We start from the raw sequence: 55,518 nt of genomic DNA, 5'->3' as shown, positions 1-55,518 counted from the left end.
GAACTGCGGACGGTAGCCTTTGAAGAACGGGGTATGACGACCACCTTCTTCTTTGGACAGTACGTACACTTCAGATTCGAACTTGGTGTGCGGCTTGATAGAACCCGGCTTGGCCAGTACCTGACCACGCTCTACGTCTTCACGCTTAACACCACGCAGCAGCGCGCCGATGTTCTCGCCTGCACGACCTTCGTCCAGCAGCTTACGGAACATTTCAACACCGGTACAGGTGGTAGAAACGGTATCTTTGATACCAACGATTTCTACGGTCTCACCTACTTTAACGATACCGCGCTCTACACGACCGGTAACTACAGTACCACGGCCAGCGATAGAGAATACGTCTTCGATAGGCATCAGGAACGGCTGGTCAATCGCGCGCTCCGGCTCCGGAATGTAGGTATCCAGGTGGCCAGCCAGCTCGATGATCTTCTCTTCCCACTGAGCGTCGCCTTCCAGCGCTTTCAGCGCGGAACCACGAACTACCGGCAGGTCATCACCCGGGAAGTCGTACTCGGTCAGCAGTTCACGAACTTCCATCTCTACCAGTTCGAGCAGCTCTTCGTCATCAACCATGTCACACTTGTTCATGAACACGATCATGTACGGGATACCAACCTGACGACCCAGCAGGATGTGCTCACGAGTCTGCGGCATCGGGCCGTCAGTCGCTGCTACTACCAGGATCGCGCCGTCCATCTGGGCAGCACCGGTGATCATGTTTTTAACGTAGTCGGCGTGACCCGGGCAATCTACGTGGGCGTAGTGACGGGTGGCGGTGTCGTATTCTACGTGGGAGGTGTTGATGGTGATACCACGCTCACGCTCTTCCGGTGCCTTGTCGATCTGGTCGAAGGCGAAAGCTTTACCACCGAAGTGCTTGGCCAGCACGTTGGTGATAGCTGCAGTCAGGGTGGTTTTACCGTGGTCAACGTGGCCGATGGTGCCGACGTTTACGTGCGGTTTATTACGCTCAAATTTTTCTTTAGACACGACGTAGTCCTTCTAGGTTAAACCCGCCTACCGTCGTAGGCGGGGAATCTTAAATTACTTGGATTTGCGCTCTTCGATCACGGCTTGTGCAACGTTGGTCGGTGCATCGTGATACTTGGCGAATTCCATGGCGTAGGAAGCACGACCCTGGGTAGCGGAACGCAGTGCAGTTGCATAACCGAACATTTCGGCCAGCGGCACCAGAGCACGTACGATCTTGCCGGACGGGCCATCTTCCATACCTTCGATCAGGCCACGACGACGGTTCAGGTCACCGATAACGTCGCCCATGTAATCTTCCGGAGTTTCAACTTCTACTTTCATGATCGGTTCGAGCAGAACCGGGTTGGCTTTCATGAAGCCAGCCTTAAAGGCCATGGAAGCAGCGATTTTGAACGCCAGTTCGGAAGAGTCGACATCGTGGTAAGAACCGAAGTGCAGACGCACACCCAGATCCATAACCGGGTAACCAGCCAGCGGACCAGATTTGAGCTGCTCACGGATACCTTTATCAACACCCGGGATGAATTCACCAGGAATGACACCACCTTTGATGTCGTTGACGAATTCGTAGGCTTTGCCTTCTTCCAGCGGGTACATGTCGATAACAACATGACCGTACTGACCGCGACCACCAGACTGCTTGGCATGCTTGCCTTCGATGTCTTTAACGGTGGTACGGATGGTTTCACGGTAGGCAACCTGCGGCTTACCTACGTTGGCTTCAACCTTGAACTCGCGACGCATACGGTCAACGATGATGTCCAGGTGCAGCTCACCCATACCAGCGATGATGGTTTGACCTGACTCTTCGTCAGTCCATACGCGGAAGGACGGATCTTCCTGAGCCAGACGGCCCAGTGCCAGACCCATCTTCTCTTGGTCAGCCTTGGTTTTCGGCTCAACCGCGATAGAAATTACCGGCTCCGGGAATTCCATACGCTCGAGGATGATCGGTGCGTTCGGGTCACACAGGGTGTCACCAGTGGTCACGTCTTTCAGACCGATGGCAGCAGCGATGTCACCAGCGCGTACTTCTTTGATCTCTTCACGCTTGTTGGCATGCATCTGAACGATACGGCCAAAACGCTCGCGCTTGTCCTTGACGGAGTTCAGCACGGTGTCACCGGAGTTGATCACGCCAGAGTAGACACGGAAGAAGGTCAGGTTACCAACGAACGGGTCGGTAGCGATCTTGAACGCCAGAGCAGAGAACGGCTCGTCATCGGAAGCGTGACGCTCGTCTTTGGTCTCGCCGTCCATTTTCAGACCGTCGATAGCAGCAACGTCGGTCGGAGCCGGCAGGTACTCGATCACGGCATCCAGCATTGCCTGTACGCCCTTGTTCTTGAACGCGGAGCCACAGGTTACCAGGATGATTTCGTTGTTCAGCACGCGCTGACGCAGAGCACCTTTGATCTCTTCCTCGGTCAGCTCTTCGCCGCCCAGGTATTTTTCCATCAGGTCTTCAGACGCTTCAGCAGCGGCTTCAACCAGATTCATGCGCATTTCTTGCGCCTGTTCCAGCAACTCGGCCGGGACGTCTTCGTAATCGAAGGATACGCCCTGATCAGCTTCATTCCAGTTGATGGCTTTCATCTTGACCAGGTCAACAACGCCCTTGAAGTTCTCTTCAGAGCCGATGTTCAGCTGAAGGGGAACCGGAGTACCTTTCAGACGGGTCTTGATGTGCTCAACGCAGCGCAGGAAGTTGGCGCCGGTACGGTCCATCTTGTTGACGAACGCGATACGGGGAACCTTGTACTTGTTAGCCTGACGCCATACGGTTTCAGACTGTGGCTGTACGCCACCTACGGCACAGTACACCATCACGGCACCGTCCAGAACACGCATTGAACGCTCTACTTCGATAGTAAAGTCAACGTGGCCCGGGGTATCGATGATGTTGATACGGTGCGGTTGGAACTGTTTACCCATACCGGACCAGAAAGCGGTGGTCGCGGCGGAGGTGATGGTGATACCACGCTCTTGTTCCTGTTCCATCCAGTCCATGGTGGCAGCGCCATCGTGAACTTCACCGATTGTGACTTACACCGGTGTAAAACAGTACGCGCTCGGTAGTAGTAGTCTTACCGGCGTCAATGTGAGCGGAGATACCGATGTTACGATAACGCTCAATGGGGGTTGTACGAGCCATTGTCATCCTCTTACTAAGGCGCTTGTCCCTAGATAATTAAAGGTGCGCAGAGTCAAAAGACCCTGCGCAAGCGGATTACCAGCGGAAGTGAGCGAAGGCTTTGTTCGCTTCAGCCATACGGTGAACGTCTTCACGTTTCTTGACAGACGAACCCTTATTGTCAGCGGCATCCAGCAGCTCGCCAGCCAGACGCTGAGCCATTGATTTTTCACCACGTTTACGAGCGGCATCAACCAACCAGCGCATTGCCAGGGCATTGCGACGTACCGGACGAACTTCTACCGGCACCTGATAGGTTGCACCACCGACGCGACGAGATTTAACCTCGACCGCCGGACGAATGTTATCCAGAGCTTCTTCGAATACGGCCAGGTGCTCTTTGCCAGATTTGGTGGCAATGATGTCCAGGGCGCCATAAACAATGGCTTCTGCAACAGATTTCTTACCGTCAACCATTACTACGTTGACAAATTTAGCCAGCAGCTCTGATCCGAACTTGGGATCTGGCAGGATTTTACGCTGACCAACAACACGACGTCTTGGCATTTCAAATTCTCCGTAACTTCAGGGATTACCCAAAACTAGAAAGCTATCTAACTAGAAACGAATTAACGTTTGGCCTTACTTAACGGAGAACCATTAAGCTTTAGGACGCTTCACGCCATACTTGGAGCGAGCCTGCTTACGGTCTTTAACACCGGCACAGTCCAACGCACCACGAACGGTGTGATAACGAACACCTGGCAAGTCTTTTACACGACCGCCACGGATCAGAACAACAGAGTGCTCTTGCAGGTTGTGACCTTCACCACCGATGTAGGAGGTGACTTCGAAGCCGTTGGTCAGACGTACACGGCACACTTTACGCAGTGCAGAGTTAGGCTTCTTCGGGGTGGTGGTATATACACGAGTGCATACGCCACGCTTCTGAGGGCACGCTTCCAGCGCCGGCACGTTGCTTTTCACAACGAGCTTGATGCGTGGCTTGCGAACCAACTGGTTAATAGTTGCCATCAAAAGGCTCCTGATAATGACTTCATAAACGTGTGGAAAATCCTCCCCGCAGATACGGGGACGCGAAATTTTATGCCCTGTTGTCTGGGGAGTCAAGATTTATACAATTTGCGTCACAAAAGGGCAATTCGGATCCGTTTAATTTCACGACATCACCTTGAATTTTCTTGAAAATATGCTTCTCAGCCACCCCAGGTGCGCGGGGAACCTTTTTGCGCAATCAGTGCCACCAGACCCGCCATATCGAGCACATTGCCCACCCGATGCTGCAAACCGCGAGCTTGCAGATCTTCCTGCATCACATAAAGCGGGATACCCGCCAGCCGCGCGCTCCACTGGGGAGCCGATGCCGCAATCACGGCATCCTGCATCAGTACCAGCTCATCCTCGGGCTGAAGGTATGAGAGCGCCTCTGCCAGAGCCTGACTCTGAAAGGGGGAGTTCAATATCAGATGCAACATGGAGACCTCAAAAGCTGATGTGAGTCGAACACTGTGCCCAGCGCCGAGCCAGTTCCTGGCGCGGCAGACTCTCAACAGGGATCAGCAGATCATCCACTGTTACGCCACGCTCTGCCAGCGAGTCAGCACAAACATAGACCTCTTCAATGTCGTAGAGTTCCAGCATTTTGAAGGTGGGCGCGTAGTGGCGCTGCAAAATGGCGGCAGGCTGCTGCTCCTTGAGCAGTTGCAGCACACCGTCCCCAATCAGGAAGAGGGCCAGCTCATCGGTCATGGCCGAGGTGGCCAACAAGGCATCCAGTCCTTCCCGGCCGGCGGCATGGCCATGGGGGCCACGACTGCAGATAAAGGCGATTTTCTTGCTCATGACTCCCCCTAGAACTGAACCAACCGATCGGCGGTGAGCGCAGCATCGGCCAACTGGCCCAGACCGCTCAGGCAAAATGGCGCTTGCAGATTGAAGTGCACCTGCCCTGCCCCCTTGGCCTCCTGCTCATCGAGCACACCGCGCCGCATGGCGGCGGCGACACATACGTCGATACGGATCCCCTGCTCTTCTGCCAGCTCTCGCCACAGACGCACCAGGTCAGTCTCATCGGATGCAGGCAGATGCAGACCGTTGCCGTTGCAGACCCCATCCTGATAGAAGAACAAGTGGGACAAGGTATGCCCCTGTGCCAACAGTGTGCGGGCAAAACGATAGGCTGTGCTGGCCGATTGGGTGCCATAGGCGGGCCCCGTGACCAGGATGGCAAAACTCAGACTCATTGCAGGACTCCTGTGCTGACCCGGTCCATTTTACGCCAAAAACAAAAAAGCCCCTGCCAGGAGGGGCTTGATTCGATCTGTTGATCAGAGATGGGCAATCGCCTCAACTTCGACCAGCACATCTTTCGGCAGACGGGCCACCTCTACGCAGGAGCGAGCTGGCGCCGCATCGCCAAAGTAGCGGGCATAGACCTGATTGAAGGCAACGAAGTTGTTCATGTCGCTCAGGAAGCAGGTGGTTTTAACCACTTTGCTGGCATCGGCACCGGCAGCGTGCAACACGGCAACCAGATTCTTCATCACCCGCTCGGCCTGCTCTTCGATGCCGCCAGCCACGATCTCCATGGTGGCAGGATCGAGCGGGATCTGCCCGGAGGTGAAGATCATCTCGCCAACCTTGGTAGCCTGAACATACGGACCAATCGCGGCAGGCGCCTTGTCGGTTGCAATCACTTCTTTAGCCATTCATCTATCCCCTTCTGGAATGAGTTACTCGTTCTCGTCTTCACCCTGCTTGCGCTGTCGGATGTAAAGATAAACGGTATGTTTTGAAATATTGAGTTTGTCCGCCACCAGATTGATCGAATCCTTGATGTCGAAAATGCCCTTCTCGAACAGCTGGGTCACGATGAAGCGGTTCTTGGCATTGTTGGCCACGGTGGGATCGCGGTTGATCTCGTCGATGGTGTTGTCCACCGTCTGGGCAACCAGCTCTTCCACGCTATTGGCGAAGGTCTCTGGTGACTGGCGCGCCGCCTGCTGGGGCGTCGGGAAAAATTCGGCCACGAACTCGTGGAAAGGCGCATTGATGTGCAGGTTGATGCAGATAAGTCCCACTACTTGCCGCTCGCTGTTGCGAATGGCGATGGTGCTCGACTTCATCAGCGCACCGGTACGGCTGCGAGCGAAATAGCTCTGGGTGTAATCTTGGCCGGTGCTCTCGATGTCCTTGAGCATGCGCAGGGCGAGATCGGTGATGGGCGCCCCGAGGGTACGTCCGGTATTGAAGCCGTTGGCGATCTTGATCACCGACTCGTGCAGATTTTCCAGGGAGTGGAGTACCACTTCACAATGCTTGCCGAACAGCTCGGCCAAGCCATCGATGAGCCCATCGTATGAGCGCAACAATTCCCTGTCTTCATCTGTAAAAGTGCGGCTGATCAGCTGTTCTTCGGGAAGCATGGCTTCCTCGATACCGACAGTCATGTTCTACCCCTGTAATAACCATTCAACTTTCCCGAGTTTTAAATTGCAGGGGAGTAAAGTCAACTTTTTTTGATTTTTTACTCTACAACTTTGCTCTGGATCATCCTGAAACCCGCGCTGCGTCTACCTTTGCCGAGGAATTGGCCAACAAAAAGGGCTCCTTGAAGGAGCCCTTTTCAATCACGGATGACGAGTTACTCTTCGTCGAAGCTACCGGCTGCGTTCAGCAGATCCGCCAGGTTCTGCTCCGCTTCATCAGCGGTCACCTGCGGGGTGCCAACAGCACGAGCTGCAGCAGCACGCTGGTTGATCCGGCTGTGGTGGTAGGCAAAGCCGGTACCAGCCGGGATCAGACGACCCACGATGACGTTCTCTTTCAGACCACGCAGTTCATCACGCTTGCCACCTACGGCGGCTTCGGTCAGAACGCGAGTTGTTTCCTGGAAGGAAGCCGCGGAGATGAAGGACTCGGTGCTCAGAGATGCCTTGGTAATACCCATCAGTACATGACGGTAGGTCGCAGGGGTCTTGCCCTCGGCAACCAGCTTACGGTTGGCAATCTTCACACGAGCAACTTCAACCTGTTCACCTTCGATAAGATCGGTATCGCCAGCGCTCAGGATCTCGCACTTGCGCAGCATCTGACGAACGATGACTTCGATGTGCTTGTCGTTGATCTTAACGCCTTGCAGACGGTAAACGTCCTGCACTTCGTTGGCGATGTAGTTGGCGACCGGGCTGATACCGCGCAGACGCAGGATGTCGTGAGCAGACTCAGGACCGTCCGCCAGCACTTCACCCTTCTCAACTTTTTCACCTTCGAACACGTTCAGGTTACGCCACTTCGGAATCATCTCTTCATAGACGTTGCCACCATCGGTCGGGGTGATAACCAGACGGCGTTTGCCCTTGGTCTCTTTCCCGAAGGAGATGGTACCGGAGATCTCGGCCAGAATTGCCGGTTCCTTCGGTTGACGTGCTTCGAACAGATCCGCAACGCGCGGCAGACCACCGGTGATGTCCTTGGTACCACCGGACTCTTGCGGGATACGCGCTACCGCGTCACCCACGCCCACGTTGGCACCATCTTCCAGGTTCACGATCGCCTTGCCCGGCAGGAAGTACTGGGCGGCTACATCGGTACCCGGGATCATCACGTCTTTGCCGTTCAGGTCGACCAGTTTAACGGTCGGACGCATCTCTTTACCGGCGCTCGGACGCTCGTTGACGTCCAGAACAACGATAGAAGAGAGACCGGTCAGCTCGTCGGTCTGACGAGTGATGGTCACGCCATCGATCATGTGTTCGAACTGCAGGCGACCTGCCACTTCGGTGATGATCGGGTGGGTGTGCGGATCCCAGTTGGCAACGGTCTCGCCAGCGCTCACGGCCTGGCCGTCCTTCACTTCCAGCACGGAACCGTAAGGCAGCTTGTGGCTTTCCTTGGTACGGCCCATGTCGTCCATGATGGTCAGTTCGGTAGAACGTGAGGTGATAACCAGTTTGTCATCGCTGTTGTGAACGAACTTGGCGTTCTGCAGCTTGATGGTACCTGTGTTCTTGACCTGGATGCTGCTTTCAGCAGCGGCACGAGATGCAGCACCACCGATGTGGAACGTACGCATCGTCAGCTGGGTACCCGGTTCACCGATGGACTGGGCGGCGATAACACCGACAGCCTCACCCTTGTTAACCAGGTGACCACGGGCCAGATCACGGCCGTAGCAGTGAGCACAGTTACCGAAGTCAGTTTCACAGGTGATGGCAGAACGTACCTTCACACGGTCAACGGAGTTACGCTCCAGCAGGTCACACAGCTGCTCGTCGAGCAGGGTGTTGCGAGCAACCAGGATTTCGTCCTCGGTACCCGGCTTGATGACATCTTCTGCCACCACACGACCCAGCACGCGCTCACGCAGCGGCTCGACCACGTCGCCACCCTCGATCAGCGGAGTCATCCACAGACCGTCGGTAGTGCCGCAATCGTCCTCGGTGATCACCATGTCTTGCGCCACGTCTACCAGACGACGAGTCAGGTAACCGGAGTTCGCAGTCTTCAGTGCGGTATCCGCCAGACCCTTACGAGCACCGTGGGTAGAGATAAAGTACTGCAGTACGTTCAGACCTTCGCGGAAGTTCGCGATGATCGGGGTCTCGATGATGGAGCCATCCGGCTTGGCCATCAGGCCACGCATACCGGCCAGCTGACGGATCTGGGCGGCGGAACCACGCGCACCAGAGTCGGCCATCATAAAGATGCTGTTGAACGAGGCCTGCTCTTCTTCTTCACCCAGCGAGTTGACGTTACGCTCTTTGGACAAGTTCTCCATCATGGCCTTGGAAACGCGCTCGTTGGCGCTGGCCCAGATATCGATAACCTTGTTGTAACGCTCGCCCGCAGTTACCAGACCTGACAGGAACTGGTCCTGGATCTCGGCAACTTCGGCTTCGGCTGCTGCGATGATGTCTTTCTTGGCATCCGGGATGACCATGTCATCGATACCAACGGAAGCACCGGACAGGGCCGCGTAGTGGAAACCGGTATACATCAGCTGGTCAGCGAAGATAACGGTGTCCTTCAGGCCCTGCTTGCGATAGCAGGTGTTCAGCAGACGGGAGATGAGCTTTTTGCCCAGCGCCTTGTTGGATACGCACTTGATCCAGTTCTGCGGATTGGCATCCAGATCAGCCTGTTCGGCAGCAGTCAGCACCTTCGGCTCGTCGATCAGGGCGTATTCCATACCTTTCGGCAGGATCAGGCTCAGGATCGCACGACCAACGGTGGTGTTCTTCATCTCGGTGTGTTCACGCAGAGAACCGTCTTCCTGACGCAGGTATTCGGTAATGCGTACTTTCACACGAGCATGCAGATCGGCCAGACCGGCGCGATATACTTTCTCGGCTTCTTTCGGGCCGGCCAGCACCATACCTTCGCCTTTGGCGTTGATACGGGCACGGGTCATGTAGTACAGACCCAAGACCACGTCCTGAGAAGGAACGATGATCGGCTCACCGGAGGCAGGCGACAGGATGTTGTTGGTAGACATCATCAGCGCACGCGCTTCCAGCTGGGCTTCCAGGGTCAGCGGTACGTGGACCGCCATCTGGTCACCATCGAAGTCCGCGTTATACGCAGCACAAACCAGCGGGTGCAGCTGGATTGCCTTACCTTCGACCAGAGTCGGTTCGAATGCCTGGATACCCAGACGGTGCAGAGTCGGTGCACGGTTCAGCAGAACCGGGTGTTCGCGGATCACTTCGTCCAGGATATCCCAAACGACAGCTTCCTCGCGCTCCACCATCTTCTTGGCGGCCTTGATAGTGGTCGCCAGACCGCGGGTTTCCAGCTTGCCATAGATGAACGGCTTGAACAGTTCCAGCGCCATCTTCTTCGGCAGACCGCACTGATGCAGACGCAGAGTCGGGCCTACGGTGATAACGGAACGACCGGAGTAGTCGACACGCTTACCGAGCAGGTTCTGACGGAAACGACCCTGCTTACCCTTGATCATGTCGGCCAGGGATTTCAGCGGGCGCTTGTTGGAACCGGTGATGGCACGACCGCGACGGCCGTTATCCAGCAGGGCATCGACGGACTCTTGCAGCATACGCTTTTCGTTGCGCACGATGATGTCCGGAGCAGCCAGATCCAGCAGACGCTTCAAGCGGTTGTTACGGTTGATCACGCGACGGTACAGATCGTTCAGATCGGAAGTCGCGAAACGGCCGCCGTCCAGCGGTACCAGCGGACGCAGGTCCGGCGGCAGCACAGGCAGCACTGTCATGATCATCCACTCCGGCTTGTTGCCGGACTGCAGGAAAGCTTCCATCAGCTTCAGACGCTTGGTGGTCTTCTTGCGCTTGGTCTCGGAGTTGGTTTGATCCAGCTCCTCACGCATGGTTTTGACTTCACCTTCCAGATCGATAGCGCGCAGCAATGCCAGGATTGCTTCGGCACCCATCTTGGCGTCAAATTCGTCGCCCCACTCTTCCAGCGCATCCAGGTACTGCTCTTCAGAGAGCATCTGGCTGCGTTCGAGGTTGGTCATGCCCGGCTCGATTACCACGAAAGATTCGAAGTAGAGCACGCGCTCGATATCGCGCAGGGTCATGTCCAGCAGCAGACCGATACGGGACGGCAGGGACTTCAGGAACCAGATGTGGGCAGTCGGGCTGGCCAGCTCGATGTGGCCCATACGCTCACGACGGACCTTGGTCTGGGTCACTTCAACGCCGCACTTCTCACAGATCACACCACGGTGTTTCAGGCGCTTGTACTTGCCGCACAGACACTCGTAGTCCTTCACCGGTCCGAAGATACGGGCGCAGAACAGACCATCACGCTCCGGCTTGAAAGTCCGGTAGTTGATGGTCTCAGGCTTTTTGACCTCACCGAATGACCAGGAGCGGATCATGTCAGGAGAGGCCAGACCGATCTTGATACTGTCAAACTCTTCGGTCTTGGTCTGAGCCTTCAAAAACTTGAGTAAGTCTTTCACGTGTTTCCCCTGTCAGGAGTCTAACCTCGGCGCCCCGGCTGCCAAAACAGCGGGGCGCCCACGTCAATTCTCGAACAATAAGAGCGAGCTCTTACTCTTCGTCCAGCTCGATGTTGATACCCAGAGAGCGGATTTCCTTCAGCAATACGTTGAAGGATTCGGGCATGCCCGGCTCCATACGGTGGTCGCCATCCACGATGTTCTTATACATCTTGGTACGGCCATTCACATCGTCAGACTTGACGGTCAGCATTTCCTGCAGGGTATATGCCGCACCGTAAGCCTCCAGGGCCCACACTTCCATCTCACCGAAACGCTGACCACCGAACTGAGCCTTACCACCCAGCGGCTGCTGGGTAACCAGGCTGTAAGAACCGGTAGAACGCGCGTGCATCTTGTCGTCGACCAAGTGGTTCAGCTTGAGCATGTACATGTAACCAACGGTTACTTTACGCTCGAAGCGGTTACCGGTACGGCCATCGAACAGATCAATCTGACCGGACTCCGGCAGATCGGCCAGCTTCAGCAGGGCTTTGATTTCGCGCTCTTTGGCACCATCAAACACTGGAGTAGCAACCGGCAGACCCTTACGCAGGTTACCCACCAGGGTACGTACGTCGTCATCAGACAGTTCGGCGATGTTCACTTGCTGGGTGTCCTTCTCGCCCAGGTCATAGACCTGTTGCAGGAAGTTGCGCATCTCGTGCAGCTCACGCTGCTCTTTGACCATGCGATCGATCTTCTCGCCGATACCCTTGGCCGCAAGGCCCAGGTGCACTTCGAGGATCTGACCGATGTTCATACGGGATGGTACGCCCAACGGGTTCAGTACGATGTCGACCGGACGGCCGAACTCGTCATGAGGCATATCCTCGACCGGACAGATCTTGGAGATAACACCCTTGTTACCGTGACGGCCCGCCATCTTGTCACCCGGCTGGATGCGACGCTTGACTGCCAGATAAACCTTGACGATTTTCAGTACGCCCGGCGCCAGATCATCACCCTGGATAATCTTGCGACGCTTGTTCTCGAATTTCTTGTCGAACTCGGCTTTCAGCTCAACGTGCTGTTCAGCGATCTGTTCCAGTTCGGTCTGCTTGCCTTCGTCTTCGATGGCCAGTTCAAACCACTTGGAGCGATCGAGCTTGTTCAGACGATCTTCGCTGTAACCGGCGGCCAGCAGCAGGTTGCGGGAGCGGCCGAAAATGCCGTCTTCCAGGATCTTGAACTCTTCGGTCAAGTCCTTCTTCGCTTCCTTCAGCTGCATCTCTTCGATTTCTTTGGCGCGCTTGTCTTTTTCCACGCCATCGCGGGTAAAGACTTGCACGTCAACCACGGTACCGTACACACCGTTCGGTACACGCAGGGAGGAGTCCTTCACATCGGACGCCTTCTCACCGAAGATGGCGCGCAGCAGCTTCTCTTCCGGCGTCAGCTGGGTTTCACCTTTCGGGGTTACCTTACCGACCAGAATGTCGCCGCCCTTCACTTCGGCACCCACGTAGACGATACCGGACTCGTCCAGCTTGGACAGAGCGGCTTCACCCACGTTCGGGATGTCAGCAGTGATCTCTTCCGGACCCAGCTTGGTGTCACGGGAGATACAGGCCAGTTCCTGGATATGGATGGTGGTCAGGCGATCTTCCTGAACAACACGCTCGTTCACCAGGATCGAATCTTCGAAGTTGTAACCGTTCCACGGCATGAACGCGACGCGCATGTTCTGACCCAGCGCCAGTTCACCCAGGTCGGTGGACGGGCCATCAGCCAGTACGTCGCCAGCCATCACCGGCTCACCCAACATCACGCAAGGACGCTGGTTGATACAGGTGTTCTGGTTGGAACGGGTGTATTTGGTCAGGTTGTAGATGTCGATACCGGCTTCGCCTGGCATCAGCTCATCTTCATTGACCTTCAGGACGATACGGGAGGCATCGACATAGTCGATTACGCCGCCACGCTTGGCCACTACGGTTACACCGGAGTCAACGGCCACAGCGCGTTCCATACCGGTACCTACCAGCGGCTTGTCAGCACGCAGAGTCGGTACAGCCTGACGTTGCATGTTTGAACCCATCAATGCGCGGTTCGCGTCATCGTGTTCCAGGAACGGGATCAGAGCCGCTGCTACAGATACGATCTGCTGCGGGCTCACGTCCATATACTGGATCTGGTCGGCGTTCATAAAGGTGGATTCACCTTTGTGACGGCACGGGATCAATTCATCTTTCAGACGGCCATCTTCGGTGGTCGCGGCGTTAGCCTGTGCGATCACGTACTTGCCTTCTTCAATAGCAGACAGGTAGTCCACTTCGTCGGTGATCACACCGTCAATGACCTTGCGGTACGGGGTCTCGAGGAAACCGTACTCGTTGGTACGAGAGTACACGGACAGAGAGTTGATCAGACCGATGTTCGGACCTTCAGGAGTCTCGATAGGGCACAGACGACCGTAGTGGGTCGGGTGTACGTCTCGGACTTCAAAGCCGGCACGCTCACGAGTCAAACCGCCCGGGCCCAGCGCGGAGATACGACGCTTGTGGGTCACTTCGGAGAGCGGGTTGTTCTGGTCCATAAACTGGGACAGCTGGCTGGAACCAAAGAACTCTTTGACTGCGGCGGAGATCGGCTTGGCGTTGATCAGATCCTGCGGCATCAGGGTGTCCAGGTCGCCCAGGGAGAGACGCTCCTTGACCGCACGCTCGACACGCACCAGACCGACGCGGAACTGGTTTTCAGCCATTTCACCGACAGAACGAATACGACGGTTACCCAAGTGGTCGATATCATCCACTTCGTCGTTACCGTTACGGATGTCGATCAGGCGCTTCATCACATCGACGATGTCGTCTTTGGTCAGTACACCAGCGCCAGTCTCGTCTTCACGACCCAGACGGCGGTTGAACTTCATCCGACCTACGGTAGACAGGTCGTAACGCTCGGCGGAGAAGAACAGGTTTTCGAACAGCTGTTCTGCAGCTTCGCGAGTAGGCGGCTCGCCCGGACGCATCATGCGATAGATCTCGACCAGCGCTTCCAAACGGTTGGAGCTGGAGTCGACACGCAGGGTCTCGGACATGTAAGCACCGTGATCCAGTTCGTTGGTGAACAGAACCTCGAAATGCTTGAAGCCGGCTTGGGACAGGTTGGCGATCGCTTCCAGGCTCAGCGCCTGGTTGGCGGTCACGACCATCTCGCCAGTTTGCGGATGTGCGTAGTCCTTGGCAGCAACTTTGCCAACAACATACTCAACCGGTACCTCAATCTGGGTAACGGCGTCTTTTTCCAACTGACGGATGTGACGCGCAGTCACACGACGACCGGTCTCAACCACCACGGCGCCATTGGCCACGATGTCAAAGGTCGCAGTTTCACCACGCAGACGCTCCGGCACCAGATCCATCATCAACTTGCCATCTTTTACTTCAAAACCGATGGTCTCGAAGAAGGTGGCCAGGATTTGTTCGGAAGTGAAGTCCAGGGCGCGCAGAATAATGGATGCTGGCAGTTTGCGACGACGGTCGATACGGACAAACAGGTTGTCTTTCGCATCGAACTCGAAGTCCAGCCAGGAGCCACGGTAGGGGATAACGCGAGCGTTATACAGTACCTTACCGGATGAATGAGTTTTGCCTTTATCGTGGTCGAAGAAGACGCCCGGGCTGCGGTGCAGCTGGGAGACGATAACCCGCTCGGTACCATTGATAACAAAGGTGCCGTTCTCGGTCATGAGCGGAATTTCGCCCATGTATACTTCTTGTTCCTTGATGTCTTTGACGGTGCCGGCAGCTGCTTCACGGTCGTACAGAACCATACGAAGCTTGACACGCAGCGGCGCGGAGTAGGTCACTCCACGGATCTGGCATTCTTTTACGTCAAATACCGGCTCACCCAGGCGATAGCTGACATACTGAAGCTCAGCACTACCGGAGTAACTGGTGATCGGGAAAACGCTACGGAAAGCGGCCTCTAGGCCATATTCACCTTCCGGGTCAGCCTCGATGAACTGCTTGAAGGAGTCCAGCTGAATGGACAACAGATAAGGCGTGTCCAGTACCTGGTCTCGCTTACCGAAGTCCTTACGAATGCGTTTTTTTTCGGTATAAGAGTAAACCATAGGGTTCCTCAGCTCGCTGATAAGTGACCCACTCTGTCCCGCGGGACAGCTCTGTCTCAACACCGTTTTGTGTTGGCCCGGACGAAAGAAGACAGTCCGGATTGCTGGTGCACCGAGAGTCGTAAACGGTGTGAAATGCTCTCAGTCTACAGCGCAAAAAGGCTGGTGAACAAAAATTCACCAGCCCTAGCCTGTTTTATCAGGCTAATCTACATAAATGCAGATTATTTGATCTCAACAGAAGCACCGGCAGCTTCCAGCTCTTTCTTCAGAGCTTCAGCTTCGTCCTTGGACACGCCTTCCTTCAGGTTAGCCGGAGCAGCTTCTACCAGATCTTTGGCTTCTTTCAGGCCCAGACCGGTAGCGCCACGAACGGCTTTGATAACGGCAACTTTGTTGGCGCCAGCAGCAGTCAGAACTACGTCGAACTCGGTCTTCTCTTCTACTGCTTCAGCAGCAGCCGGGCCAGCCATTACGGCAGCAGCGGCAGAAACACCGAACTTCTCTTCCATAGCTTCGATCAGCTCAACAACTTCCATTACGGACATGGAAGCAACGGCTTCGATGATTTGGTCTTTAGTGATAGACATGACAAAAATTCCTGATGTTGAATAAACTCAAACAGCCTAAATAGGCGAGAATCAAGCAGCAGCTTGTTTCTGGTCGCGAACAGCAGCGATAGTACGAACCAGCTTGCCAGCAGAGGCTTCTTTCATAGTCGCCATCAACTTCGCAATTGCTTCTTCGTAAGTCGGCAGCGTGGCCAGACGATCAATTTGTGCTGCGGCGATAAACTCACCGTTAAAAGCGCCAGCCTTGATTTCGAACTTTTGGTTCGCTTTGGCAAACTCTTTGAACAGACGAGCAGCAGCGCCCGGGTGTTCGTTAGAGAAAGCAATCAAGGTAGGACCGGTAAATGCGTCATTCAGGCACTCGTATTCGGTACCTTCTACCGCGCGACGCAGCAGGGTGTTACGCACAACGCGCATGTACACACCGGCTTCACGAGCGGTTTTACGCAGGACGGTCATCTTGTCTACAGTTACACCGCGAGAATCGGCAACAACTGCAGAAAGAGCGCCTTTGGCAGCTTCGTTGACTTCAGCAACAATTGCCTTTTTGTCTTCGAGTCCCAATGCCATTGGCTTAACTCCTGGATTGAATCCGGGTCTATTGACCCAGTACTGACACATCCCCCCTACCTTTACAACAGAGGGGAACGATGCGGTAGCAGGATTCCAGAAGAGAAAGAATCTTTCTCGCTGGGTTTCCGGCACCGTCTACGCAGGAAAGATTAAGGCTTTGCAGCCTCCTGCGGTCTTGGACGGAGGTCGAAACCCCCAACCAATCAAGGCGCAAAATTATAGATTAAATTTTGCGCCTTGTAAAACCCATCAATTAGGCCTGAGCTTCCAGAGAAGCTTGATCTACGGCAACACCGGCACCCATGGTGGTGGAGATGCTGACTTTCTTGATGAATTGACCTTTGGCGGAAGAGGGCTTGCCTTTTTTCAGGGCAACCAGCAGAGCTTCCAAGTTTTCTTTCAGCTGAACTTCGTTGAAAGAAACCTTACCCAGAGTGGTATGGATGATACCATTCTTGTCATTACGGTAACGAACCTGACCAGCCTTGGCGTTCTTGACAGCTTCGGCAACGTTCGGGGTTACAGTACCAACTTTCGGGTTCGGCATCAGGCCGCGCGGGCCCAGGATTTGACCCAGTTGACCAACAACGCGCATGGCATCCGGGGATGCGATAACTACGTCGAAGTTCATCTCGCCTTTCTTAACCAGATCGGCCAGGTCATCCATACCTACCAGGTCAGCACCGGCAGCTTTAGCTGCTTCGGCGTTGGCACCTTGGGTAAATACGGCAACGCGTACATCACGACCGGTACCGTGCGGCAGTACAGTAGCACCACGTACGTTCTGGTCAGATTTACGAGCGTCGATACCCAGGTTGACAGCAACGTCAACGCTTTCAACGAACTTGGCGGTAGCCAGTTCTTTCAGCAGGGCAATGGCTTCGTTGATGGAGTACTCTTTGGTACCGTCAACTTTTTCGCGAATAACGCGCATACGCTTGGAAAGTTTAGCCATTGTCTTAATCCTCCACTACCAGACCCATGGAACGAGCGGAGCCTGCGATGCAACGTACTTTTGCATCCAGATCGGCACCAGTCATATCCGGCTCTTTGGTCTTGGCGATTTCTTGCAGCTGGGCAACGGTCACCTTACCAACCTTGTCTTTGTTCGGCTTGGAAGAACCAGACTTGATGCCAGCAGCTTTCTTCAGCAGGAAGGAAGCAGGCGGAGTCTTGGTTTCGAAGGTGAAGGAACGGTCGCTGTAAACGGTGATCACGACCGGAGTCGGTGAACCTTTTTCCAGCTTCTCTGTACGAGCGTTGAACGCCTTACAGAATTCCATGATGTTAACACCGTGTTGACCCAGTGCAGGACCAACGGGAGGAGAAGGGTTGGCTGCACCAGCAGCAACCTGCAGCTTGATATAAGCTGTGACTTTCTTAGCCATTAGGAAAATACCTCAAAAATGGGTTCTAGCGCCTCGGAGACTTGCTCCTGCAAACGGCTCCCCAACTAATAAAGGGGCAGCGAATTATAGAGATATTCGCTGCCCCTGACAACCGTTAAACGTACAGAATTCAATCAGCCCTTTTCGACCTGACCAAAATCCAGTTCAACAGGAGTAGAACGACCGAAGATCAGTACAGAGACCTTCACGCGGCTCTTCTCATAATCGACCTCTTCAACGGTGCCGTTGAAGTCGGCAAACGGACCATCGGCAACCCGCACCATTTCACCCGGTTCAAACAGGGTTTTCGGACGCGGCTTGTCGTGGGCATCCTGCAGACGGTTCAGGATGGCATCGGCCTCTTTGTCGGAGATCGGTGCCGGACGGTCGGAAGTACCGCCAATGAAGCCCATTACACGTGGTACGTTACGCACCAGGTGCCATGTGGTTTCATCCATGATCATCTGGACCAGGACATAACCCGGGAAAAACTTGCGCTCACTCTTGCGCTTCTGGCCAGCACGCATCTCGACCACTTCTTCGGTCGGGACCAGTACTTCACCGAACATGTCTTCCATGCCATGCATCTTGATATGTTCACGCAGGGACTTGGCTACACGGCCTTCATAGCCGGAAAAAGCCTGCACGACATACCATCTCATACGTTGCTCACGTTGTTCAGTCATGGCTTATCCTTACACACCGGTAATCAGGTTGACCAACCAGACCAAGGCACCGTCCAGAACGAACAGCAGCAGCCCCATCACGGCGGTCACCGCCAGCACAATCAGGGTTGTCTGAATGGCTTCCTGACGGGTCGGCCATACGACCTTGCGGACTTCCAGGCGAGACTCACGGGCGAATGCCAGTGTTGCCTTTCCCTTGGTGGTTTGCAGGGCTACTGCACCAGCAGCAGCAATGACAACGACCACACCCAAGGCGCGGACGGCAGCGACAACATCGTTGAGCAGGTAATTACCCACTACAGCGGCCGCCAGGATAATGAAAACCAGGCCCCAAAGCAGGGTATCCTTGCTTCCGCCCTGGCTCTCAGAACTAACACTCATACAACCCACCTGTATCTGACGTAACCAAAGACACAAAAGCCCCGTACGAGACGAGGTATATGGCAGGGGCGGCAGGACTCGAACCCGCAACCATCGGTTTTGGAGACCGCTGTTCTACCAATTCGAACTACGCCCCTACACAAGAAAGCCCCTATTATAGGGGCTTTGCTTTATTTATGTAAGCCAAAGATTAAGCGATTACGCTGGCTACAACACCAGCACCTACGGTACGGCCACCTTCACGGATAGCGAAACGCAGGCCGTCGTCCATCGCGATCGGAGCAATCAGGGTAACAACCATTTTGATGTTGTCGCCCGGCATTACCATCTCTACGCCTTCCGGCAGTTCGATGGTACCGGTCACGTCGGTAGTACGGAAGTAGAACTGCGGACGGTAGCCTTTGAAGAACGGGGTATGACGACCACCTTCTTCTTTGGACAGCACGTACACTTCAGATTCGAACTTGGTGTGCGGCTTGATAGAACCCGGCTTGGCCAGTACCTGACCACGCTCTACGTCTTCACGCTTAACACCACGCAGCAGCGCGCCGATGTTCTCGCCTGCACGACCTTCGTCCAGCAGTTTGCGGAACATTTCAACACCGGTACAGGTGGTAGAAACGGTATCTTTGATACCAACGATTTCTACGGTCTCACCTACTTTAACGATACCGCGCTCTACACGACCGGTAACTACGGTACCACGGCCAGCGATAGAGAATACGTCTTCGATAGGCATCAGGAACGGCTGGTCAATCGCGCGCTCCGGCTCCGGGATATAGGTATCCAGGTGGCCAGCCAGCTCGATGATCTTCTCTTCCCACTGAGCGTCGCCTTCCAGCGCTTTCAGTGCGGAACCACGAACTACCGGCAGGTCATCACCCGGGAAGTCGTACTCGGTCAGCAGTTCACGAACTTCCATCTCAACCAGTTCGAGCAGCTCTTCGTCATCAACCATGTCACACTTGTTCATGAACACGATCATGTACGGGATACCAACCTGACGACCCAGCAGGATGTGCTCACGAGTCTGCGGCATCGGGCCGTCAGTCGCTGCTACTACCAGGATCGCGCCGTCCATCTGGGCAGCACCGGTGATCATGTTTTTAACGTAGTCGGCGTGACCCGGGCAATCTACGTGGGCGTAGTGACGGGTAGCGGTGTCGTATTCTACGTGGGAGGTGTTGATGGTGATACCACGCTCACGCTCTTCCGGTGCCTTGTCGATCTGGTCGAAGGCGAAAGCTTTACCACCGAAGTGCTTGGCCAGCACGTTGGTGATAGCTGCGGTCAGGGTGGTTTTACCGTGGTCAACGTGGCCGATGGTACCCACGTTAACGTGCGGTTTATTACGCTCAAATTTTTCTTTAGACATGATCGTCCCTCTAAACTAACGCTGAGTACGCGGTGGCAAGCTAACCACAGAACAGTTTATATGATGGATTTGAATCTGGTGGGAAAGAGAGAGGTGCTGATGGCTGGTTCGCTTGCCGAACTCACCCTAGGGTGCGGCTCTGCTAACGCCTGAGCCATATCAGCATCTTGGAGCGGGCAGCGGGAATCGAACCCGCATCATCAGCTTGGAAGGCTGAGGTAATAGCCATTATACGATGCCCGCATTTCTCTAACCCAAAGAACTCAAACCGCAGAGAAATATGGTGGAGGGAGAAGGATTCGAACCTTCGAAGGCAGAGCCGTCAGATTTACAGTCTGATCCCTTTGGCCGCTCGGGAACCCCTCCAGACGCCAGATTGTCACAACGGTAATTCTGCTTGCACCCGTTGTGTTTATCGCTTTTGCACGGCAAATAGACGACAGACAGTCAAGCGTCGCGCATTTTATTGTAAGGTTTTGGGGGATGCAACCATTGAACCCGGCAAAATATGCTTTATTGCTGGGAAGTTTGCAAAAAAGTGGGGGCAAACAAGCCAATCCTGCTGCGTCCCTTGTCGCTCCCCCACCCTTGGTGTATGGTCGCCGTGCCCAAGAAACAGTGATGACACCATGACGACAGAGCATAACCCCTATCTGCAATTCACCCGCGAACAATGGGCGTTATTGCGCGATTCGGTCCCCCTGACCCTGACCGAACACGATCTGCAAACCCTGCGCGGGATCAACGAGAAGGTGTCATTGCGGGAAGTGGAAGAGATCTACCTGCCTCTCTCCCGCCTGCTCAATCTCTATGTCAAAGCCAAACAGCGTCGCAGCCGGGTGCTGGAGCAGTTCCTCGGTCAGTCCCGCGGCAAGGGCACCTATATCATCAGCATTGCCGGCAGCGTGGCGGGTGGCAAAAGCACCACAGCCCGTATTCTGCAGGCCTTGCTGGAGCGCTGGCCGGAACACCCGCGGGTGGAGCTGGTCACCACCGACGGCTTCCTCTATCCCAACAAGGTACTGGAAGAGCGCGGCCTGATGCGCCGCAAGGGGTTCCCGGAATCCTACGACATCCGCCATCTGGTGGAGTTTGTCGCCAACATCCGCGCCGGTCACGAGAAGGTCGAAGCGCCGGTTTACTCCCACCTTATCTACGACATCATTCCCGATGAGAAGAAGGTGGTGGAGCAGCCGGACATCCTGATCCTGGAAGGGCTCAATGTGCTGCAAAGCGGCATGGATTACCCTCAGGAGCCCCATCGGGTCTTCGTGTCAGACTTTGTCGACTTCTCCATCTATGTGGATGCCGATGCCGAACTGCTGCGTACCTGGTATATCGAACGCTTCCTGAAATTCCGCAGCGGCGCCTTCTCGGATCCCGACTCCTACTTCCATAACTACGCCAAGCTGGCGGAGAGTGAGGCGACCCAGATCGCCAGCAACATCTGGCAAGATATCAACTATCTGAATTTGCAAGAAAATATCCTGCCAACGCGTGAGCGTGCCAACCTGATCATGACCAAGGGCCATGAGCACGCTATAGAGCAGATCAAGCTGCGCAAATGATGACAGCGGTTGCCGGATAACGAAGAGGGGGCCCGCAGGCCCCCTCTTCTGTTTGGCATCATGATCGGCCTTGCTGACCCTCAGTCGCCCCGGCGCAGGGAGAGCTCGCCCCCCAGATAGAATTTGATCCCTTCACCTGTCTCCAGTCGCAGGGCGCCGCGATCGTCGATGCCACGGGCGATGCCGCGGATCTCCAGATCTCCCATCAGCAAGCGCACCGGGCGACCGGCAAAGTGATCGAGCCGATTCCACTCATCGACAAAACTTGCCAGCCCCTGCTGCTCAAAGGTGTGCAGCGCCCGTTGCAAATGGACGATCATCCGGGCCGCCAACTGATTGCGATCCACCAGTTCCGGATTGATGTGGCGCAGCTCGGCCCAGGCCTGATCGATCTTCTCCCCTTCGCGGGCAGGCATCGCCAGATTGAGACCGATGCCGATCACCAGATGACAGCTGGCCCCGGCGCTACCGCTCATCTCCACCAGAATGCCCGCCAACTTGCGGCCCTGATAGTAGAGGTCATTCGGCCACTTGAGCTCGACCCCCTGATAACCAAGGGACTCCAGCGCTTCAACCACTGCCACGCCGACCGCCAGACTGAGCCCCATGGCCGCCGCCATGCCTTGTTCGAGTCGCCAGTACATGCTGAGGATCAGCTGGCAACCGAACGGCGAAATCCAGGGTTTGCCACGACGACCGCGCCCGGCTGTCTGACACTCGGCCAGACAGCTCTCGCCGGAGCGCAGCTCATTGACCCGATCCAGCAGGTGTTGATTGGTCGAGCCAATGACCGGAAAACAGTGCACCGGTGCCATCGGGGCCAGTGCCTGCAAGGTAGCCTGATCATAGAGCGCCATCGGCACCGCCAGCCGGTAACCCTTGCCGGTCAGGCTAAAGAGATCCAGCCCCAGCTCCTTGAGCGCCGCCATGTGTTTGCTCACCGCCGCCCGGCTGATGCCGAGCTGCTCACCCAGCTGTTCGCCGGAGTGAAACTGGCCGTCGCTAAGCAGAGTGATCAGAGTCTGTCTGATGGGAGTAAGGGTCATGAGAGCACCTCGTCGAGCCAGGTTTCACCGTGCGCGCCCATAAAACGCACCTCATGCTCCAGCAGCACGCCAAACGTCTGCTCCACGCTGTCGCGGACATGAGCCGCCAGCGCGATCAGCTCCATGGCACTGGCGCCCCCCAGATTGACCAGCACCAGCGCCTGCTCCTGATGAACAGCGGCGCGGCCGATGGCGAAACCTTTCAAACCGCACTGATCGATGAGCCAGCCCGCCGCCAGCTTGGCCTGCCCTTCTCCGGCCGGATAGCAGGGCATCTGCGGGTAGCGCGCCTTGAGATTCTCCGCCAGCGCGGCAGGCACCACCGGATTCTTGAAGAAGCTGCCCGCATTGCCGAGCACCGCAGGATCCGGCAGTTTGGCCATGCGGGTGGCACAGACGGTATCGAAGATGGCCTGTGCCGAAGGCGCGTCACCGAGCGCCGCCAGTGGGCCATAGCCCTGCACCGGTTGCCACGCCTTGGGCAGTTTGAGCCCGACGGCGGTGATCAGGTGGGAATCCTGATACTCGTGTTTGAAGATACTGTCGCGATAACCGAAGCGGCACTCTGCCGCCGCGATCCGTTCAATTTCGCCACTCTGCCAGTTGAACGCCTCGACATAGGCGCAGAAGTCGGCCAGCTCAACGCCATACGCACCGATGTTCTGTACCGGCGCCGCACCGACCGTGCCGGGAATGAGCGCCAGATTCTCCAGCCCGCACCAGCCCTGTTGCAAGGTATGGCGCACCAGCTGATGCCAATCTTCACCGGCCGCCACATGGAGCAACCAGTGATCGCCACCATCTTCGGCGGTAATCCCCTTGAGCCGGTTGAGCACCACCAGACCGAGAAAATCCGTGGTGAAGAGCATGTTGCTGCCGCCGCCCAGATTGAGGCGCGGCAGCTGGTTGAGCTGCGGATCGGCACGCAGGGTCGCCAGATCGGCAACCTGCTCCACCTCGGCCAGCCAGAGGCAGTACGCATCGAGGGCAAGGGTGTTGAGCTTCAACAAGGAGGCGTTGGCATTCAGTTTCATCGGTCTATCCCGGCTTGGTGCAAGGGCGCAGTCTACCTCAAGTTGCCCCATGACGAAAAACCCGAGCCCTTTTCGGGGGAATAGCAGTGGTTTAGAGTAGGCGACTTCAACTGCTGAGGAACAACTCATGAACAACCAGTTTGCCGTCATCGGCCTGGGCCTGTTTGGCAGCGCGCTGTGCGAAGAGCTGCAACGGCAAGATGCCGAAGTACTGGCCATCGATATCGACGAGAGCAAGACCCGGCAAATCGCCGCCCTCTGCAATCACGTTATCGTGGCGGATGCCACCGATGAGGCCACTGTGGCCGAGCTGGGACTGGCCAATTTCGATATCGTCTTCGTTGCCATCGGTGACAACCTGGAGACCAGCATCCTCACCACCCTCGTCTTGAAAGAGGCGGGCGTGAAGAAGGTGTGGGTCAAGGCGCGCGACAAGTTCCACGCCAAGATCCTGCAGAAAGTGGGCGCCGACAAGGTAATCAACCCGGAGTGGGACATGGGCCGCCGGGTCGCCCAGAGCATGCTGGACAACCGGCTGTTCGACTATCTGGAGCTGGGCCACGACATGGTGCTGACCGAGTTCGTGATTGGCCTGCAACAGAACGGCCGGGAACTAGGCGACTTCCACCTGCTGCAACAGAGCGATTTCCAGCTGCTCGCCATCAAGCGTGGTGATGTGCTGCACAACGTACTGACCGGCAAGATGGAGCTGCAACTGGGCGACATCCTGATCCTGGCGGGCAACAAGCACGCCATCGACCACTGGCTCGAAACCCTATGATCAACTGGCGCAGCAGCTACGCCTTCGCCCTCCATCGGGAGCAGGACTCTCGCTGGAGCGAAGCCCGGCTGATCCTCGGCAGCTTTCTGATCATTCTGCTGATTGGCACCATCTTTCTGGTGCAACCCTCCAGCCACAATGGCGAGGTTACCTTCGTCAACGCCCTGTTTACCGCCACCTCGGCCATCAGCGTGACAGGTCTTGGCGTGGTGGATACCGGCACCGCCTTCACCCTGCAGGGGCAGATTTTCCTGCTGATGCTGATGGAGATCGGCGGTCTGGGCCAGATGACCATGACCCTGCTGCTGATCGCAATCTTCAGCAAACGGGTCGGTCTGCGCCAACAGGTACTGGCCAAGGAGGCGCTGGGACAGGAAGGCTCGGTCAACATCATTCAGCTGGTCAAACGGATCGTGCTGTTCGCCTTTATCGCCCAACTGATCGGTACCGGCATCATGGCGATCCGCTGGGTGCCCGAGATGGGTTGGGTGCACGGCCTCTATGTCAGCTTCTTCCACGCGGTATCAGCCTTCAACAACGCCGGGTTTTCGCTGTTTGCCAACAACCTCATCGACTATAGGGACGACCCCATCATCAGCCTGACCATCGCCGGTCTGCTGATCCTGGGGGGGATCGGCTTTACCGTCATCGTCGATCTGGTGCGCAACCGCCGCTGGCGCAAGCTGAAGCTGCACAGCAAGCTGATGTTGCTGATGACCCCGGCGCTGCTGCTGGCCGGTACCTTGATGTTCTGGCTGCTGGAACACAACAACCCGGGCACCCTCGGCAAGGCCGGTATCGGTGGCCAGCTGCTGGCGGCCTTCTTCCAGTCTGCCAGTGCCCGTACCGCCGGTTTCAATACCATAGATATCGGGCTGATGACCCCGGCGGCGCTGCTGTTTCTGATGATGCTGATGTTTATCGGTGCCGGTGCCACCTCGACCGGTGGCGGTATCAAAGTCACCACTTTCGCGGTTGTGCTGCTGGCGACCAAGGCGTTTCTGACCAAACGACCTCATGTCACCGCTTTTGGCCGCACCCTGTCGCCCCAGATCGTGACCCGATCGCTGGCCATCATCATCGTCAGCACCATGGTGCTGATGCTGGCGATGTTCCTGCTGATGGTGACCGAGGATCTGCCGTTCGACAAAATCATGTTCGAGACCATCTCGGCATTTGCCACCGTCGGCCTCTCCACCGGCATCACCGCCTCCCTGAGCGAGCCGGGCAAGCTGATCCTGGTGCTGGTGATGATCTGCGGCCGTCTCGGCCCGCTGACCCTGGCCTTTATGCTGGCCCGCCCGGTCGAGACCCGCATCCGTTATCCGGAAGAGAACGTCTATACTGGCTGACCAGCCATGAACACGGGGCAGCCACTGGCTGCCCCGTTTTTTATTCGGCTTGTTGCTGCGCCTTGAGCCAGCGCCCCGGGCTCACCCCCAGCTCCCGCTCGAATGCCCGACCAAAGGCAACACTGCTGCTGTATCCCGCACCCAGCGCCACCTGCACCATGGGCTCCCCCGCCAGCAGTTGCTGGCAGGCGCGCGCCATGCGCCAGTGGGTCAGATAACCAAGCGGCGCTTGACCGACCCGCTCCTGAAACCTCGCGGCAAAGCGGGCCCGCGACATGCCGGCCTCCCGCGCCAGCGTGGCCACCGTCCAGGGTTCATCCCCACGCTGATGCATCACCGAGAGCGCCTTGGCCAACTGGGGATCGGAAATACCTGCCAGCATCCCCTGCTGACACACCCCTTGCTCGACCAGATGACGCAGCAGCAGGATCAACAGTACCTCCAGCAAGCGGGAGATCAGCGGATCCTGCCCGTAGCGGGGGTGAAACGCCTCGTCAAACAGCTGACTCAGCACCGGCGTCAGGGCAGGCAACTCCCTTAGCGGCAGCACCAGCGAGCCCGGTATGCCATGCCAGTTGCAACGGCGATGCGCCCCCCTTGCCGAATGCGACATTGGCGCACACCAAATCACAACCCCCCAGCGTTCTGGGTTCAAGCTTGTGAGGACGTCCCCGAGGGAACAGGAGCAGGGTCGGCTCCTCGAGCAGCAAGCTTGCTCCCCCCTCTTCACGCAACATGACGGCGCCACTGCGCAGCAGATGAAGATGTCCGCCACTCGGATAATCATCACTGGAGGAGTTCTGGCACAGGTTGCCAGCGAAGAAGATCTTGGCTTCGGGGGAGGCATGAACCAACAGGGCAGAGAGCGGATCCATATTTGAGACGAATAGTATTTATTTGCAGACGATGAGTGATAAACCGTATCACGAATGACGGCACACTGTCTCCCGTACCTTCACTACCACAGGAGAAGATCATGAGCCGTATCCAACCAATATCCCAGCCGCAACCCGCAGCCGCCCAGACCCTGACTACCCTTCACCGCAATCTGGGTATGGTGCCCAACCTCTACGCCACACTGGCCCACTCGCCAGCCCTGCTCAATGGCTTCCTGGCCTTTGCCGAGGCGCTTGGCAAGGGGCGCCTCACTGCCCCACAACGGGAGTTGCTGGCACTGGCCATAGGTCAAGCCAACGCCTGCCAATACTGTTTGTCTGCCCACACACTACTGGCGGGCAAGGCCGGATTCTCGGCCCAGGAGATCCGGGCAGCCCGACTCGGCCAGGCCTCGGCTCCCCTTGATCACGCCCTGCTGCAACTGGCAACGGCACTGGTCAACCAGCGCGGGGTGATCAGTGACGAGCAGCTTGCTAGCGCCCGTGCCGCAGGCGTAGATGACGAGCTGCTGCTGGAGGTGCTCGGCCAGGTGGTGGTCAATACCCTGACCAACTATGGCAATCACCTGGCGGCGACCGAGATCGACTTCCCGCCCGTCACTCTGACCCCTTAAACAAGGAGCCCCCATGCAGCAACATGACAAAGGCTTTCTGGTCGCCCTGGCGGGCGTGGTATTGACCCTGCTCTGGATCGGCGTCTTCAAGTTTACCCCGACAGAGGCAGCCGCCATCAAACCACTGGTAGCCAGCCACCCCTTGATGAGCTGGCTCTATGGCCCCCTGTCGGAACAGAGCGTATCGAACCTGATCGGGGTGGTCGAGATAGTGATCGCCATCGGGCTGGTCGTGGGTCTGTGGCAACCTCGCATCGGTTACTGGTGCAGCATGGGGGCTATCGTCACCTTCCTGGCGACGCTGAGCTTCCTGCTGACTCTGACAGGTGTCTGGAAGATGGTTGACGGCGTGCCAGTCACCGAGTTCTTCCTATTCAAGGACCTGGTGTTTCTCGGTGTGGTTCTGCACTACCAGCACAGGATCCGTGCCAGCTTGTCCACTCAGGCAGCCTGACAACAATGCCTTTGGCGCCCAGGATGGGCGCCTTTTTTCGTTATGCAGCCCTGGTCTGGCGCTTGCTGGTCGTCTTGCGCGGTCGGGGCCCGCCAGTCGTGCTGGCCGCCGAACTCTTACGCTTGGTAAAACGCCGCTTGCCGGCACCCGGCGCCTCCTTGGGCAGGGCGCTGAAGCTGGCGCCGGAGTCCTGCCGCGCCCCCTCGATCAGGCCGTTGAGCTGCTCGGTGAGCGGCCCCATAAACTGCTGGTAGCTGCCGTGGCGCTCGGCGATCTGGCCGAGGCACTGCTCCCACAGCGCCGTCATATCCGGCGTGGTGGCAGTAGCAGGCAGCGCCTGCACCAGCGCGCGCCCGGTCGGGGTCGCCTTGATGCTCTTGCCCTGACGCACCAGAAAGCGGCGCTTGAACAGCAGGTCGATAATGCCCGCCCGGGTCGCTTCTGTGCCGAGACCATCGGTGTCGCGCAGGGTCTTGCGGATCTCGGGATCATGCACATAGCGGGCGATGCCGGTCATGGCCGCCAGCAGGGTGGCATCGGTGAACGACTTGGGCGGCTGGGTCATTTTCTCCTGCAGTTCGCCCCGCTCGCACAGCAGTTGCTCTCCCTCTTTCAGGGCAGGCAGCGTGCCCGCCTTCTCTTCGTCGTCATCCTCCTCCACCCCGAGCAGTGCCTTCCAGCCTGCCTTAAGGATGCGCCGCGCCTTGGCCTGAAACAGGCCACCGGCGATGCGCAGCAGCACCTTGCTGTCGTTGTATTCGAACGGGGGATAGAACTGCAGCAGATACTGGCGGGCAATCAGGCCATAGAGCTTCGCCTCGTCGGCCCCCAGCGTGGCGGGGTTGCCCTGCTTCTCGGTGGGGATGATGGCGTGGTGGGCATCCACCTTGCTGTCGTTCCACGCCTTACTGCGGATCTTGCCGTCCGCCTCGGCAACTGCCTTGGCCAGCGCGGGCGCAGTAGCGGCGATGGCGCCGCGCACCTGCTCGGCCCGCTTGAAATGGTCGGTCGGCAGATAGCGGCTATCGGAGCGCGGATAGGTGATGAGCTTGTGGCGCTCGTAGAGGCTCTGGCAGATGTCGAGCACTCGCTTGGCATCCATGCCGAAGCGCTTGGCGGCATCGATCTGCAGGCTGGAGAGGTTGTAGGGCAGCGGCGCCGCCTGTTTGCGGGCCTGCTCCTCCACCGATTCGACCTGTGCGGGTTGGCCGTTGATCCGGCTCACCACCTTGTCGGCCAGCGCCCGATTGAGCACCCGCCCCTCCTCGTCCTGCCACGGCAGGCAGGCTTCCGATGGCAGCCACTTGGCGGTGAAGCGCTCGTTGCTATCGGTCAGCAGATGGGCCAGCACCTCGTAGAAGGGTTTGGGGACGAAGGCCTCGATCTCGAGATCCCGCCGCACCACCAGCCCCAGCAGCGGGGTCTGCACCCGGCCAACCGAGAGCAGCTCGCTGCAACCGGCCTTGCGCCCGAGCAGGGTGTAGGCGCGGGTCATGTTGATGCCATAGAGCCAGTCGGCCCGACTGCGGGCCAGTGCGGAAACCGCCAGCGGCACGAACTCCTTGTTATCCCTCAGTTTGTCGAGGGCGCGGCGCACCGCGGGCGGGTTGAGATCGCTGATGAGGCAGCGCTGCACCGGCTTGGTTTTCGGGTAGCCGAGAAAGTCGATCACCTCATCCACCAGCAACTGCCCTTCCCGGTCCGGGTCACCGGCGTTGACCACGCAGTCCGCCTGCTTGATCAGCCGCTTGATGACGGTGAGCTGGGTTTTGGTCTTGGGCTTGGCCACCAGCTGCCACTGGGCGGGGATGATGGGGAGATGCTCCATCCGCCACTGCTTGAAGGCGGCGTCATAGGCATCGGGCTCGGCCTGCTCCAGCAGATGGCCGATGCACCAGGTGACCACATCACCCTGGGCTGTTTCGATAAAACCGTCGCCCTTCTTGTGGGGCTTGGGCAGGGCATCGGCAATGGCGCGGCCCAGCGTGGGCTTCTCGGCGATAAAGAGTCGCATCGGTGGCTACCTGCAATACTGTATATGCAGACAGTATACAACTGCCACCGCGAAAGCCCAACTGCCCCTACTCGTCGAACGGGTGATCGTGGATGGCGGCAAACAGCCGCGCCTGATTGAGCAGCGGCGCATAGTGGAAGGCATTTTCGCCATCTTCCGCCAGCAGGTAGTCGGTCAGCTGTTCGCGCACCGCCTCTTGCAGGGTCTCCAGCTTCCACGGCTTGGCGAGGTAGTAGTGCAACCCGCCGCGATTGACCGCTTCGACGGTGGCCTCCAGCCCCGCTTGTCCGGTCAGCAGCAATTTGCGGCTGGCACGGGTGGAGGCTCGCCGGTTCAGCTCCACCAGAAAATCGACCCCCAGGGTTCCCGGCATGATGTGGTCACAGAGGATCAGCGCCAGCTTGTTGCCGTCGTGCTCCCACTCCTCCACCACCGCTCGCGCCTCATCGACACTCTCGGCGGCTTCCAGTTCGAAGTGGGAACGGAACGGGGCGAGATCGTGGATCACCGCATCCAGCACCTCCCGCTCATCGTCCACACACAGGATCAGATAGTGTTTGTTCATTGCTCCTCCTTGGCGACATGGTTTGGCACGCCGCGCGATTGATGCTGGCGACGGCTCAGGCCGCATGCTCCTTGTTGTGATGAGGTTCGCCCCCGTAACCGGCCTGCCCCATGCCGTCCAGCGGCAGACAGACCCGCATCCGGGTGTAACGGCCCGGTTCGGAGGCCACCTCAATCCGGCCGTGGTGCTGCTGAACTATCTGCAGCGAAACGCTCAGACCGATACCGAGGCCGAAATGGCCCTCCCGCTTGGTGGTGAAGTTGAGATCGAAGATCCGCTGCCACAGCTCGGGCTCGATGCCACAACCGCTATCCTCTATCTCTACCATGACCCACTCGGAACTCAACAGCCCGGTGCGAATGGTGAGCCGTCCCGGGCCGCTCATGGCATCCAGACTGTTGGCGATCAGGTTGGTCCACACCTGTTGCAGAGCGATGGGGTGACAGCGTACCAGCGGCAGCGGCTGGTACTCCTTGCAGAGCTCATGATGCTTGAGGCGGTTTTCGAAAATCATCAGGGTATCTTCCAGCCCCTCGTGCAGGTCCACCAGCGAGGGCTCGTCCCTGTCCTGCCGAGCATACTGCTTGAGGCTCTTGACCAGATCGCCGATGCGACGGGCACACACTTCGATATTGCGCAGGAAGCTGCCGGTCTGCTGGAACAGCTCCAGCCGGGCGAGCAGAGCCTCCCGCTCGTCGGCAGTGCGGCTGGCAAACCAGCGCTGCCAGTTCAGCTCGTCATCCAGATTCATCTGCACCGCCAGCCGCGCCTGCTGACGATCGCCAAAGCGCCCCTCCGCCAGCCGGGTCTTGTCACGGATCTCGCTGGTCGAGACTGGCTGGGAGGAGAGCGCCTGACAGAGGGTCTGGTTGCCCAGCCCCTTGATGGTTGCTGGCAGCTCGAGATTGACCAGATCGGGGATGGCGGCCCGCAAGGTCTCGCTGCCACGGATAATGGCCGCCACCGGGTTGTTCAGCTCGTGGGCGACACCGGCCACCAGCTGACCCAGCATCGCCATTTTTTCGCGCTCTCCACCAGCTGGGCGTGAGCGGCATCGAGGGAGTTGAGGGTCTGTTGCAGCCGCATCTCGGTGCGGATGCTGTTTTGCAGGCGGCGATTGAAGTGGCGCAGCAGCAGGTTGGTAAAGGAGGGGAGCAGTTCGCTGCGCGCCTGCATCACCCGGGAGAATTGCAGCTTGTCGAGCTTGATCACCTCGGCACCGGTCAGGGTCACGCCGGTGGTGAAGGCGGGTTCGCCGGTCACAAATGACATGCCCCCCACCAGCGAGCCGGTACGGTAGTGCACTACCTCCTGATCGATCCCCTGCTCGTCCCGCTTGCGCAGCACCACCTCCCCCTTGGCGATAAACCAGAGGAAGCTGTTGGGCTCCCCCTCGCGGGTCAGCACATGGCCCGGACTGTAGTGGCGGCAGACCCGCTCCTCGTCATTGCCCTCGAAAAACTGATATAAGCCGTCGATCACCACCCGCGACAACTCCTCGTCGCTGCAGTGGGTGTAATCCATAAAGCCCTGCCGATAGGCTGCCAACTGGCGATCGACGTGGGCTCGCAGCAGCTTCTGGTTGTCGAGCACGGCGGCATAGCTCAGCAGATCCGCCTCGGGACGCTGCAATACAAAGTGGCTCGCCTGCTCGATCACCGCCCGGCGCAGGCTGCCATCGCGCCAGGGGCGTTGCAGGTAGTAGTCGAGACGACCGAGGTTCACCGCCTCGATGATCGATTTCATCTCCGGCTGGCTGCCCAGCAGGATCTTGCGGCACGCCTCGTGACGGCTGCCGAGGCGGATCAGAAAATCGGCCCCTCGCCCATCCCCCAGCTCGCTGTCACACACCACCACGGCGGGTGGCTGCCCCTTGCGATCCAGCTCGTCCAAGGCCAGCTCAGCCGACCCCTGACCGACCACCACCACCAGCGCGAAATGGCCGAGCAGCGGAACCAACTCCTGTTCGAATTCGGCCAGCAGTTGCACGTTGGCGGCGACACACAGCAGTGAGAAAGGGCTCATCAGCGACACTCCGTTGAGGCTCACTGCTCACTATATCAGCGAATCTTGTGGGGTTTTGCGAGGGGGCTAACAGCTGTCGCGAAAAGTGCACAAATAGATAAAACAGAAAACAATTGAATTTAATTCGATAATCATGCCAATAACAAAATAAAAGACAAAATGCGACAACAATCAAAAATATAAACCATGATGGAGGTCAACGCCTTATCCCTGTCATTACTACTACTATTGGACTAGTACTATGTAGGTAATTATTGACCGTAGGAAAACGCCGCCATGATTGGAAAACTGATAAGAAAAACCTGGTTCTGGCTCCTGCTGCTCGGGGCCCTGCTGGGTGTCGCGGCACTGGGTGTCACCGTGACCGTGCTGCACAAGACCAGCTCCACCGAATTCTGCGTCTCCTGCCACTCCATGCAGACTCCGCTCGCCGAGTATCAGGGCAGTGTCCACTTCCAGAACACCAAGGGGATCCGCGCCGAGTGCGCCGACTGCCACATCCCGGGCGACCCCACCTCCTACCTGTGGACCAAGATCCGCGCCGTGAAGGATATCTATCACGAGGCGATCGGCACGCTGGATACCCCGGAAAAGTATGAAGCCCACAAGCTGCGGATGGCCCAGTCCGTCTGGGACGAGCTGAAAGCCAACGACTCCGCCACCTGCCGCAGCTGCCACAGCTACGAGGCGATGGACATTCTGGCCCAGCGCCCCAATGCCCGTGCCGAGCACCCGGTCGCCATCAAGGAAGGCCAGACCTGTATCGACTGCCACCGCGGTGTCGCCCACATCATGCCTGACATGAGCGGTCTGGCTGCCGCCGGTGCCAGCGAGCTGGCGCAGGCTGCGGCCCAGACCCCGGCCAATGTCACCACCCGCTACGCCATCGCCACCACCCCGCTGTTCCTTGATGCTGCAGCCAAGACCGACGAAGGCACCCTGATGCCCTCCACCAAGGTGGAAGTGCTGGCTAACGAAAACGGCCGCGCCAAGGTGCAGATCGAAGGCTGGCAACAGGATGGTGTGAGCGAAGTATTCTACGCCGCACCGGGCAAACGGATCCTCAGCGTACTGGTCGGCGATGCCGCCAAGAAAGCACTGGTCACCGGCCAGAGCGAAACCGACAGCGCCACCAACCTCACCTGGCATCAGGTCAAGCTGACCGCCTGGGTCGACCAGAGCCAGCTTATCGGCGATCAGGGCAAGCTGTGGCAATACGCCTCCACCCTGATGTCCAACAACTGTACCGGCTGCCACGGCCTCACCGCGCTGGATCACTTCAGTGCCAACCAGTGGATCGGCGTCATCAAGGGGATGGAATCTCGTACCTCCCTGACCCCGGAACAGGCTCGCATGTTGACCCAGTATGTCCAGAAACACGCCAGTGACATGAGCGCGGCCCACTAAGGCTGGCACAGAGGAAAACCGTTATGACTTTTTTCAATGACAAGAAGACCAATCTGTCCCGCCGCAACCTGCTCAAGGGGCTCGGCGCCTGCGCAGCCCTGCCCCTGCTCGGCGGCATTTTTCCCAAGAGTGCGCTGGCACAAGCCATCAGCACCGCATTGAGTCAGTTCCCGACTCTGGTGCCCGCCCAGAAGGGCATTCTGACCGGCGCCCACTGGGGTGCCTTCGAGGCGATCGTCGAGGATGGCCGCATGGTGCGCGTCCAGCCGGTGGCCGATGATCCGGCGCCGAACGATCTCATCGATATGGCGCCGTTCCAGGTGCATGCCAAGAACCGCATCAAGTACCCCATGGTGCGCAAGAGCTGGCTGGAGCATGGCCCGGGCGCCAAGCCCGAGCTGCGCGGTGCCGACGAGTGGGTACGAGTGAGCTGGGACAAGGCGATCGAACTGGTGGCCGGTGAAATCCAGCGCGTGCAGAGTGACTTCGGTCCGCAGGCGATCCACGCCGGCTCCTACGGCTGGAAAAGCGTCGGAATGTTCCACAACAGCCGTACCCTGCTGCACCGCCTGATGAACCTCTCCGGTGGCTTCACCGGTTATGCCGGTGACTACTCCACCGGTGCGGCTCAGGTGATCATGTCCCATGTGATGGGCTCCATCGAGGTGTACGAGCAGCAGACCGCCTGGCCCAACGTGGTCGAGAACGCCGAACTGGTGGTGTTGTGGGGGGTCAACGCCCAGGTGACCCTGAAGAACAGCTGGAATATGCCGGATCACGAAGGTCAGGCCGGTTTCATGGCGCTGAAGGAGAAAGGTACCCGCGTCATCAGCATCGATCCCATCTACAACGAGACCGCCAAACTGGTCGGCGCCGAGTGGATTGCCCCGAACGCCTACACCGACGTAGCCATGATGCTGGGTGTGGCCCACACCCTCTACAGCGAGAAGAAGCACGATCAGGCCTTCCTCGATCGCTACACCGTCGGTTTCGACAAGTTCCTGAACTACCTGCTCGGCAAGGATGACGGCCAACCGAAGAGCGCCGAATGGGCGAGCACCGTCTGCGGCGTCGATGCCAAGGTGATCCGCCAGCTGGCTCTCGACATGGCCGCCAAGCGCACCATGATCATGGCCGGTTGGGGCATGCAGCGTCAGCAGCACGGCGAACAGCCGAACTGGATGCTGGTCACTCTGGCCTCCATGCTGGGCCAGATCGGCCTGCCGGGCGGCGGCTACGGCTTCAGCTACCACTACTCCTCCGGTGGCAGCCCCACCGCCAAGGGCGGCATTCTGGCGGGTATCTCCGCCGGCAACGCACCGAAGAACAGCCCGGCTCCGATCCCGGTGGCCCGCATCGCCGACTGTCTCGCCAACCCGGGCAAGACCATCGACTTCAACGGCCGCAAGGTGACCTATCCGGACATCAAGCTGGTCTACGTGGCGGGCGGCAACCCCTTCCACCACCATCAGGACACCAACACCCTGCTGCAAGCGTGGCGCAAGCCGCAGACCGTGATCGTTCACGAGCCTTACTGGACCGCCACCGCCAAGCACGCCGATATCGTGCTGCCGGTCACCACCAGCTACGAGCGCAACGATCTGGAGATGGGTGGCGACTACTCCCAGCGCTATGTCTTCCCGATGCACCAGTGCGTGCCCCCCCAGCACGAGTCCCGCAACGACTTCGACATCTTCAGCGCCATCGCCGCCAAGCTGGGCGTGCAGGAGCAGTACACCGAAGGGAAGGACGAGATGCTGTGGCTCAAGCAGATGTACGACGGCATGGCGGCGCAGGCTCGCGGTGCCCGGGTGGCGCTGCCGCCGTTCAACATGTTCTGGGAATCCAACAACTACATCCGCTTCCCGATCCCCGAGGCCAACCGCCAGTGGATCCGTCACGCCGATTTTCGCGAGAACCCGCTGCTCAACCCGCTCGGTACCCCGTCCGGCAAGATCGAGATCTTCTCCAACACGGTGGCGGGGATGGGTTACGCCGACTGCGCCGGTCATCCCAAGTGGTATGAGCCCAAGGAGTGGGTGAAGAGTGAAGTGGCGGCGCGCTATCCGCTGTCGCTCAACACTTCCCACCCGACCCAGCGGCTGCACTCCCAGCTCGACAACACCCCGCTGCGGGACAAGTTCGCCATCGCCGACCGCGAGGCAATCATGATCCATCCGCTGGATGCCAAGGCTCGTGGTATCACCCAGGGGGATCTGGTGCGTGCCTTCAACGAGCGCGGCCAGATTTTGGTGGGCGCCCTGCTCTCCGAAGATGTGCGCCAGGGGGTGGTGCGGATCTGTGAAGGGGCCTGGTATGACCCGGCCAAGCCGGGCGAAGCGGGCAGCATCTGCAAGAACGGCAACGTCAACTGCCTCACCTTCGACGAAGGCTCGTCCAGTCTGGCGCAAGGCAACTGCGGCCACATGGCCCAGCTGCAGATCGAGAAGTACACAGGCCCGATGCTGGCCAACACCGCCCACGCGGTACCGGCCAACGGCTAAGGCTATTGCCACCCAATAAAAACGGCGCCATCAAGGCGCCGTTTCTTTATCTGTCTGCCAAAGCGCAGGCATGATCGGGATGGGTTTAGAACTCCCCTTCCTCCATATACTCCTGCGCGCATTCAACCAGCTGCGGCCACAGCTCTTCCGGCACCCAGGCGTCCGGATCATCTTCATCGCCATCGTATTGGCTCCAGAAGTAACGGCGCAGGCCGGAGGCAAACTCGTCGCTGATCTCGGCCAGCTCCGAGAGCGGCCCCAACCAGGCGATGCGGCGCAGGCCGGAGGCGAGATCGTTGATGGCATCCATCAGGGTGCGATCGTCGAAGCTCTGCTCCACCAGCAGGGTGAAGCGTTCGCGCGCCTGCTCGGTCTGCTCTTCATCCAGCTCGCCCACATCGGCCAGCAGGTCGACAAAATCTTCCAGAAGGAACGCGATCAGGCCATCCCTGTCTTCAAACCACTGGATCTGGGCGCCCTTGACCCCCAGCACAGAGGCATCAAACGAATCGTCAAGGTGACACAGTGCCCACGGATCGTCGGTCATGCTTCTCTTCCTCAGGCTAAAACAAATGCCATATGTTATGCCTAGCTCTCGACTCTTGCCACCTTGGGCAACGAGAGGGAGGCAGCCAGACCGCCCAGTTCGGCGCGGCCCATGATGAAACTGCCCCGATAGGCTTCCGCCAGATCGGAGACAATGTTGAGACCCAGGCCCGAGCCCGGCACCTTCTCGTCGAGCCGCACCCCGCGCAGCACCGCCTTGGCGATCTGATCTTCGCTCATCCCGGGGCCGTCATCCTCGATACGCAAGGTGATCCAGCCACCCAGCTCGGCGCTGGAGATGCGCAGCTCGCTGGCTGACCACTTGAAGGCGTTCTCCAGCAGGTTGCCCACCATCTCGTCGAAATCCTGCTCCTCCACCCCGACCGCCAGATTGGCGGGCACTTGCAGATCCACCGTCTTGCCCGGATAGAGGCGGGAGAAGGCGCGGCAGATGTACTCCACCCGCGCCCGCACCGGGGTAGAGACCCCGAGGATCTTGGCGGCGCCGGTCACCCGTGCCTTGCCGAGGTGATAGTCGATATGGCGCTGGATCTGGTCGAGCTGCTCGCCGATGGCAGCCTGATCCTCCGGCGGCAATTGGGCCACCTGATTGCGCATGATGCTGAGCGGCGTCTTGAGGGCGTGGGCCAGATTGCCGGTGTGGGATCGCGCCCGCTGCAGCAGCTCGCCGTAGTGGTGCAGCAGCCGGTTGATATCCTCCACCAGCGGCTGGATCTCCAGCGGATAGCGCAGCCGGAACCCCTCCTGATGACCCTCGTGAACCCGCCCCAGTTCGCGGCGCAGCAGGTGCAGCGGCCGCAAGCCGTAGACAATCTGGAACATGAAGCCGAGCACCAGACCGGCAGCGGCAAAGCCGAGACCGAGGAACAGGCTGATGCGGGTCTTGTTGAGGGTCTGGGTCAGGGCGCTGCTGTCCTTGGCCATCACCAGCGTGAACACCCGATCCGAACCGGGCAGCAGCACGGTGCGGGTCATGATCAGCAGCGGCTCCTTGTTGGGCCCCTTGCCGACAAAGAGGTCGGGATCGCCAAACGCCGACTTGAGGCCGTCGCTCTTCAGGTTGGTATCCCACAGGGAACGGGAGCGCCCCACCACATCGCGGCCCAGCTCCAGCTGCCAGTAGTAGCCGGAGTAGGGTTGATTGAAACGGGGATCGGAGAGGGAGCCGGTGACCACCGGCAGGCCGGTTTTGGCCACTTCCAGCCGGGAGAGCAGATCATAGAGCTGCAGGCGCAGGCCATCTGCCTCCGCCTCCTGCCAATAGTTGCGCATCATGGTCTGCAGGCTGAAACCGGTGGCGAACAGAAACAGCCCGCACCAGACCAGCGCGATGGCGACCAGTCGCCCCCGCAGGGTTCTGACCAGCCTCATTCGTTGATCCGGTACCCGAGGCCGCGCACTGTCTCAATCAGATCGGGGTTGGTTTTCTTGCGGATCCGGCCGATGAACACCTCCACGGTGTTGGAGTCACGGTCAAAATCCTGAGCATAGATGTGGTCGATCAGCTCGCTGCGCGACACCACCTTGCCCCGATGCTGCATCAGGTAACCCAGCACCCGGAACTCGTGGGCGGTCAGCTTGATCGGGGTCCCTTCGTACCACACCTGCGATGCCGCCATGTCGAGGCGCACCCCGCCGATCTCCAGAATGGAGCTGGCATTGCCTGCCGCCCGGCGCACCAGCGCATGGACCCGCGCCACCAGCTCGGCCACCTGAAACGGCTTGGTAAGGTAGTCATCGGCACCGGCGTTGAGCCCCTCGATCTTCTCGTGCAGCTGGCCACGGGCGGTCAGCACCAGCACCGGGGTATCGATCCCCTTGCTGCGCCACTCCTTCAGCACGCTCAGGCCATCGCGCCCCGGCAGGCCGAGGTCGAGAATGATGGCGTCATAGGGTTCGGTCTCACCGAGGAAACCGGCCTCGTTGCCATCGTGGCAGAGGTCGGTGACAAAGCCGGAGAGGCGCAGCTGTTCGGCCAGCTGGCCAGCCAGAATTTTTTCGTCTTCAACAATCAGAATTCGCATGAACAGGGTTCCACACAGGGGTTATTCATCATCCTCGACCGGGGGCTTTGGCGGTTCGAACAGCCGCTCCAGATGGTGGCCCTTGGCCCACACCAGCTCAAGGTTGTCGGCCCGATAGGCTACCTTGATCACGCTGTTTTCCCGATCGATGACTCGCAGTTCATAGAGCCAGATACCATCCTCTTCCCCCAGATCCACCCGTAACACCCGCACCGGCAATCTGGCCGCCACCTCCATCATTTCATGGAAGGGCCGAACCCGTCCCTCATGGACAGCTTGCTGCAGCTGGGCTTCATCAGGCGTGACCGCCTGTGCCAGCAACGGCAGCAATAACCCAAGCAGAGGGAGCGCTCTATTCATGGATGATTCATCTCCAAAAACCTAACATAATGGCGTTTATAGTCTGCCAGCCATGAATCCGGAATGAATATGATCCCGCGCAGTTTCCTGCTGATCCTTTGCCTGTTGAGTGCCACAAGCTGGGCGGCCCAGAGCCGTCTCGACATGGCCGGGCTGGTCAAACTCCTGCTGGCGCAAGGGTATCACGACATTCGGGAAGTGGAGCTGGAAGGGGACAAATTCGAGGTCAAAACCCTCAATCGCCAGGATCAGAAGGTGCATCTCATCGTCGATGCCTACACCGGCGAGATCAAACAACAAGAGGCCGATTAGGCCTCTTTTGCATTCCAGCGTCCCCGCATGGGGCGCAGCAGCTTCTCCCGCCTCGGCCAGAGCAGGGCGCAGGCCAGCAGCAGGTAAATGAGAGGCTCTCCCCAACCGCTCTTGAGCGACCACCAGTAATGCACCGGCACCAGCAGGGCGATGGCATAGACCCAGTTGTGCAGTTTCTGCCATGCGGCGCCCATGCGGCGCTGCAATGCGGGCAGCGAAGTGATGCTGAGGGCGGCCAGCAGCAACAGGGCCACCATCCCCACCACGATATAGCTGCGCTTGACCAGCTCGCCGCCAATCAGCCCCCAGTCAAACTGCAGATCCAACCCCAGCCACGCCATGAAGTGGAGCAGCGCCCAGGCAAAACACCAGAGCCCGAGGGGGCGGCGCAGCTTGATGAGCTGCCCCTGCCGCCAGCGCTTGGCCAGCGGCGACACCAGCAGGGTGAGCAGCAGCAGGTTGAGCGCCCCCTTGCCGAGGTAGTGGATAAGCTCGGGCACCGGATCGCCCCCCAGCAGACCTGCCGGAATGGCAAAAACCAGCCAAAGCAGGAAGCCGAGGGAGCCCAGATGCACCAGCGCCCGCAAGCCGCTGATATGGGCCGGTTTCAATCTCAGTACCATTGGCGCAGATCCATCCCCTGATAGAGCGAGGCGACTTCGTCACCATAGCCGTTGAACATCAGGGTCGGCTGACGCTTGGCGCCAAACACTCCGCCTTCGCCGATGAAACGCTCGCTGGCCTGACTCCAGCGCGGGTGATCCACCTGCGGATTGACGTTGGCGTAGAAGCCATATTCGTTAGGAGCCAGCAGGTTCCAGGTGGTCGGCGGCATCTCCTCTACCAGCCGGATCGAGACGATACTCTTGATGCTCTTGAAGCCGTACTTCCACGGCACCACCAAGCGGATCGGCGCGCCATTCTGGGCGGGCAGGGTCTTGCCATAGAGCCCCATCGCAAGGAAAGAAAGAGGATGCATCGCCTCGTCGATACGCAACCCCTCCACATAGGGATACTCGATGCCGCCCCCCAGACTGGAAGCCTGCCCCGGCAGCTGTTTCGGATCAAACAGGGTTTCGAAGGCAACAAACTTGGCGCGACTGGTGGGCTCGGCACGGCGGATGATCTCTGCCAGCGAGATGCCGTTCCAGGGCAGTACCATGGACCAGGCTTCAACGCAGCGCAGCCGGTAGATCCGCTCCTCCAGCTCGCTCTTGTTGATGAGATCCCACACATCGAGGGTAAAGGGCTTGGCCACCTCCCCCTCCACCTTGAGGGTCCAGGGTTCGGGCTTGAGGTAATGGCCGTTGCGAGCCGGGTCGGACTTGTCGGTGCCCAGCTCATAGAAGTTGTTGTAACTGGTGGCCTTCTCTTCCGGTGTCAGTACCAGATTGGCCGGGCGCTCGGCAGGCTTGCTGTTAAGCGGCCTGGTGGCTAATTGGGGAGCATCCTCTTTACCGCGCAGCAGGTCGAGCACTCCGGCCTGAGTGGGAAACGCCAGGGTGGCCGCGCCCAGACCCAGCCCTTTGAGAATAAGGCGGCGGTCCTGATAGACGGCTTCCGGGGTGACATCCTGTTCGGTGAGGGGGTGGGCGGTACGACGCTTGATCAACATGAAAAACTCCCGGGGCTGAGTGAGGCAGTATGGATAAGACCCGCCCCGGCAGATTTTTATTTCACACAAATTTACATCATGTGGTGCAGGGGCAGTGCCTTGGCCATGGTGCCGACCAGAAACAGGACTACGAACACCAGCAGGGGAACGATCACATTTGGCGCCATCAGACTCACTCCATGAGCAGGACAGGGCCTCTAACTATGGCCGACTGTCAGGCCGGTCACCAATGAATTTTTTTCGCGAGCGCAAGCGTATTCCTGAGTTGAAAAGGGTGATGAAGATCACACACAATTCCGCCCCCGCTTGCCGCCCCGATTGCCGGGGGTAGGCTGCCCATTTTGCGAAGCCAACTGAAGAGTCGCCCCATGAGCCCACTGATCGCCATCGCCATCACCACTGGAATTCTCTCCGCCGTCTGGGGCTGGATTGCCGTCGCGTTCGGCCTTATCTCCTGGGTCGGCTTTCTCGGCTGCACCAGCTATTTCGCGTCAAGCGGTGGCTACAAGGCGCTGCTGCAGACCATCTTCTGCAACACCAGCGGCATGCTGTGGGCACTGCTGCTGATCCATGGCGACAGTCTGTGGGGAGCGGGTGTGGCGGGTTATGTGATGACGGGGGTGGTCGCAACCCTGATGTGCGTACAGGCCAAGCAGCAGTGGCTCGGCTACATTCCCGGCACCTTTGCCGGTTGCTGTGCCACCTTCGGGGCGGCTGGCGAGTGGCGGCTGATCCTGCCCTCCCTCATCATTGGCGCCTTGTTCGGTTACCTGATGAAGGCGAGCGGCCTCTGGCTCTCCCATAAAACTCAAAAAGCCGATGCCGCTCCGGCGGTAGTTGATCCCGCCTGATTTATCCCTTCGATTTGAAGTTTGCTGCTTCAATACCGTGCCGATTCAATAACTTGTAAAAATCGGTACGGTTTCTGCCCGCCATGTTGGCCGCCAGGGTCACGTTGCCCTCGGTGGTGCGCAGCAAACGGATCAGATACTCCTTCTCGAATTCGGCCCGCGCCTCGTTGAACGAGGGGATGCCGCCGCCGCCACCGCTCAGGGCGGACTCCACCATGGAGACCCCGATCACCGGGCTGCAACAGAGGCTGGCGAGCTGCTCCACCACGTTGCAGAGCTGGCGCACGTTGCCGGGCCAGGCAGCGGCCGCCAGCATCGCCAGCGACTCGGGCGAAAAACCCATGGCGGCGCAGTCGCTGTGGCGGCTACGGTAATCGTCGAGCGCCTGACGGGCCAGCAGGGGGATATCCTCGCTGCGGGCACTGAGAGACGGCAAGGTGATATTGGCGACGTTGAGACGGTAGAAGAGATCTTCCCGAAAGCGCCCCTCCTCCATCGCCTTGACCAGATCCTGATGGCTGGAGCTGAGCACCCGCACCTCCGGCGTGCCCTGACCATACTCCTCCATCACCTGCAGCAGCTTGGCCTGCAGGGATTCGGAGAGGCTGCCAATCTCGTCGAGAAACAGGGTCGCCCCCTTGGCCTGCTCGAACAGCCCTGACTGGCCATCTTCACCAAACAGCTGCAAGTCGAGTGACGCCCACGGAATGGCGGCGCAGTTGATGGTATGAAGCGGCTTGTCGCGCCGCTGGCTGGCCTGATGCAGCGCCTGCGCCATCGCCCCCTTGCCGGAGCCTGACGGCCCCATGATCAGCACCGGCACCTCCATGGTGGCGATGCTGTGAGCCTGGATCAGCAGCTGCTCCAGCTGGGGATTGCGGGTCAGGATCAGCGACTGCCACTCCTGCTGCTGTTTCGGCCGGGTCAGGCTCAACGCATGTTCGATGGTGGCGAACAGCTCATCCTTGTTGATGGGTTTGGTCAGGAAGCTGAAGACGCCGGAGCGGGTCGCCTGAATGGCGTCCGGGATGGTGCCGTGGGCGGTCATGATGATCACCGGCAACCCCAGCCACTGGGCCTGGATCCGCTCGAACAGCGCCAGACCGTCCATGCCGGCCATCCGCAGATCGCTCAGCACCAGATCGGCCCGTTGCTGACGCAACCGGTCGAGGGCCCCTTCCGCACTGTCGGCGGTATCCACTTCATAACCCTGACTGCGCAGCCGCATGCTCATCAGTTTGAGCAGGCTGACGTCGTCATCCACCAACAGGATCCGGCTCATGGTATTACCTCACGATTCTCGTTCAGCTTGCGCTGGTTGAGCTGGTCGTCGATAGCGGTCAGCTGCTCGATCTGGCGGCGCAGCCGCTGGATCTCCTGACTCTGGTCATCGCGACGGCTGTCGCGAGCCAGCAGCTGCTCGCCGAGGGCGATCCAGCTGCGTAAAAATGCCTGCGCATCGAGACCCAGTTCGGGCAGCATCTGCTTCAGGCGCGCCAGACCGGCGGTGCGATTGGCCACCGATTCGGCGGGGTGGGAGTCCACCATGGCCAGACTGACCCGGCTCTCCAGATCGTCAGCCCCTTTCAGACGCTGACGCTCCTGCACCCGTTGCTGGGGGTGACTGGCCAGCAGCCAGTCGGAGTATTGCAGACGCACCTGCATCTCCTTGTTGGCAAACTCCATCCGCTTGGCAAAAGCGATATCGGAGGACTCCCGCTCTGCCTGTTGCGGCAGCAAGGAGCAACCCGCGAGCAGCCCTGCCATCAGAGCTGGAAATACGCGTTGTATCTTCATAGTCCTCATTTCAACGTCAACCTGAAACAGACATCCGCCTGTTCATCCTCTACCAGAACCAGTTCCCCCCCAGGCTGTTGGCAGACTCGCGGGCGATGGAGAGGCCCATGCCCGAGCCTTTCAAGAGACCTTGCCGCACAGTGCTGCCCTGCTCGAAGGGTTCAAAAATGCGTTGCTGATCGGTCACGGGGATCTTGGGCCCCTCGTTGGCCACTTCCAGCCAGCTTATCTGTTCATTCTGCCCTGCCCTGATCCAGATATTGCCCCCGCTGGCGCCGTAACTGACGGCGTTGGAGAAGAGGTTATCGAGGATCAGCCGTAGCCGGTAGGGCTCCGCCCACAGGGTAACCGGCACGGTCGGCAAGTGTACACGGATCTGCTTGGACTCCAATGCCAGCCGGTACTCGGCAGAAAGTTCCGACAACATCGGCAGCAGGGGGACGGGCTCCAGTTCGAACGCCTCCTGCTGACTGAGCCGGTTGAAGTCGAGCAGCCGCTCGATCAGGGTCTGCAGGCGCCGACTGTTCTCGTCGAGCATCTGGCAGATCTCCAGCTGATCCGGCGTCAAAGGCCCGACCAGCTGCTCGCAGAGCAGATCCGTCCCCTCCCGCAGCACCGCCAGCGGGGTCTTGAGCTCGTGGGAAACATGACGCAGGAACTGGTATTTCTGCAGCTCCAGCTCCTTGAGTTTGTCGTGCAGCCAGACGATCCGCTCCCCCAGCAATACCAGCTCGGCAGGGCCGTCAACCGGCTTGGGATCGGGTTCGACCCCGGCACCCAGACTCAAGATGCGCGACTCAATCTGTCGTACCGGGTGGATGATGAGGTAGGTGAAGATAAAGACCATCAGCAGGCTGAGCGCCGCCACCGCACCGCTCACCCACCAGAGCTCACTGGTCAGTCCGGCGATGGTGAGCTGCACCCGATCCATGTGTTCGTCAACCCGGCTGCGGGTAACTATTTCGAGCTGCTTGTTGGCATCGTTGAACTGCTCGAGCTTGTCCCCCGCTGCCGCCGCCCGGGCCAACGCGGCATCCTGCAGGCTGTCGAGCCAGGCCAGCCCCTGATCGAGCCCGCTGTAGAGCTGGCCGTCGGTGATGGAATTGCGGTGTTCCGCCAGCAACACCCGATAACCATCGAGTTGCTGCTGGTAGCTGGTGAGACTGCGGCGATCCCCCAGCACCGCGAAGCGGCGCAAGGTGCGTTCGATATCGATGGCTTGCGCCGTCAGCAGGGTGGCGCGGCGGGTATCCTTGACCGCCCGCTCCATCTCGTCGCTGGTGAGCTGACTGAGGTGGGCAAGAGAGGTGCTGTTGTGCCAGATCATGCCGCCCAGCGGCATCAATACCAGCACAAACCCCATCAATACCACCTGCAGCAGGGAGCGTGGGCGAACCTTGGTCATCATCTCTTCTCTTGCATTCTCACCGGTGCGCCAGCATAGCCGCACCGCCCCAAAAAACAAAACCGGCCAACAGGCCGGTTTGTATTATCTGGATTGTGGTGATTCACGCCAACGCGACAGAGGCCAGACAGATAATCATGATCATCGCCAGCGCGCCCGAGGCGGTCAACAGCGCCCATTTCAGCTCCACACTCATGCAAACCTCCTTTCTGCCAATCAGTGCCGGATCACAATAGATAAGACAATGTTAAGCCATAGTTAATCCGATAACCGTGAGCTGCGTATACATTTCAGATGAGCCCAACCCCAGGAAGGTGAGCATGTTCTATCTGTGTAGCATTGGTTCCAATATTGACCCGCATATCCATGTCAGCCGGGTGCTGGCCGAGCTGCTTGCGAACGTCGGCCCCCTGCGGCTGAGTTCGGTGATCCGCACCAAGCCGGTGGGAATGCACTCCAGCCACGACTTTCTCAACTGCCTGCTGGTGGTGGAAAGCCCGCTTGATGCCGCCCGCCTCAAGCAGCACTTTGTCACCCTCGAGGTGGCCCACGGCCGGGATCGCAGTGATCCGCTCTGCAAGGTGCACGATCGGCCGCTCGACATCGATATTCTGGCCAGCAACAGGAGCGGTGACTTTGCCTCGGCAGAGGTCGATTCCTATCTGGCGGAGCTGCTGGCCGAGCTCTATGGCCATGGCGAGGTGCATGAGCCCAAGGTGGCGCTGCAAGTGACGCTCCCCGCCCCGTCGAGCAAGCTCAAACCCGGCAAGGGCTTGCTGACCCGGCAGGTCGGGCTGGAGCCACTGGTGCTCGGCAACCCCTCAGAGGGTGGCCAGCGCACGCCCGCCATCTACCTTGATGCTGGCACCCGTCATATAACTGTTCCCCATCAGTAACTGCACCGCCTGCCAGATGGGCTCAAGTCCCCCCTCCCGCGCCAGCGGTGTTTTCGCCAACACCTGCTGGCGCCACGCCTCGTCATGCTCGTCGAGAAACAGAATGGGGCCCGGCTCTATAGTGTTGACCCGAACCGCTGGCGCCAGCTCCCGAGCAAAGCTCATGGCCAGCGAATGAGCTCCCGCCTTGGTGGCCACATAGCTGGCAAAACGGGGGGCAGGGGCATGGATATAGATATCGGTGATGTGAATGATGCTGGCGTTGGGATTGCTGGCCAGCCGGGGGGCCAGCGCCCGGTTTAGCTGGAAGGGGGCCGCCATGTGCACCCGGTAGAACTGCTCGAACTGGGCCAGTTGCGCCGCCGGATCAGTTGCCTGCGGCTCGAAGGCCGAAGCGTTGTGGATCACCAGCGCCAGATCCTGATGGGCAGCCAGCACATCGATCAGCTTGCCAACGTCCTCTTCCCGGCCAAAATCCGCCTGCACCAGCTCGACCCCCAATGCAGCCAGAGTGGCCAGCTCCGGCCTCTCGCTGCGATAGCTGCCCGTCACCTGCCAGCCCGCTGCCATCAGCTGTTCACAGAGATAAAATCCGAGTCGACGGCCGCAGCCCGTAACCAATGCACGCATACGATCTCCTTTCCCTTTCATGGTCTTGCATGAACGAAGCCCGCCTGCCAGCGGATCACCGCCGATGGCTTGTGCCTATCAATCCCTGCGGCACAAGCCATTGGTCGCGAGCTACCCGCCCGCGTCATAGTGGCGGCATCCCCCTCTTGCGGAGTCACCACCATGCTGAAAGTACACCACCACATGGGTCGCCTGACCCACACCCTCACTGCCGGACTCAGCCTAGCCGAGGCGCTGGATCGCCTGCATCAATCGGGTCTTGGCGGCCTGCCGGTGCTGGATGAGCAGAAACGGCTGATCGGCTTTCTCTCGGAGCAGGACTGCATCCCCAGCCTGCTCACCGGCAGCTACCACTGCGACACCCGTACCCGGGTGGAGGATCTGATGAACCGCACGCCCCTCTCGGTCGGGCCGGATGACAGCATTCTGGAGCTGGCTCGCCAGATGGCCGATGCCAAGCCCAAGATCTACCCGGTGCTGCAACAGGGCAAGGTGATCGGCATCATCAGCCGCCGTCAGGTGATGCAGGCCCTCAACCAGCAGATGAAGGTGTGCCAGCAGACCTAGATCTGGTAACGCCCCTTGTCACCGATATCGAAGTGCAGGGGCATTCGCCACTTGGCCAGCGCCAACAAGCTCAACAGGGCACCGCAGACCAGCGCCACCAGTGCGGCGGCCCACTCCACCCGCAACCACTCCAGCAGCCATAGCGCCGGCAGCAGCACGGGCACCAGCTTGATGCCGGGAATTGCGAAGCAAAACTGCTCCTTGAACGCCAGCCCGGAGAGCGTCGCCAACGCTGCCCCCAGCACCAGCGCATCCGGTGCCCCTACCGCCGCCAGGGCCAGCGCGCCCCAACCAAATCCCTGCAGAATCAGGCGAATCCGCTTGTCGTAGATATGCAGCGAGAAGCCGCAGATTGCGCTTGCCACTGCCAGCAACATCAACCATTGTGCCGACGGGAGCAGTGCCATCCCGCTCAGCAGCGCCGCACCGCGGCAAAGCAGCAACAGGGCTGCCGCACTCAAGCCAAGGCGGTAGAGCGAAACGGTCAACTTGTCGATCCCGTCCAGTGGGCTCTCGATTTCAGGGTTTGCCATAAACAGTCGCTTCTAACGGATCAGGTGTTACCCAATATACTGGAATCAGGTTCTGGAATATCTTCAAACGGGCTCAGGAGACGTAGTTTGCGTGTGATCCCCCTGCTTTTGTTGCTGTTTCCACTCGGATTGCCGGCCAAGGAGCTGGTGATCTGCGGCACCATGGAGCCCCCGCTCAAGTATCTCGATGCCGATCAGAAACCCCGCGGACTCGATATCGACATAGTCACCGCCATCTTCGACAAGCTGGAGACGCCCTTTCGGGTCGAGCTGGCCGACTCCGGCGCCCGCCTCACCCGCAACGCCGAAACCGGCGCCTGCGACCTGGTGATGACCCACTCCTACAAGGCTGAGCGGGAAAGTTATCTCATCTATCCCCAACAGGCCCATCTTCGCCACAGCTGGCACTTCTTCGTGCGCAAGGCGGACCTGATGAAGATCCGCTACGAAACGCTGGCCGATCTCAAACCCTGGCGCATCGGCGTGACCAAGGATTTCTCCTACACCCCTGAACTGGCGGTGGCGATGACCGACCCGGCCTATCAGTTTCAGGAGATCACCATGAACCAGCTGCAACTGCGCAAACTGCTGGCCGGACGGATCGATACCGTGCCGATGCCGCTGGTCACCGCCTTCACCCAGATCAAGGAAGAGGGGCTGACGGGAAAGATCGATTACCTGCCCAAACCGCTCAAGAGCAGCCCCTACTTCAACGCCTGGGCCCGCGCACGGGCGGATGCACAGACCCCAGCCCTGATGGCCGCCTACGATGCCGAACTGCTGCGCATGAAGCGCAACGGCAGCCTCAAGGCCCTCTACGACAAATACGCCATCCCCTATATCGAACCCTGATCAAGGGGTCAGGGTTTCACATCCCGCAGGATCGGGTTTTGCAGCGAGATCAGGGTTTCAGTGGACTGGATCTCGTCGATGGTCTGGATCTTGTTGATCAGCACTATCTGCAGCTCGTCGATGGAGCGGGTCATCACCTTCATGAAGATGCTGTAGTGGCCCGTGGTGTAGTAGGCCTCCACCACCTCGTCCAGCGCCTGCAGCTTGGCCAGTGCCGAGGGGTAATCCTTGGCACTCTTCAGATTGATCCCGATAAAGCAGCAGACGTCGTAACCCAGCTTCTTGGGGTTAACCTGCACCCGTGTCCCCTCGATGATCCCCGCCTGCTTCATCTTCTCCACCCGCACATGGATGGTGCCCGGGCTGACCGCCAGTTGTTTCGCCAGTTCGGCGTAAGGGATCCGCGCATTCTCCATCAGAGCGGTGAGGATGGCCTGATCGAGATTATCGATCCGGTAATTTTCCGGCATTTTTTTGCACTCCTGCTAACGATACCTCATTAAATGACGGCTTATTTTGAAGAAAAAAACACACAAAGCCTATTTGTATTATCGAATATTGAATTTAGTTGGCGATCTGTTGAAGAATCACCACATCCAACGGGGTTTGAAACAGGAATTCAGCATGAAACAGCACTACATTCGCAGCCAACAGCAGATCAGCTTCGTCAAAGAGATGTTCTCCCGCCAACTCGCCCAACAACTGGGTCTGATGGAGGTGCAAGCCCCCATTCTGAGCCGGGTCGGTGATGGTACTCAGGACAACCTCTCTGGCCACGAGAATGCAGTGCAGGTCAAAGTGAAGACCCTGCCGGAGCACAGCTACGAAGTGGTCCATTCACTGGCCAAATGGAAGCGCCAGACCCTGGGTCGCTTCGGGTTCGGCCCGGGTGAAGGGATCTACACCCACATGAAGGCGCTGCGTCCGGACGAAGACAAGCTCACCCCCATCCACTCGGTCTACGTGGATCAGTGGGACTGGGAGAAGGTGATGCCGAGCGAGCGCCGCGATCTGGCCTATCTGCAGGAAACCGTGCGCGGCATCTGGGCCGCCATCAAGGCTACCGAGCGCGCGGTCTGTGCCGAGCATGAGCTGACCCCCTTCCTGCCGGCCGAGATCCAGTTCCTGCACAGCGAAGAGCTGCTGACCCGCTACCCGGACCTCGATGCCAAGGGGCGCGAACGTGCCATCGCCAAAGAGCTGGGTGCCGTGTTCCTGATCGGTATCGGTGGCGCCCTCTCCCACGGCGAACGCCACGATGTGCGCGCCCCGGACTATGACGACTGGAGCAGCCACAGCGAGCTGGGTCTGGCGGGTCTGAACGGTGACATTCTGGTGTGGAACCCGGTGCTGCAAGACAGCTTCGAGATCTCCTCCATGGGGATCCGGGTCGACGCCGAAGCACTGCGTCGTCAGCTCACCATCACCGGCGACGAGGATCGCCTGCAGTACGACTGGCATCAGGATCTGCTGGCTGCGCGGATGCCGCAAACCATCGGCGGCGGCATCGGCCAATCCCGTCTGGCCATGCTGCTGCTGCAAAAAGAGCATATCGGGCAGGTTCAGGTCGGTGTGTGGCCATCCGAAATGAAAGCCGCCATCCCGGGCATGCTGTAAACGCGTTGATTTCATCGGTCTGGCCCGCAAGCTGTGTCACGCGGGTCAGCCCTGAAGGTGTGTGGCGTGCGGACTGAACGAGCGCAGTCCGGACATGCTGTAAGCCGTGTGGTCATCCCTGATGACCCGCGGCGAAACCGGGGCTTGCCCCTGCGACCCGCTCAACCCACGTAAGGTCGCTTCACTACATTCCTCCCGGCAATCTTCAGATTGCCGTTTTTTTTTGCGCCCGAATCCCCGCCACCAGATATGACAACGCCAGCCCGAGGGCTGGCGTTGCAAACATCGACACGAGATCGGTTACTGGGTCATGGTGAGGCCGTTGCTGTCGGCCCCCAGCACCAGTTTTTTGCCCGGCACGATGCGGCCGGAGAGCAGGGCCTGCGCCAGCGGGTTCTCCACCTTCTGCTGGATCGCCCGTTTGAGAGGCCGCGCCCCATAGACGGGGTCGAACCCGGCGTGGACCAGCTTCTCGAGCAGCGCTTCGCTCACCTCCACCTCGTAACCCTGAGCCTCCAGTCGCCCCATCAGGCTCTTGAGCTGGATGCGGGCGATGGACTTGATGTGATCCTCGCCAAGCGGATGGAACACCACGGTCTCGTCGATCCGGTTGATAAACTCCGGTCGGAAACTGCGGGTCAGCACATCCATCAGCATGGCCTTCATCTCGTCGTAATCCTTCTCGGAGTGGTGCTCCTGAATCAGATCCGACCCGAGGTTGGAGGTCATGATCACCACCGAGTTGCGGAAATCGACGGTGCGACCCTGACCATCGGTCAGGCGGCCATCATCAAGCACCTGCAACAGGATGTTGAACACATCCGGATGTGCTTTCTCCACCTCGTCCAGCAGGATCACCGAGTAGGGACGACGGCGCACCGCCTCGGTCAGATAACCACCCTCTTCATAACCCACGTATCCGGGAGGCGCCCCCACCAGACGGGCCACGCTGTGTTTCTCCATGAACTCCGACATGTCGATCCGCACCATGGCATCCTGAGTATCGAACAGGAACTCCGCCAGCGCCTTGCACAGCTCGGTCTTGCCCACCCCGGTGGGCCCCAGGAACAGGAAGGAGCCGATGGGGCGATTCGGATCGGAGAGACCTGCACGGGAGCGACGAATGGCGTTGGAGACCGCATCGACCGCCTCTTCCTGACCAATCACCCGGCTGTGCAGCTGCTCTTCCATCCGCAGCAGCTTGTCGCGCTCCCCTTCCAACATGCGGGCGACCGGAATACCGGTCCAGCGGGCCAGGACGTCTGCGATCTCCACATCGGTGACGCGGTTGCGCAGCAGACTGGTCTCCTGCATCTCGGCTTGAGTGGCGAGATCCAGCTGCTTCTCCAGCTCGGGGATGCGGCCGTACTGCAGCTCGGACATCCGGCCCAGGTCGCCTGCCCGGCGCGCCACATCGAGATCCTGACGGGCCTGCTCCAACGCAGCCTTGATATGCTGGGTGCCGGCGAGTGCGGCCTTCTCAGCCTTCCACACCTCGTCCAGCTCGTTGTATTCCCGATCTTTTTCGCCAATCTCCTGATTGATCAGCTCCAGACGCTTGCGGCTGGCGTCATCGTCCTCTTTCATCAGCGCCTGCTGCTCCAGCTTGAGCTGGATGATGCGCCGCTCGAGACGATCGAGCGCCTCGGGCTTGGAGTCGATCTGCAACCGGATGCTGGCTGCCGCCTCGTCGATAAGGTCGATGGCCTTGTCCGGCAGCTGACGATCCGCAATGTAGCGGTGCGACAGCTGGGCCGCCGCCACAATCGCGGGGTCGGTGATCTGCACATGGTGGTGCAACTCGTAACGCTCTTTCAGGCCACGCAGGATGGCGATGGTATCCTCGACTGTCGGCTCCTCCACCAGCACCTTCTGGAAGCGACGCTCAAGGGCGGCATCTTTCTCGATGTACTGGCGGTACTCATCCAGGGTGGTAGCGCCGACGCAGTGCAGGTCGCCACGGGCCAGCGCAGGTTTCAGCATGTTGCCCGCATCCATGGCCCCCTCGCCCTTGCCGGCGCCGACCATGGTGTGCAGCTCGTCGATAAAGAGGATGACGTTGCCCTCCTCCTTGGCGAGATCGGTCAGTACGGCCTTGAGCCGCTCTTCAAACTCGCCGCGATACTTGGCCCCGGCCACCAGCGCCCCCATGTCCAGCGACAGCACCCGCTTGTTCTTGAGCCCTTCCGGCACTTCGCCGTTGATGATGCGCTGGGCCAGCCCCTCGACGATGGCGGTTTTACCGACACCGGGAGCACCAATCAGCACGGGGTTGTTCTTGGTGCGGCGTTGCAGCACCTGAATGGTACGGCGGATCTCGTCATCACGGCCGATCACCGGGTCGAGCTTGCCGATTTCGGCACGCTCGGTCAGATCGATGGTGTACTTCTCCAGCGCCTGACGGTTCTCCTCGGCATTGGCATCTTCCACCTTCTTGCCGCCCCGCACCTTGTCGATGGCCGCTTCGAGTTTCTCCTTGGTCAGCCCCTGGGCGCGCAGCAGCTCACCCAACGTTCCCTTGTCGTCGAGGGCAGCCAGCACGAACAGTTCGGAGGAGATGAACTGATCCTTGCGCTGCTGGGCCAGTTTGTCGCAGACGTTGAGCAGGCGGCCGAGGCCGTTGGAGAGCTGCACGTCCCCTTCTACGCCGCTCACGCGCGGCAGGCGATCCAGCTCCTCGCCAAGGCGGGAGCGCAGGGCGTTGATATCCATCCCGGTCAGGGTGAGCAACGGACGGATGGAGCCGCCATCCTGATTGACCAGTGCGGTCATCAGGTGAACGGGTTCGATGAATTGGTGGTCACGACCCAGCGCAAGAGACTGGGCATCGGAAATAGCAATCTGGAATTTGCTGGTAAGGCGATCGAGGCGCATTGCACTCCCCCTTCAAACAGGCAGACGCCGCTTGCGCGGCAAACAACATAACTTTCTGAGATGAAAGATGAGGCCCGTACGGGCTATTTCAAGGGCATGGGCTGGTTATTTTTTCTGCAAAGCGGGGAGAGGGCAGGATCCCCGCCTCTCTCATACGGATCTGTTCTTGAGAGAGACGGGCTATTACTTGGCGGGTGATTGCTTAGCGGGCCAACCAGATGAGGGAGGCCATCCGGCCGGTCTGGCCGTCGCGGCGATAGGAGTAAAACTGCTCGCTGTCGCTGAAGGTGCAGTATTCGCCACCATAGATGGCGGTGACGCCGGCGCGGGCAAGGCGCAGCCGGGCTAGCTGGTAGATATCCGCCAGCCATTTCCCCTCATTGGACGAAGGGATGAACGCCGCTTCTGCTTCGGCCTGCTCGGCCATAAAGGCTTCGCGCACCTCGCCACCCACTTCAAACGCTGTGGGGCCGATGGCCGGGCCCAACCAGGCCAGGATCTCGCCCGGCTCGCAGCCCATGGCGACGATGCTCGCCTCCAGCACGCCCTCTTTCAGTCCACGCCAACCTGCGTGGGCCGCTGCGACCACGGTACCTACCCGATCGCAAAACAACACCGGCAGACAGTCGGCGGTCATCACGATGCAGGCCAGCTCCGCCTCATGGGCGCAGGCGGCATCGGCATCTGGCGCCTGCTGATAATGGTTGCTGACCTGATGAACCACGGTGCCGTGCACCTGATTAAGCCAGTTGAGGGGCCCCGGGATGGCGGCCGCCTGCTGCAAGCGAGCACGATTGGCCTCGACTCGCACCGGTTCATCCCCCACATGGGCGCCCAGATTCAGCCCGGCGAAAACCCCCTCGCTTACCCCGCCATCCCGAGTGGTTGACAGGGCTCTGACATTGGCCGGAGCTGGCCAGTCGGGTTCGATCCATTTCATCTGTGACTCCTTCAATTCACCGATATAAAAACGGGGCTCCTGCAAGGGAACCCCGTTTGGTATCTATTCGGGCCGGATGACGCCAGAAACCGACGCAGCAGGCCCTATCGCATCAGTTCCAGACTAAATCATCCGGATTGGCGAGAGTATCCGCACGCAGCACTTCCATCAGCTCCACCATGTCTTGCGGTGTAGCTGAATGCCACTGCATCACTTCACCCGTGATGGGGTGAGCCAGTTGCAGCATGGTGGCATGCAGCGCCTGACGGTTGAAGTTGCGCAGTGCCTGGGTCAGCTCGGGGGTCGCGTTGCGCAGCGGGCGCAGACGACCACCGTAGGCGGGATCGCCCACCAGCGGGTGCTTGATATGCGCCATGTGGACACGGATCTGGTGAGTACGACCGGTCTCAAGACGCAGACGCAGACGGGTGTGGCCACGGAACTTCTCGTGAACCCGGTAGTGGGTCACGGAAGGACGACCATTGGGCACCACGGCCATATGGGTACGCTGGGTCGGGTGACGGCCGATGGGCGCATCGACGGTACCACCTGCGGTCATGTGACCGATGGCGATTGCTTCGTACTCACGGGTGATCTGGCGCGCCTGCAACGCTTCCACCAGATGGGTCTGGGCGGGTACGGTTTTGGCAACCACCATCAAACCTGTGGTGTCTTTATCCAGACGGTGCACGATACCGGCGCGAGGTACCTCGGCAATGCCGGGGTAGCGGTGCAGCAGGGCGTTGAGGATGGTGCCATCCGGCGTGCCTGCGCCCGGGTGAACCACCAGTCCGGCCGGTTTGTCGATCACCAAGATGTGTTCATCTTCATAAACGATGTTGAGCTCGATATCCTGGGCATCCCAACGGGTATCATCTTCCAGCTCGACATTCACATGCACCTGCTGCCCGGCCAGAATCTTCTCGCGCGGGGTGTTGGCAACCTGACCGTCCAGGGTCACTCTGTCCTGTAAAATCCACTCCTTGATGCGGGTGCGGGAGTAGTCTGGAAACAATTCGGCCAGGGCCTGGTCGAGTCGCTGCCCGAATTGGTGATCCTGGAATTCGCCTGTCAGTTCAATATGCTGGCTCATGTATGGTCTCTTGAGCGGGGGGTATCAATTCGAAATAATCCGAGTATTCTAGCTTTTCTTTTAGCCAAGCATAACGGATACTTTGCCAATTTCGTGGAAATGGACCGGATGTTGTTGATGGGAAAGAAGTC

53 protein-coding genes, 3 tRNA genes and 3 pseudogenes (2 of these 59 only partly in view) are annotated in these 55,518 nt (G+C 59.1%); 14 read left to right on the top strand and 45 right to left on the bottom strand.

The features are described from left to right. From tuf (ACTG2O_RS04975) to ACTG2O_RS04875, 21 genes and pseudogenes are all read right to left on the bottom strand, one after another. On the bottom strand, positions 1-993 hold the 5' portion of the coding sequence (tuf, locus tag ACTG2O_RS04975) for an elongation factor Tu (RefSeq protein WP_005339879.1). The gene continues 192 nt to the left of window position 1, outside the view; the window shows 993 of its 1,185 coding nt (coding positions 1-993); it begins with the start codon at positions 991-993; its stop codon lies off the left edge, out of view. A 54-nt stretch (positions 994-1,047) separates the two neighbouring features. Further along, a pseudogene (gene fusA / locus ACTG2O_RS04970) lies at positions 1,048-3,151 on the bottom strand (elongation factor G). Positions 3,152-3,226: 75 nt separating this feature from the next. Further along, positions 3,227-3,697, bottom strand: coding sequence for a 30S ribosomal protein S7 (gene rpsG, locus ACTG2O_RS04965; RefSeq protein WP_005339911.1), 471 nt, complete (start codon positions 3,695-3,697; stop codon positions 3,227-3,229). Between the two features lie 93 nt (positions 3,698-3,790). Then, a complete protein-coding gene (gene rpsL, locus ACTG2O_RS04960) occupies positions 3,791-4,165 on the bottom strand; it encodes a 30S ribosomal protein S12 (protein WP_005306278.1) in 375 nt (124 codons plus the stop codon). Positions 4,166-4,347: 182 nt separating this feature from the next. Beyond that, a complete protein-coding gene (gene tusB / locus ACTG2O_RS04955) occupies positions 4,348-4,626 on the bottom strand; it encodes a sulfurtransferase complex subunit TusB (protein WP_005339909.1) in 279 nt (92 codons plus the stop codon). Between the two features lie 7 nt (positions 4,627-4,633). After that, positions 4,634-4,993, bottom strand: a complete 360-nt coding sequence (gene tusC, locus ACTG2O_RS04950; protein WP_005341830.1) for a sulfurtransferase complex subunit TusC — start codon at positions 4,991-4,993, stop codon at positions 4,634-4,636. Positions 4,994-5,001: 8 nt separating this feature from the next. After that, positions 5,002-5,394, bottom strand: coding sequence for a sulfurtransferase complex subunit TusD (gene tusD / locus ACTG2O_RS04945; RefSeq protein ID WP_019446598.1), 393 nt, complete (start codon positions 5,392-5,394; stop codon positions 5,002-5,004). Between the two features lie 84 nt (positions 5,395-5,478). Beyond that, complete coding sequence (locus tag ACTG2O_RS04940) at positions 5,479-5,859, bottom strand: RidA family protein (protein WP_005339904.1); 381 nt, start codon at positions 5,857-5,859, stop codon at positions 5,479-5,481. A 24-nt stretch (positions 5,860-5,883) separates the two neighbouring features. Continuing rightward, complete coding sequence (locus ACTG2O_RS04935; protein ID WP_005339902.1) at positions 5,884-6,600, bottom strand: helix-turn-helix transcriptional regulator; 717 nt, start codon at positions 6,598-6,600, stop codon at positions 5,884-5,886. Between the two features lie 194 nt (positions 6,601-6,794). Next, positions 6,795-11,099: a DNA-directed RNA polymerase subunit beta' gene (gene rpoC, locus ACTG2O_RS04930; protein ID WP_005339899.1), complete on the bottom strand. Its 4,305-nt coding sequence runs from the start codon at positions 11,097-11,099 to the stop codon at positions 6,795-6,797. Positions 11,100-11,190: 91 nt separating this feature from the next. Beyond that, positions 11,191-15,219, bottom strand: coding sequence for a DNA-directed RNA polymerase subunit beta (gene rpoB, locus ACTG2O_RS04925; RefSeq protein ID WP_005339897.1), 4,029 nt, complete (start codon positions 15,217-15,219; stop codon positions 11,191-11,193). Between the two features lie 224 nt (positions 15,220-15,443). Next, positions 15,444-15,809, bottom strand: a complete 366-nt coding sequence (gene rplL / locus ACTG2O_RS04920) for a 50S ribosomal protein L7/L12 (RefSeq protein ID WP_005306304.1) — start codon at positions 15,807-15,809, stop codon at positions 15,444-15,446. Between the two features lie 51 nt (positions 15,810-15,860). Continuing rightward, on the bottom strand, positions 15,861-16,361 hold the full coding sequence (gene rplJ, locus ACTG2O_RS04915) for a 50S ribosomal protein L10 (RefSeq protein WP_005339895.1): 501 nt from the start codon (positions 16,359-16,361) through the stop codon (positions 15,861-15,863). Positions 16,362-16,617: 256 nt separating this feature from the next. Then, a complete protein-coding gene (gene rplA / locus ACTG2O_RS04910; RefSeq protein WP_005339888.1) occupies positions 16,618-17,319 on the bottom strand; it encodes a 50S ribosomal protein L1 in 702 nt (233 codons plus the stop codon). 4 nt (positions 17,320-17,323) lie between these two features. Further along, complete coding sequence (gene rplK, locus ACTG2O_RS04905) at positions 17,324-17,752, bottom strand: 50S ribosomal protein L11 (RefSeq protein WP_005339887.1); 429 nt, start codon at positions 17,750-17,752, stop codon at positions 17,324-17,326. Positions 17,753-17,886: 134 nt separating this feature from the next. Next, positions 17,887-18,438, bottom strand: a complete 552-nt coding sequence (gene nusG, locus ACTG2O_RS04900; RefSeq protein WP_005306318.1) for a transcription termination/antitermination protein NusG — start codon at positions 18,436-18,438, stop codon at positions 17,887-17,889. 9 nt (positions 18,439-18,447) lie between these two features. Next, a complete protein-coding gene (gene secE, locus ACTG2O_RS04895) occupies positions 18,448-18,819 on the bottom strand; it encodes a preprotein translocase subunit SecE (protein WP_005306322.1) in 372 nt (123 codons plus the stop codon). Between the two features lie 60 nt (positions 18,820-18,879). Then, positions 18,880-18,956, bottom strand: a tRNA-Trp gene (locus ACTG2O_RS04890). A gap of 53 nt (positions 18,957-19,009) precedes the next feature. Next, a complete protein-coding gene (tuf, locus tag ACTG2O_RS04885) occupies positions 19,010-20,194 on the bottom strand; it encodes an elongation factor Tu (RefSeq protein ID WP_005339879.1) in 1,185 nt (394 codons plus the stop codon). A 168-nt stretch (positions 20,195-20,362) separates the two neighbouring features. Beyond that, positions 20,363-20,437 (bottom strand) — tRNA-Gly (locus ACTG2O_RS04880). A 38-nt stretch (positions 20,438-20,475) separates the two neighbouring features. After that, positions 20,476-20,560 (bottom strand) — tRNA-Tyr (locus ACTG2O_RS04875). Positions 20,561-20,823: 263 nt separating this feature from the next. On the opposite strand from ACTG2O_RS04875, the gene coaA reads away from it, so the two are divergent. Further along, the gene (gene coaA / locus ACTG2O_RS04870) at positions 20,824-21,762 is read left to right on the top strand and encodes a type I pantothenate kinase (protein WP_005339877.1); all 939 of its coding nucleotides are present in this window, start codon (positions 20,824-20,826) and stop codon (positions 21,760-21,762) included. An 80-nt stretch (positions 21,763-21,842) separates the two neighbouring features. On the opposite strand, the gene birA is transcribed toward coaA, so the two are convergent. Continuing rightward, the gene (gene birA / locus ACTG2O_RS04865) at positions 21,843-22,808 is read right to left on the bottom strand and encodes a bifunctional biotin--[acetyl-CoA-carboxylase] ligase/biotin operon repressor BirA (protein WP_019446469.1); all 966 of its coding nucleotides are present in this window, start codon (positions 22,806-22,808) and stop codon (positions 21,843-21,845) included. Continuing rightward, positions 22,805-23,842 carry a UDP-N-acetylmuramate dehydrogenase gene (gene murB, locus ACTG2O_RS04860; protein ID WP_439975405.1) on the bottom strand — a complete coding sequence of 346 codons (1,038 nt, stop codon included), beginning with the start codon at positions 23,840-23,842 and terminating at the stop codon, positions 22,805-22,807. The genes birA and murB overlap by 4 nt, the downstream gene beginning before the upstream one ends. Before the next feature lie 127 nt (positions 23,843-23,969). On the opposite strand from murB, the gene ACTG2O_RS04855 reads away from it, so the two are divergent. Next, positions 23,970-24,623 (top strand): potassium channel family protein, encoded by a 654-nt coding sequence (locus tag ACTG2O_RS04855; RefSeq protein WP_005339863.1) that lies wholly within the window; start codon positions 23,970-23,972, stop codon positions 24,621-24,623. After that, positions 24,620-25,975, top strand: a complete 1,356-nt coding sequence (locus ACTG2O_RS04850) for a TrkH family potassium uptake protein (RefSeq protein ID WP_005341850.1) — start codon at positions 24,620-24,622, stop codon at positions 25,973-25,975. Before ACTG2O_RS04855 ends, ACTG2O_RS04850 begins: the two co-directional genes overlap by 4 nt. A gap of 40 nt (positions 25,976-26,015) precedes the next feature. Here the strand turns inward: ACTG2O_RS04850 and ACTG2O_RS04845 are convergent, their stop codons facing one another. Together ACTG2O_RS04845 and ACTG2O_RS04840 are read right to left on the bottom strand one after the other, a co-directional pair. Continuing rightward, complete coding sequence (locus ACTG2O_RS04845) at positions 26,016-26,252, bottom strand: helix-turn-helix domain-containing protein (protein WP_231721158.1); 237 nt, start codon at positions 26,250-26,252, stop codon at positions 26,016-26,018. A 186-nt stretch (positions 26,253-26,438) separates the two neighbouring features. Then, a pseudogene (locus tag ACTG2O_RS04840) lies at positions 26,439-26,850 on the bottom strand (cupin domain-containing protein); the annotation flags it as partial. A 101-nt stretch (positions 26,851-26,951) separates the two neighbouring features. Here ACTG2O_RS04840 and ACTG2O_RS04835 point away from each other — a divergent pair. Then, positions 26,952-27,485: a carboxymuconolactone decarboxylase family protein gene (locus tag ACTG2O_RS04835; RefSeq protein WP_019446466.1), complete on the top strand. Its 534-nt coding sequence runs from the start codon at positions 26,952-26,954 to the stop codon at positions 27,483-27,485. A gap of 13 nt (positions 27,486-27,498) precedes the next feature. After that, positions 27,499-27,939, top strand: coding sequence for a DUF417 family protein (locus ACTG2O_RS04830; RefSeq protein ID WP_005357613.1), 441 nt, complete (start codon positions 27,499-27,501; stop codon positions 27,937-27,939). Between the two features lie 40 nt (positions 27,940-27,979). Here the strand turns inward: ACTG2O_RS04830 and ACTG2O_RS04825 are convergent, their stop codons facing one another. The 4 genes from ACTG2O_RS04825 to ACTG2O_RS04810 all read right to left on the bottom strand — a co-directional run bounded on the left by ACTG2O_RS04825 (position 27,980) and on the right by ACTG2O_RS04810 (position 32,543). Then, on the bottom strand, positions 27,980-29,953 hold the full coding sequence (locus ACTG2O_RS04825; RefSeq protein ID WP_439975404.1) for a DNA topoisomerase III: 1,974 nt from the start codon (positions 29,951-29,953) through the stop codon (positions 27,980-27,982). 67 nt (positions 29,954-30,020) lie between these two features. Next, positions 30,021-30,518: a response regulator gene (locus ACTG2O_RS04820; protein ID WP_219594826.1), complete on the bottom strand. Its 498-nt coding sequence runs from the start codon at positions 30,516-30,518 to the stop codon at positions 30,021-30,023. A gap of 55 nt (positions 30,519-30,573) precedes the next feature. Continuing rightward, positions 30,574-31,536 carry a sensor histidine kinase gene (locus tag ACTG2O_RS04815; RefSeq protein WP_439975403.1) on the bottom strand — a complete coding sequence of 321 codons (963 nt, stop codon included), beginning with the start codon at positions 31,534-31,536 and terminating at the stop codon, positions 30,574-30,576. Further along, on the bottom strand, positions 31,491-32,543 hold the full coding sequence (locus ACTG2O_RS04810; protein WP_439975402.1) for a cyclic nucleotide-binding domain-containing protein: 1,053 nt from the start codon (positions 32,541-32,543) through the stop codon (positions 31,491-31,493). Before ACTG2O_RS04810 ends, ACTG2O_RS04815 begins: the two co-directional genes overlap by 46 nt. Positions 32,544-32,819: 276 nt before the next feature. Between ACTG2O_RS04810 and ACTG2O_RS04805 the strand changes: the two genes are divergently transcribed. Both ACTG2O_RS04805 and torA read left to right on the top strand, forming a co-directional pair. After that, positions 32,820-33,950 carry a NapC/NirT family cytochrome c gene (locus tag ACTG2O_RS04805; RefSeq protein WP_439975401.1) on the top strand — a complete coding sequence of 377 codons (1,131 nt, stop codon included), beginning with the start codon at positions 32,820-32,822 and terminating at the stop codon, positions 33,948-33,950. 23 nt (positions 33,951-33,973) lie between these two features. Continuing rightward, entirely contained in the window at positions 33,974-36,454 is a 2,481-nt protein-coding gene (torA, locus tag ACTG2O_RS04800; RefSeq protein ID WP_439975400.1) for a trimethylamine-N-oxide reductase TorA, read from the top strand. Between the two features lie 85 nt (positions 36,455-36,539). On the opposite strand, the gene ACTG2O_RS04795 is transcribed toward torA, so the two are convergent. The 4 genes from ACTG2O_RS04795 to ACTG2O_RS04780 are packed head-to-tail and all read right to left on the bottom strand — an operon-like array spanning position 36,540 to position 39,405. Continuing rightward, on the bottom strand, positions 36,540-37,001 hold the full coding sequence (locus ACTG2O_RS04795; RefSeq protein ID WP_005339830.1) for a hypothetical protein: 462 nt from the start codon (positions 36,999-37,001) through the stop codon (positions 36,540-36,542). Positions 37,002-37,042: 41 nt separating this feature from the next. Continuing rightward, positions 37,043-38,392 (bottom strand): sensor histidine kinase, encoded by a 1,350-nt coding sequence (locus ACTG2O_RS04790; RefSeq protein ID WP_005339828.1) that lies wholly within the window; start codon positions 38,390-38,392, stop codon positions 37,043-37,045. Then, positions 38,389-39,045, bottom strand: a complete 657-nt coding sequence (locus ACTG2O_RS04785; RefSeq protein WP_005339826.1) for a response regulator transcription factor — start codon at positions 39,043-39,045, stop codon at positions 38,389-38,391. The genes ACTG2O_RS04790 and ACTG2O_RS04785 overlap by 4 nt, the downstream gene beginning before the upstream one ends. A 21-nt stretch (positions 39,046-39,066) precedes the next feature. Continuing rightward, positions 39,067-39,405, bottom strand: coding sequence for a PepSY domain-containing protein (locus ACTG2O_RS04780; RefSeq protein ID WP_005341875.1), 339 nt, complete (start codon positions 39,403-39,405; stop codon positions 39,067-39,069). Positions 39,406-39,468: 63 nt separating this feature from the next. Between ACTG2O_RS04780 and ACTG2O_RS04775 the strand changes: the two genes are divergently transcribed. Beyond that, entirely contained in the window at positions 39,469-39,717 is a 249-nt protein-coding gene (locus ACTG2O_RS04775; protein WP_013724184.1) for a PepSY domain-containing protein, read from the top strand. Here ACTG2O_RS04775 and msrQ read toward each other — a convergent pair. Further along, on the bottom strand, positions 39,714-40,340 hold the full coding sequence (msrQ, locus tag ACTG2O_RS04770) for a protein-methionine-sulfoxide reductase heme-binding subunit MsrQ (RefSeq protein WP_005339821.1): 627 nt from the start codon (positions 40,338-40,340) through the stop codon (positions 39,714-39,716). The genes ACTG2O_RS04775 and msrQ overlap by 4 nt on opposite strands. Beyond that, positions 40,331-41,332: a protein-methionine-sulfoxide reductase catalytic subunit MsrP gene (gene msrP, locus ACTG2O_RS04765; protein WP_064338937.1), complete on the bottom strand. Its 1,002-nt coding sequence runs from the start codon at positions 41,330-41,332 to the stop codon at positions 40,331-40,333. The genes msrQ and msrP overlap by 10 nt, the downstream gene beginning before the upstream one ends. Positions 41,333-41,700: 368 nt before the next feature. Here msrP and ACTG2O_RS04760 point away from each other — a divergent pair, with 368 nt between their 5' ends. After that, on the top strand, positions 41,701-42,183 hold the full coding sequence (locus ACTG2O_RS04760) for a DUF1097 domain-containing protein (RefSeq protein WP_005339809.1): 483 nt from the start codon (positions 41,701-41,703) through the stop codon (positions 42,181-42,183). A 1-nt stretch (position 42,184) separates the two neighbouring features. On the opposite strand, the gene ACTG2O_RS04755 is transcribed toward ACTG2O_RS04760, so the two are convergent. The 4 genes and pseudogenes from ACTG2O_RS04755 to cydH form a co-directional block, all read right to left on the bottom strand. Then, entirely contained in the window at positions 42,185-43,465 is a 1,281-nt protein-coding gene (locus ACTG2O_RS04755; RefSeq protein WP_005339807.1) for a sigma 54-interacting transcriptional regulator, read from the bottom strand. Further along, positions 43,462-43,989, bottom strand: a complete 528-nt coding sequence (locus ACTG2O_RS04750; RefSeq protein WP_005356347.1) for a hypothetical protein — start codon at positions 43,987-43,989, stop codon at positions 43,462-43,464. Before ACTG2O_RS04750 ends, ACTG2O_RS04755 begins: the two co-directional genes overlap by 4 nt. After that, positions 43,986-45,385, bottom strand: a pseudogene (locus ACTG2O_RS04745) (sensor histidine kinase). The gene ACTG2O_RS04750 and the pseudogene ACTG2O_RS04745 overlap by 4 nt, the downstream one beginning before the upstream one ends. 103 nt (positions 45,386-45,488) lie before the next feature. Beyond that, positions 45,489-45,581 (bottom strand): cytochrome bd-I oxidase subunit CydH, encoded by a 93-nt coding sequence (cydH, locus tag ACTG2O_RS04740; RefSeq protein WP_005339800.1) that lies wholly within the window; start codon positions 45,579-45,581, stop codon positions 45,489-45,491. A gap of 124 nt (positions 45,582-45,705) precedes the next feature. On the opposite strand from cydH, the gene ACTG2O_RS04735 reads away from it, so the two are divergent. After that, positions 45,706-46,281 carry a 2-amino-4-hydroxy-6-hydroxymethyldihydropteridine diphosphokinase gene (locus tag ACTG2O_RS04735; protein ID WP_421302196.1) on the top strand — a complete coding sequence of 192 codons (576 nt, stop codon included), beginning with the start codon at positions 45,706-45,708 and terminating at the stop codon, positions 46,279-46,281. On the opposite strand, the gene ACTG2O_RS04730 is transcribed toward ACTG2O_RS04735, so the two are convergent. Further along, a complete protein-coding gene (locus tag ACTG2O_RS04730) occupies positions 46,207-46,911 on the bottom strand; it encodes an SDR family oxidoreductase (RefSeq protein WP_368152873.1) in 705 nt (234 codons plus the stop codon). The genes ACTG2O_RS04735 and ACTG2O_RS04730 overlap by 75 nt on opposite strands. 162 nt (positions 46,912-47,073) lie before the next feature. Here ACTG2O_RS04730 and ACTG2O_RS04725 point away from each other — a divergent pair, with 162 nt between their 5' ends. After that, positions 47,074-47,478: a CBS domain-containing protein gene (locus tag ACTG2O_RS04725; protein ID WP_019446589.1), complete on the top strand. Its 405-nt coding sequence runs from the start codon at positions 47,074-47,076 to the stop codon at positions 47,476-47,478. Here the strand turns inward: ACTG2O_RS04725 and ACTG2O_RS04720 are convergent. Then, on the bottom strand, positions 47,475-48,011 hold the full coding sequence (locus ACTG2O_RS04720; RefSeq protein WP_019446588.1) for a DUF2301 domain-containing membrane protein: 537 nt from the start codon (positions 48,009-48,011) through the stop codon (positions 47,475-47,477). The two genes, ACTG2O_RS04725 and ACTG2O_RS04720, sit on opposite strands and share 4 nt — an antisense overlap. 87 nt (positions 48,012-48,098) lie before the next feature. Between ACTG2O_RS04720 and ACTG2O_RS04715 the strand changes: the two genes are divergently transcribed. After that, positions 48,099-48,863: a substrate-binding periplasmic protein gene (locus ACTG2O_RS04715; protein ID WP_019446587.1), complete on the top strand. Its 765-nt coding sequence runs from the start codon at positions 48,099-48,101 to the stop codon at positions 48,861-48,863. 8 nt (positions 48,864-48,871) lie between these two features. Here the strand turns inward: ACTG2O_RS04715 and asnC are convergent, their stop codons facing one another. After that, positions 48,872-49,333, bottom strand: coding sequence for a transcriptional regulator AsnC (asnC, locus tag ACTG2O_RS04710; RefSeq protein ID WP_005339783.1), 462 nt, complete (start codon positions 49,331-49,333; stop codon positions 48,872-48,874). A 154-nt stretch (positions 49,334-49,487) separates the two neighbouring features. Between asnC and asnA the strand changes: the two genes are divergently transcribed. Further along, positions 49,488-50,480, top strand: a complete 993-nt coding sequence (asnA, locus tag ACTG2O_RS04705) for an aspartate--ammonia ligase (RefSeq protein WP_019446586.1) — start codon at positions 49,488-49,490, stop codon at positions 50,478-50,480. Positions 50,481-50,780: 300 nt separating this feature from the next. On the opposite strand, the gene clpB is transcribed toward asnA, so the two are convergent. From clpB to rluD, 3 genes are all read right to left on the bottom strand, one after another. Further along, positions 50,781-53,354, bottom strand: a complete 2,574-nt coding sequence (gene clpB, locus ACTG2O_RS04700; RefSeq protein WP_019446585.1) for an ATP-dependent chaperone ClpB — start codon at positions 53,352-53,354, stop codon at positions 50,781-50,783. 202 nt (positions 53,355-53,556) lie between these two features. After that, entirely contained in the window at positions 53,557-54,294 is a 738-nt protein-coding gene (gene pgeF, locus ACTG2O_RS04695; RefSeq protein WP_019446584.1) for a peptidoglycan editing factor PgeF, read from the bottom strand. 112 nt (positions 54,295-54,406) lie between these two features. Further along, positions 54,407-55,387, bottom strand: coding sequence for a 23S rRNA pseudouridine(1911/1915/1917) synthase RluD (gene rluD, locus ACTG2O_RS04690; RefSeq protein WP_005339771.1), 981 nt, complete (start codon positions 55,385-55,387; stop codon positions 54,407-54,409). A gap of 117 nt (positions 55,388-55,504) precedes the next feature. On the opposite strand from rluD, the gene ACTG2O_RS04685 reads away from it, so the two are divergent. Continuing rightward, on the top strand, positions 55,505-55,518 hold the 5' end (the start) of the coding sequence (locus ACTG2O_RS04685; protein WP_019446583.1) for an outer membrane protein assembly factor BamD. The gene runs 742 nt beyond the window's last position; the window shows 14 of its 756 coding nt (coding positions 1-14); the start codon lies at positions 55,505-55,507; the stop codon falls past the right edge of the window.

It is taken from the genome of Aeromonas sp. 61P (genome assembly GCF_051919545.1).
Taxonomy (GTDB): Bacteria; Pseudomonadota; Gammaproteobacteria; order Enterobacterales; family Aeromonadaceae; genus Aeromonas; species Aeromonas veronii.
The sequence above is the reverse complement of the archived record's forward strand: the minus strand, read 5'-3'. Positions and strand labels throughout refer to the sequence as shown.

Excerpts from the sequence above, each read along its gene's own strand:
- ACTG2O_RS04725 (WP_019446589.1), top strand. The coding sequence starts at position 47,074 with ATGCTGAAAGTACACCACCACATGGGTCGCCTGACCCACACCCTCACT.
- secE (WP_005306322.1), bottom strand. The coding sequence starts at position 18,819 with ATGAGTGTTAGTTCTGAGAGCCAGGGCGGAAGCAAGGATACCCTGCTT.
- clpB (WP_019446585.1), bottom strand. The coding sequence starts at position 53,354 with ATGCGCCTCGATCGCCTTACCAGCAAATTCCAGATTGCTATTTCCGAT.
- ACTG2O_RS04810 (WP_439975402.1), bottom strand. The coding sequence starts at position 32,543 with ATGAGCCCTTTCTCACTGCTGTGTGTCGCCGCCAACGTGCAACTGCTG.
- cydH (WP_005339800.1), bottom strand. The coding sequence starts at position 45,581 with ATGAGTGTGGAGCTGAAATGGGCGCTGTTGACCGCCTCGGGCGCGCTG.
- ACTG2O_RS04855 (WP_005339863.1), top strand. The coding sequence starts at position 23,970 with ATGAACAACCAGTTTGCCGTCATCGGCCTGGGCCTGTTTGGCAGCGCG.
- rplJ (WP_005339895.1), bottom strand. The coding sequence starts at position 16,361 with ATGGCATTGGGACTCGAAGACAAAAAGGCAATTGTTGCTGAAGTCAAC.
- ACTG2O_RS04790 (WP_005339828.1), bottom strand. The coding sequence starts at position 38,392 with ATGAGGCTGGTCAGAACCCTGCGGGGGCGACTGGTCGCCATCGCGCTG.
- ACTG2O_RS04750 (WP_005356347.1), bottom strand. The coding sequence starts at position 43,989 with ATGAGGACTATGAAGATACAACGCGTATTTCCAGCTCTGATGGCAGGG.
- ACTG2O_RS04755 (WP_005339807.1), bottom strand. The coding sequence starts at position 43,465 with ATGAGCCGGATCCTGTTGGTGGATGACGACGTCAGCCTGCTCAAACTG.
- asnA (WP_019446586.1), top strand. The coding sequence starts at position 49,488 with ATGAAACAGCACTACATTCGCAGCCAACAGCAGATCAGCTTCGTCAAA.
- rpoB (WP_005339897.1), bottom strand. The coding sequence starts at position 15,219 with ATGGTTTACTCTTATACCGAAAAAAAACGCATTCGTAAGGACTTCGGT.
- ACTG2O_RS04935 (WP_005339902.1), bottom strand. The coding sequence starts at position 6,600 with ATGACTGTCGGTATCGAGGAAGCCATGCTTCCCGAAGAACAGCTGATC.
- rluD (WP_005339771.1), bottom strand. The coding sequence starts at position 55,387 with ATGAGCCAGCATATTGAACTGACAGGCGAATTCCAGGATCACCAATTC.
- rplA (WP_005339888.1), bottom strand. The coding sequence starts at position 17,319 with ATGGCTAAACTTTCCAAGCGTATGCGCGTTATTCGCGAAAAAGTTGAC.
- ACTG2O_RS04720 (WP_019446588.1), bottom strand. The coding sequence starts at position 48,011 with ATGGCAAACCCTGAAATCGAGAGCCCACTGGACGGGATCGACAAGTTG.
- pgeF (WP_019446584.1), bottom strand. The coding sequence starts at position 54,294 with ATGAAATGGATCGAACCCGACTGGCCAGCTCCGGCCAATGTCAGAGCC.
- birA (WP_019446469.1), bottom strand. The coding sequence starts at position 22,808 with ATGACCCTTACTCCCATCAGACAGACTCTGATCACTCTGCTTAGCGAC.
- ACTG2O_RS04845 (WP_231721158.1), bottom strand. The coding sequence starts at position 26,252 with ATGTCGCGGGCCCGCTTTGCCGCGAGGTTTCAGGAGCGGGTCGGTCAA.
- tusD (WP_019446598.1), bottom strand. The coding sequence starts at position 5,394 with ATGAGTCTGAGTTTTGCCATCCTGGTCACGGGGCCCGCCTATGGCACC.
- ACTG2O_RS04780 (WP_005341875.1), bottom strand. The coding sequence starts at position 39,405 with ATGAATAGAGCGCTCCCTCTGCTTGGGTTATTGCTGCCGTTGCTGGCA.
- coaA (WP_005339877.1), top strand. The coding sequence starts at position 20,824 with ATGACGACAGAGCATAACCCCTATCTGCAATTCACCCGCGAACAATGG.
- ACTG2O_RS04835 (WP_019446466.1), top strand. The coding sequence starts at position 26,952 with ATGAGCCGTATCCAACCAATATCCCAGCCGCAACCCGCAGCCGCCCAG.
- ACTG2O_RS04785 (WP_005339826.1), bottom strand. The coding sequence starts at position 39,045 with ATGCGAATTCTGATTGTTGAAGACGAAAAAATTCTGGCTGGCCAGCTG.
- msrQ (WP_005339821.1), bottom strand. The coding sequence starts at position 40,340 with ATGGTACTGAGATTGAAACCGGCCCATATCAGCGGCTTGCGGGCGCTG.
- tusB (WP_005339909.1), bottom strand. The coding sequence starts at position 4,626 with ATGTTGCATCTGATATTGAACTCCCCCTTTCAGAGTCAGGCTCTGGCA.
- rplL (WP_005306304.1), bottom strand. The coding sequence starts at position 15,809 with ATGTCTATCACTAAAGACCAAATCATCGAAGCCGTTGCTTCCATGTCC.
- asnC (WP_005339783.1), bottom strand. The coding sequence starts at position 49,333 with ATGCCGGAAAATTACCGGATCGATAATCTCGATCAGGCCATCCTCACC.
- rplK (WP_005339887.1), bottom strand. The coding sequence starts at position 17,752 with ATGGCTAAGAAAGTCACAGCTTATATCAAGCTGCAGGTTGCTGCTGGT.
- torA (WP_439975400.1), top strand. The coding sequence starts at position 33,974 with ATGACTTTTTTCAATGACAAGAAGACCAATCTGTCCCGCCGCAACCTG.
- rpsG (WP_005339911.1), bottom strand. The coding sequence starts at position 3,697 with ATGCCAAGACGTCGTGTTGTTGGTCAGCGTAAAATCCTGCCAGATCCC.
- ACTG2O_RS04815 (WP_439975403.1), bottom strand. The coding sequence starts at position 31,536 with ATGGCGATGCTGGGTCAGCTGGTGGCCGGTGTCGCCCACGAGCTGAAC.
- ACTG2O_RS04730 (WP_368152873.1), bottom strand. The coding sequence starts at position 46,911 with ATGCGTGCATTGGTTACGGGCTGCGGCCGTCGACTCGGATTTTATCTC.
- msrP (WP_064338937.1), bottom strand. The coding sequence starts at position 41,332 with ATGTTGATCAAGCGTCGTACCGCCCACCCCCTCACCGAACAGGATGTC.
- rpsL (WP_005306278.1), bottom strand. The coding sequence starts at position 4,165 with ATGGCAACTATTAACCAGTTGGTTCGCAAGCCACGCATCAAGCTCGTT.
- ACTG2O_RS04775 (WP_013724184.1), top strand. The coding sequence starts at position 39,469 with ATGAATATGATCCCGCGCAGTTTCCTGCTGATCCTTTGCCTGTTGAGT.
- murB (WP_439975405.1), bottom strand. The coding sequence starts at position 23,842 with ATGAAACTGAATGCCAACGCCTCCTTGTTGAAGCTCAACACCCTTGCC.
- ACTG2O_RS04795 (WP_005339830.1), bottom strand. The coding sequence starts at position 37,001 with ATGACCGACGATCCGTGGGCACTGTGTCACCTTGACGATTCGTTTGAT.
- ACTG2O_RS04805 (WP_439975401.1), top strand. The coding sequence starts at position 32,820 with ATGATTGGAAAACTGATAAGAAAAACCTGGTTCTGGCTCCTGCTGCTC.
- ACTG2O_RS04825 (WP_439975404.1), bottom strand. The coding sequence starts at position 29,953 with ATGCGACTCTTTATCGCCGAGAAGCCCACGCTGGGCCGCGCCATTGCC.
- ACTG2O_RS04940 (WP_005339904.1), bottom strand. The coding sequence starts at position 5,859 with ATGGCTAAAGAAGTGATTGCAACCGACAAGGCGCCTGCCGCGATTGGT.
- nusG (WP_005306318.1), bottom strand. The coding sequence starts at position 18,438 with ATGACTGAACAACGTGAGCAACGTATGAGATGGTATGTCGTGCAGGCT.
- tusC (WP_005341830.1), bottom strand. The coding sequence starts at position 4,993 with ATGAGCAAGAAAATCGCCTTTATCTGCAGTCGTGGCCCCCATGGCCAT.
- ACTG2O_RS04735 (WP_421302196.1), top strand. The coding sequence starts at position 45,706 with ATGTTCTATCTGTGTAGCATTGGTTCCAATATTGACCCGCATATCCAT.
- ACTG2O_RS04820 (WP_219594826.1), bottom strand. The coding sequence starts at position 30,518 with ATGAACAAACACTATCTGATCCTGTGTGTGGACGATGAGCGGGAGGTG.
- ACTG2O_RS04830 (WP_005357613.1), top strand. The coding sequence starts at position 27,499 with ATGCAGCAACATGACAAAGGCTTTCTGGTCGCCCTGGCGGGCGTGGTA.
- ACTG2O_RS04850 (WP_005341850.1), top strand. The coding sequence starts at position 24,620 with ATGATCAACTGGCGCAGCAGCTACGCCTTCGCCCTCCATCGGGAGCAG.
- ACTG2O_RS04760 (WP_005339809.1), top strand. The coding sequence starts at position 41,701 with ATGAGCCCACTGATCGCCATCGCCATCACCACTGGAATTCTCTCCGCC.
- tuf (WP_005339879.1), bottom strand. The coding sequence starts at position 20,194 with ATGTCTAAAGAAAAATTTGAGCGTAATAAACCGCACGTTAACGTGGGT.